Source organism: Stenotrophomonas sp. SPM (genome assembly GCF_003105135.1).
Taxonomy (GTDB): domain Bacteria; phylum Pseudomonadota; class Gammaproteobacteria; order Xanthomonadales; family Xanthomonadaceae; genus Stenotrophomonas.
Map to the genome: position 1 here is coordinate 1 of NZ_QETL01000010.1, position 53,405 is coordinate 53,405.

The window sequence follows — 53,405 nt, forward strand, 5'->3', positions numbered from 1 at the left end:
GACCGCAGGCGCCATGGATGGCGCCTACGAGCCCCCATGGATGGGTTCACGGCGTGTCCCGCGGTCCCACCCTGCCCGGCCAAGCGCGGATACCCGCAGTCGAGCAAGCTCGACTCTACGCAGTCGCGCCCAGCCACGAGGGGCTGCGCCGTTCGCGGGCAACCCAACTGAACGATTTCATCTGCAACTGTCACCCGGATCGTGTCTAATACCGCTCCCCACCTGCGGTCCCCACCCGAATGTCCCTCCAATCCCATGGCCCGGCGCCGTGCGACGACGCTGACGGCCACCTCGTCACCGCCGGTCCGCTGACCCCGCCCCCGGACAGCGCCGGCACCCCCGCCGACGAAAAAGCGCTGCGCCACTCGGTCGCCGAGGACGTGCAGGGCATGGTCCTGGCCACGCTGGTGGCCTCGCTGGGCCTGGCCATCTTCGCCAAGGGCGGGCTGATGATCGGCGGTATGGCCGGCGCGGCCTTCCTGCTGCACTACGCCATGGGCTGGAACTTCGGCCTGGTGTTCGTGCTGGTCAACCTGCCGTTCTACTGGGTGGCCGTGCGCCGCATGGGCTGGGAATTCACTCTCAAGACCTTTGCCGCGGTCACCGCCTGCGGCGTGCTCACCGACATCCTGCCGCGCTGGGCTGATTTTGCGCACATCGCGCCGCTGTACTCGGCGCTGGTCGGTGGCGCGCTGTCCGGCCTGGGCATCCTGTTCTTCATCCGCCACCGCGCCAGCCTCGGCGGTATCGGCATCCTGGCGGTGTACCTGCAGCGCACCCGCGGCTGGAGCGCCGGCAAGGTGCAGATGTCCTTCGACGCCTGCCTGATGGTGGCCGCGTTCTTCGTGCTGTCGCCGTCGAAGGTGATGTACTCGGCCATCGGCGCGGTGGTGCTCAGCCTGGTGCTGATGTTCAACCATCGCCCCGGCCGTTACATGGGCGTGTAAATCCACACACGGCGTTCGCCGGGCATGGCCCGGCGCTACCGGACCCGCTGCGGATGTGCGTCAGCGGCCCGCCGCCTGCACCCACGGTGGGGCCAGCTTCAGCAGCTGCGCATGCACCGGGCAATCCTCGGCATGCGCGCCGGGCAGGTAGCCCAGGCTCATCAGGAACTCGCCGGTGATCTCGCCGCCGGTGAAGCGGAACGTCTTCTTGAACAGCTTCACCCAGTCGGCCTTGCTGCGCGGGTGATGCGCGTCCAGCCACGCGGCGAAGCTGCCATGGCTGGCCCGCAGCTGCTGGATCACCTGCGCGTTGTGGATGGCGGCCAGCACCTTCAGACGGTTGCGGATGATGCCGGCGTCGGACAGCAGGCGCTCGATGTCCTGCTCGGCATAGGCCGCCACGCGGTCCACGTCGAAGCCATCGTAGGCCGCGCGGAAGCCCTCGCGCTTCTTCAGGATGGTTTCCCAGCTCAGCCCGGCCTGGTTGATTTCCAGCACCAGCCGCTCGAACAGCTCGCGCTCGTCGCGCTGCGGGAAGCCGTATTCATTGGCGTGGTAGAACTCATGCACCGGGTGGCCCGGGGCGATGCGGCAGTATCCGGACAAGGTGTTCTCCTGGCGGGCGGGCGTCCCATTATGCGCGGCGTGCAGGCGCCGGAGGCGCCCACCGGCTAGAATGGCGCCATGTCTGTAATGCCTACCTCCCTTGCCGATCACCTGCTCGTCGCGCTGCCGTCGCTGATCGACGCGACCTTTGCCCGCAGCGTCGCACTGATCTGCCAGCATGACGAGAACGGGGCCATGGGCGTGCTGGTCAACCAGCCTTCCGAATACACGCTGGGCGAGGTGCTTTCGCAGATGGACATCACCACCGGTGATGGTGAGCTGCAGGCGCGCGTGGTCCTCAACGGCGGTCCGGTGCATCCCGAGCGCGGTTTCGTCATCCACGACGACGCGCGCGACTGGGATTCCAGCCTGCGCGTGAGCGAGGGGCTGTACCTGACCACCTCGCGCGACATCCTCGAAGCGATGGCCCGCGGTGAGGGGCCGGCCAATGCCGTGGTCACCCTGGGTTGTGCCGGCTGGGGGGCAGGGCAGCTGGAAAGCGAACTGGCCGAGAACAGCTGGCTGACCGTGCCGGCCGATGCCGAGCTGGTGTTCCAGCTGCCGCTTGAGCAGCGCTGGCAGGGCGCGGCCTCGCGCATCGGCGTGGACCTGTTCCGGCTGACCGATTACAGCGGCCATGTCTGAGCCCGCCGCGCCCGTCCCGGTTCCTGCCGCCCCGGCCATCCGCCGCGATGGCACCGTGCTGGGGTTCGACGTGGGCTCGCGACGCATTGGCGTGGCCATCGGCAGTGCCTTCGCTGCGCATGCGCGCGCGGTGGCCGTGGTCGATGTGCACGGCAACGGCCCGGACTGGGCCGCGATCGAGCGCCTGCTCAAGGAATGGAAGCCAGACGGCCTGGTGGTGGGCGATCCGCTCACCCTGGATGGCCAGGACCAGCCCAACCGCAAGCGCGCGCAGGGCTTCGCCCGCCAGCTGCGGGAACGTTTCAAGCTGCCGGTGGCGATGATCGACGAGCGTTCCAGCTCGGTCGAGGCCGCCCGCCGCTTCGCCGTCGAGCGCGCCGAAGGGCGCAAGCGCCGCCGTGATGCGGCCGCCCTCGACGCCGTGGCCGCGGCGGTGATCATCGACCGCTGGCTGTCGTCCCCCGACGACGCCACCCCCATTCCCTGACTGCCGACTCCTGCCATGACTGCCCAGCAACTCGATGCTTCCGGACGCCTGCGCCACCTGCTGACCCTTGAGGGCCTGCCGCGCGAAACCCTGCTGCAGCTGCTCGACCGGGCAGGGCAGATCCGCGATGCCGCCGTCGGCCGCGTCGGCAACAAGCGCCAGGTGCTGGCCGGCTCGGCGGTGTGCACGCTGTTCTTCGAACCTTCCACCCGCACCCGCAGCTCGTTCCAGCTGGCCGCGCAGCGCCTGGGCGCGGACGTGCTGAACTTCGATGCCTCCACCTCGTCGACGCGCAAGGGCGAAACCGCCTGCGACACGCTGAAGAACCTGGAAGCGATGGGCGTGCGCGGCTTCGTGGTGCGCCACCCCGATGACGGCGCGGTCGCCGCACTGGCCGCAGCGGCCGGCGAGGGCACCGCGCTGGTCAATGCCGGCGACGGCCGCAGCTCGCACCCGACCCAGGGCCTGCTGGACATGCTGACCCTGCGCCAGGCCAAGGGCCCGGATTTCTCCAAGCTGAAGGTCGTGATCGTCGGCGACGTGAAGCACTCGCGCGTGGCCCGCACCGACCTGCATGCACTGCGCACGCTGGGCGTGGGCGAGATCCGCGTGTGCGGTCCGCAGTCGCTGCTGCCCGACGACGAGACCCTGAAGGACTGCGTGGTCGGCGATGATTTCGACGGGATGCTGGAAGGCGTCGACGCGCTGATGATGCTGCGCCTGCAGCGCGAGCGCATGGAAGAAGGCCTGGTGCCGTCGCTGGAGCAGTACCACGCGCAGTACGGCCTGAATGCCGAACGCCTGGCCCGCGCCGGCAAGGATGCAGCCGTGCTGCACCCGGGCCCGATCAACCGTGGCGTGGAAGTGACCGACGACGTGGCCGATGGCCCGCAGTCGTGGGTGCTGCGCCAGGTCGCCAACGGCGTCGCCGTGCGCATGGCCGTGCTGGAAACCCTGCTGGGCTGATCGCCCGCTCGGGTCGGCAAAATGCTCTGGTAGATGCCAACCTTGGTTGGCACTACTGGTCCGTGACGATCGATCTCTGCCGGTCGCACGAACCCGCAAGGTCCCACTCGCACCACGCGTGGGGATACCCGCCAAGCTGCGTGGTCATTCATGCTCTGATCGGATTCCCCATCACGTACATCGCGTGACGAAACAGCGATTCATCAGAGCGGATCGCGTGATCGTGATAGCAGGCTTGCCACAAGCGCCCGATCCGTCCCAGCAATCGGTTTACCTGCTGGGCGGGTCCGCGACTTGAAACGCTTCATCACGTTCTCAAGCGTTCCTGCACGTAGTTCGACCAGCCAGTGGATATGGTCGGGCATGACCACGTAGGCAACGGAGCGGGTGAAGCCTTCCTGATCGAGCCTCTGAAACTCGCGGATAGCGACCGCTGCCATAGCGTCGTTGGAACACCTTTGTGCGGCCGTCCACGACGGTGGTGAGTAGGTAGAAGAAGCCGACGCTTGAATGGCGACCGATAAGAAGGCGGACATTCTGCATTGAACAAGCATGGCCGGGCCAGCTTGTCTGCAATATCAGGGAGCAACGCTGTTTCTGGTAGGCCAGTGCCAACCGAGGTTGGCATCTACCAAGGCGGTGCGCGGAGCAGCACGGGCACCTGCGTGCCAACCAAGGCTGGCATCTACCATGGTGGCATGGGATCAGCCGGGGTGTAGTCGAGCCGTCAGCGCTTCTGCGCGAACAGCCATGCCCACATCGCCGGGTCGGCGTAGGTCGCGTCCCACGCGTTGTGGTTGCCGTCGGGGTATTCGGTATAGCGCACGTCGAGCGCGCCGGCTGCCTGGAACGCAGCGTGCAGGCGGCGGTCGTCGGCCGGGGGCACCACGTCGTCCTGCGCGCCGTGGAAGATCCAGATCGGCGTCTGTCGCAGGCGCTGCGCGATCGCCGCATAGGGATCAGCTTCGTGCGCCACCTGTTCGACGAACAGGGTCGGGCGTACCGCGCGCGGAGCAAGCACCGCACCGCATACCGGCACGATGGCCGCAAAGCGCTGCGGTTCGTCCAGCGCGATGTTCCAGCTGCCGTAGCCGCCCATCGACATGCCGGTCAGGTACTGCCGCGCGGGGTCGGCACCGAACTCAGCGATCGCTGCATCCAGCGCGGCCACGGCCACACGGTTGTTGTGGCCGTTCCATTCCTCGTCGCCGGGCACCTGCGGGAACACCGCCAGCGCCGGGAAGTCGGTCGCATGTTCGCGCAGGTACGGGCCCAGCCCGGCATGGGTCTGCTTGACGCCATCGCGACCGCGCTCACCCGAGCCATGCAGGAACAGCACCACCGGCAGCGAGCCGGGCGTGCGTGCCGCCACCGCCGGAATGAAGACCTGATAGTAGGCCGTCTGCCCGTCCACCTTCACCGCACGGGATTCGAAGTGGCCACGCGCGCTGTGGGGCGTGCTGGCGCAGGCGGCCAGCATCAGCAGGGACAGCAGCGGCAGCAAGCGCAGCAAAGGACGGACCATGACGTTTCCTCAAGGGTTGGAAGCGTTTTCATGGTAGTGCGTCGGCGTGCGCCGGGCATCGTGCAGCGCGTCACTGCGGGCGCGGGAAACTGGCGATGATGTCCAGCTGCTCCTGCGCCTCGGCATTGCCCTCGGCAGCGGCGGCCTGCACCTGCGCCATGTCCGGGTGCATCACCACCAGCAGCGGGTTCTCGCACACCGGGCAATCGTACTCGGTGGCATCCTCGTCCAGCTCCATCACCATCGCCCGCGCGTTGCCTTTCCATTCGCAGGCGGCACAGGTATGCATCTGCTCGCGCCAGCCGGGCTGGAAGTAGTTTTCAATAGTCGTTGCCATGGTGGCGTCCGGAAGGTCATGCAGCTGGGGTCGGAGCCCTGTTGCGCAGGGATCCGACCCCATGCGGGGAATCAGTGCAGCAGGATGAGGGTGGCCAGGCCGAGGAAGCTGAAGAAGCCCATCACGTCGGTCACCGCAGTCACCACCACGGTGCCCGCCACAGCCGGATCCACGTTCATACGCTTGAGCAGCAGCGGCAGCAGCACGCCGGCCAGCGCCGCGGCCAGGAAGTTGATGATCAGCGCCAGGGTGATCACCAGTGACAGCAGCATGCTGTGGAACCACACGAACGCGATGAGCCCGACCAGCAGGCCGATCAGCGTGCCGTTGATCAGCGCCACGCGCGCTTCCTTCCACAGCAGGATGCGCGCATTGCTCTGGCCCACCTGGCCCAGCGCAATGCCGCGCACCATCAGGGTCAGCACCTGCACCGCCGCGTTGCCGCCGACGCCGGCGACGATCGGCATCAGCACTGCCAGCGCCACCACCTTCTGCAGGGTCAGTTCGAACTGGCCGATCACGCTGGCGGCGAGGAACGCCGTGCACAGGTTGATACCCAGCCAGACCACACGGCCGCGCACGGCACGCTTGATCGGCGAGAACAGATCCTCTTCCTCGTCAAGGCCGGCCGCGCCCAGTGCCTGGTGCTCGGCCTGCGAACGGATGATGTCCACCACGTCATCGATGGTGATGCGGCCGAGCAGGATGTTGTTGTCGTCCACCACCGGCGCGGACACCCAGTCATGATCGGAGAACTGCCGGGCGACTTCCTGGTCGCTCTCGCCGACGTCGATGGCTGGCTGTTCGTCGTCGATCAGGCGGTTGATCGGCGTGGTGTCTTCGTGGGTGACCAGTGCGGCCAGTGACACGCGGCCGAGGTACTGGTGGCGTCGGCTGACCACGAACAGGTGATCGGTGTGGTCGGGAAGTTCGCCACGCAGGCGCAGGTAGCGCAGCACCACGTCGACGTTGACGTCGGCGCGCACGGTCACCACGTCCGGGTTCATCAGTCGGCCGGCACTGTCCTCGGGATACGACAGCACCTGTTCCAGGCGCTCGCGGTTCTCGCGGTCCATCGACTTGAGGACCTCGTCGATGACCGTATCGGGCAGGTCCTCGACCAGGTCAGCCAGGTCATCGATGTCCAGGTCTTCGACCGCGGCGATGATTTCGTCGGGGTCCATGTCCGCGAGCAGGCTCTCGCGCACTTCCTCGCCGACGTGGACCAGCACCTCGCCATCGTCCTCGGGATCGACCAGCCCCCACACCACTTCGCGCTTGCCCGGGGGCAGCGATTCGAGCAGGTTGCCGATCTCGGCCGGCGCCAGCGTGTTGACGAGCCGACGCACCGGCCCCAGCCGGCCGCTGTCCAGTGCATCGGACAGCATCCGCAGTTGGCGTGCAGTCTTGTCGTGGCGTACGGCTTCAGCCATCACAGCTCCCGCGGGAAGAGAAAAGCCGCGATCCCGGCAAGGATGCGGCAAGAGGGGTGTTCAGCGCGTCATTATCGCAAGCAGATGTTTCAACGCATAGCCGCCGGGCCGTGCCCGGCGAGCGTGTAGCGCGGCAGTCAGGGAGTCTCGGCCACCAGCGCCAGCCAGCGCTCGATGCCGCGGCGGTCGCGCGCGGCCAGCAGCTTCGGCGCGCGCGCGCGCAAGGTGGCCAGGTCGGCCTCGCGGATCGCACGACGCACTTCCAGCAGGGTGCCCGGGTGCAGGCTGAACTCGCTCAACCCCAGTGCCAGCAGCAACGGGGTCATGCGCGCGTCGCCGGCCATCTCGCCACACACCGCCACCGGGATGCGATGGCGTGCGCCGGTGTCGATGACCATCTGCAGCAGGCGCAGCACCGCCGGGTGCAGCGGCGAATACAGCTCGCCCAGCGCCTCGTTGTTGCGGTCGGCGGCCAGCAGGTACTGCACCAGGTCGTTGGTGCCGATCGACAGGAAGTCGACCAGGTCGATGAAGCTCTCCAGCGCCAGCGCAGCGGCGGGCACTTCGATCATCGCGCCCAGCGACACGTGCTCGGCCACCACGTGGCCTTCGCCGCGCAGCTGTTCGGTCAGCTTGAGCATGCGCCGGCGTACCGCCAGCAGTTCCTCGCGGGTGCTGACCATGGGGATCAGCACGCGCAGCTTGCCGTAGGCCGACGCGCGCAGGATCGCGCGCATCTGGGTGTCGGAGACCTTCGGCCGCGCCAGCGACAGGCGCACGCCGCGCAGGCCCAGTGCCGGGTTTTCCTCGTTGCTAAGGGTCAGCCCGGTGCGGTCGGCCTTGTCCGCGCCCAGGTCGAGGGTGCGGATGGTGACCGGTCGCCCGCTCATGCCCAGAGCGGCATCGCGGTAGGTCTGGAACTGTTCTTCTTCGTCCGGCAGCTCGTTGCGCTGCAGGAACAGGAATTCGGTGCGGTACAGGCCCAGCCCCTGCGCGCCCAGCGCATGCGCCTGGGTCACGTCCTCCAGCGATTCGGCGTTGGCCAGCAGGGCGATGTCGACCTGGTCGCGGGTACGGCTGGGTTTGCTGCGCAGGCGGCCAAGCTCGCGCTGCTCGCGCGCGTGCTCCTTCAGGCGCACGCGGTAATCGCGCAGGTTGTCGGCTTGCGGGTTGACGGTAATGCTGCCGTCGGCACCATCGATGATGAGCACGTCGCCGTCGGCGATGCGGCTGAGCACCTGCTGCACGTTGACGATGAGCGGCAGGTGCAGGCTGCGGGCAAGGATCGCGCTGTGCGACAGCGCGCTGCCGGCGGCGGTGACGATGCCGACCACACCCTGCGCCTGCAGCTGGGCCAGCTCGGACGGGGCGATGTTGTCGCAGACCAGGATCTCGCCGGCCAGGCCCTTCACCACCGGCGGGCGGTCGGGCTGCAGGAAGGCATGGATGCGGCCGATCACATGGTCCAGATCGTCCATGCGGCTCTTCAGGTAGGCATCGTCCATGCCATCGAAGACCTTGGCCAGGCGGTCGCGCTGCAGGCGCAGCGCGTAGCCGGCACTGTAGGGACCGCTGCGGATCAGTTCGTCCAGGCCATACAGCAGTTCGGGGTCGTCCAGCAGCAGCGCGTGCAGGTCGAGGAACTCGCCGACATCGTGGCTCAGTGCACCGTGCAGGCGCTGGCGCAGGTCATGCATTTCCGCGCGTGCGGCATCCAGTGCGCGGTGCAGGCGTGCCAGCTCGGCCTCCACCTGGTGTGGCGCGACGCGTTGTTCGGCGACCTCAAGCGCGTGCGGCAGGCGCACCCGCGCCCGTCCCATCGCCGAACCGCGTGCGGCGCCGTGGCCGGCCAGCAGCTGTACCGGCCGTTGGCCGGTGGCAGGTTGGCCGGCGCGTGCGCGTGGCACGCTCAGCTGTCCTCGTCGAAGCGGCGCTCGAACAGGTCGACCACGGCATCCATCGCCGCGGCTTCATCCTCGCCGTTGATGCGGATGGTGACCGGGGTGCCCTGGGCGGCGGCCAGCAGCATTACGCCCATGATGCTCTTGGCGTTGATCTCACGGCCCTTGGCGGCCATGGTCACGTTGCAGCGGAATGGGGCCAGCGTCTGCACCAGCTTGGCGGTGGCCCGGGCATGCAGGCCCAGGCGGTTGCTCACGGTGAGTTCTCGTTCAAGCATCGTCGACTATCGCTCCATTACGGGTGCCCGCCGCGGCTGTGGCGGGCAGTTGATCCAGTCCCTGTTCCGGATAATTCATCACCCGCAGCAACATCGGCAGACTCAGCGCCGACACCCGGCGAACCGGGGTCCCCAACCGGGCCAGCTGCCCGGCAAGGTTGGCGGGGCTGGCGCCGTACAGGTCGGTCAGGATCAGCACGCCTTCGCCACCATCGACCCGGCGCAGAGCAGCCGAGGCGAGCGGGAGAAGGGCATCCAGGTCTGCGTCGAACGGTACTTCGAAAGCTTCGGTTTTCAGCGGCAATTGCCGCAGGAGCCGGGTCGCCACGTCAAGCAGGGCGGTCCCGACCCCGGGATGTGTTACGAGGAGAATGCCACAGGTCATTACTGCACGTTAACAGGTCGAGGTGAATTGGCGATAGCAGCAGGAGAGGGGCACTGTGTCCCGTATTCAGCGTTGCCGGGGTCAGAGCCCTTTTTCGTTGAAAAAGGGATCCGACCCCATCCCTCAATCCTGTTCGCGGTGGTACGTGGCCACGTCATCCCAGCCCATCTCGCGGGCGTGCCGTGCCATGCGCTCGGCCAGGTACACCGAGCGATGCTTGCCGCCGGTGCAGCCGAAGGCCACGGTCACGTAGCTGCGCGTGCCATCGCCCAGCTTGGGCAGCCAGGTGTCCAGGAAATCCATCAGCTGGGTCAGGTAGCGCTGCACGTCCGGCTGCGCTTCCAGGTAGTCACGCACGCCGGGCTCGCGGCCGCTGAGTGCACGCAGGTCCGGGTCCCAGTGCGGGTTGGGCAGCACGCGCGCATCGAACACGAAGTCGGCCTCGGCCGGCACGCCGCGCTTGTAGGCAAACGATTCGAACAGCAGCGACAGGCGCGTGGCGTGGCCCATCGCGAACTCGGTGATGATGCGCCGGCGCAGCTGGTGCACGTTCAATGCACTGGTGTCGATCACCACGTCGGCCTCGCGGCGCAGCGGTGCGATCAGCTCGCGCTCGCGGGCGATGGCTTCGGGCAGCGACAGGCCGAGCTGGCTCAGCGGGTGCCGGCGACGGGTGTCGGCATAGCGCTTGAGCATCGTCTCGTCGCTGGCCTCGAAGTACAGCACCTTCGTTTCCACGCCGGCATCGGTGGCCAGCGTGCGCCAGTCGCCCAGCTGGCTCAGGTCGGCCTGGCCGCGGACGTCGATGCCCACCGCCAGCCGGCGCGGCGCGCCACCGTCATGGTTCTCCAGCACGCTGCGGACGAAAGCCGGCAGCAGCTGGATCGGCAGGTTGTCCGAACAGTAGTAGTCCTGGTCCTCGAAGGTCTTCAGGGCGACGGACTTACCCGAGCCGGACAGGCCGCTGACGATGATCAGGGTCGGGGCGGTGGGGGTGGGGGTGCTCATGGACAGGCTCTTGGTGGTGGGGCTCAGGGCGTTCGCCGTTCCAGCAGGTTGCTGTGGCGGGCGATGAACATCGCCGCCGGGTCGATACCCTTGGTACGCAGAATGTGCAGGCGGGTGGCCGCCTCGGTCAGGACCGCCAGGTTGCGGCCGGGCATCACCGGCAGGGTGATCAGCGGCACGTCCAGGTCCAGCACGTGGCGGGTGCCCGAATCGCCGGTCAGGCGCTCGTAACCGTGCGGGGTGGGTTCGGTCATCGGCTTGGTCAGGTGGACGATCAGCCGAAGGTACTTGTTCTTCTTTACCGCCGTATCACCGAACATCTCGCGCACGTTCAGCACGCCCAGGCCGCGCACTTCCAGCAAATCCTGCAGCAGTTCCGGGCAGGTGCCATCGAGCACGTCGGGGGCGATCTGGGTGAATTCGGGGGCATCGTCGGCCACCAGGCGGTGGCCGCGGCTGAGCAGTTCCAGTGCCAGCTCGCTCTTGCCCGACCCAGCCTCGCCGGTGATCAGCACGCCGATGGAGTAGATCTCCATGAACACGCCATGCAGGATCACCCGCGGCGCCAGCGTGCGCGCCAGGTGGTAGGACAGGTGGTTGAGCAGTTCATGGCCACGCTTGGGCGACAGCCACAGCGGCGTGCCGGATTCATCGGCGGCCGCGCGCAGGTCTTCCGGGCAGGGCTGGTTGCGGGTCAGCACCAGTGCCAGCGGGTGCGACTGCATGATCTTCTCGATGGTCTCCCAGCGCTGGCGCGGTTCCAGCGCGTCCAGCCAGGACAGTTCCTCGGTCCCGAGGATCTGCACCTTGTTGGGATAGATCGCATTGAGGTAGCCAGCCAGCGAGGGGCGGCGGGAGACCGTGTTGCCGGCTTCCAGCTCGCGTTTCTCGCCGGCCTTGCCGGCGGCCCAGCGCAGGCCCAGCCGCTCGCGCTGCTGGTCGAACAGTTCGCGTGCGGTGATGCTGGTATTCATGCGGCGCTCGCCGATGGAGGAAGGTCCAGGGCCTCGCGGAGTTCCCCTGCGTCGCCGGCCGCGCGCAGGGCGTCGCGGATCGACGGCGTCGAGAACAGTTCGGCCAGTTCGGACAGCAGCATCAGGTGCTGGTGGGTGTAATGGGCGGGGACGGCCATGGCGAACACCAGGTCCACCGGTTCATCGCCGCCGAAATCGACCGGGGTCTGCAACCGCAGCAGGGCGCCGCGGGGACGGTCCAGGGCAGGGGCCCGGCCGTGGGGAATGGCGATGCCGCAACCGATCACCGTACTGCCCAGGGCTTCGCGCTGGCACAGGTTGAGGTAGATCTGTTCGGCGTTGGCCTGGCGGCAGGCCAGCAACCCGGCGGCGGCCTGCAGGACGCTGTCGCGGTCGGTGGCCGTGCAGAGCTGGGTCTGCACGGCCGCCAGGAGGTCAGTCAGTGGCATGTCTGCGGGGAGCGGTGGCGATCAGCCGCCATTGTCGCCCACCGGCAGCGGTGCGTGCTGCTGTTTTTTCTCCTTGTGCTTGATCACCAGACGGTCGAGCTTGTCTGCCAGCACGTCGATGGCGGCATACATGGTCTGGCCGCCGGCTTCGGCGTGCAGGGTCTGGCCGGGAATATTGAGGCTGGCGTCGACGTGGTGTTCGGTCTTCTGCAGCTTGAGGGTTACCCGCGCTTCGCAGTGCTGGTCGAAGTGCTTTCCGACCCGGGCCAGCTTTTCTTCAACATACGACTGCAGGGCCGGGGTGACTTCGACATCTTTGCCAAACGTTTCGATGCGCATCGGGTTTCTCCTGTGTTCGGATGTGCCAATGAACCTCTCCGCCGGGCGCGGCGGCGCGTCAAGCGATTCTGACCCTTTCGTGCGAGGCGGAGATGTTCATGGCCTCACGATACTTCGCCACGGTGCGCCGCGCTACTGGAATTCCCGACGTTTTGAGCAGGTCAGCCAGCTTGGCGTCAGAAAGCGGCTTGCGTGGGTTTTCGTCATCGATCAGGCGGCGGATCATCGCCTGGATGGCGGTACTGGATGCTTCGCCACCGCCTTCGGTGTCGATGCCGGATGCAAAGAACGCGCGCAGTGGCAGGGTGCCGCGCGGCGTGCGCACGTGCTTGCGGGCGATCGCCCGCGACACGGTGGATTCGTGCAGGCCCAGTTCGGCGGCGATCTCGCGCAGGGTCAGCGGGCGCAGTGCCTGTTCACCGAATTCGAGGAAGCCGGCCTGCTGCTGGATCAGGCTGCGCACCACCCGCAGCAGGGTCTCGCCGCGCGCCTGCAGGCCCTTGAGCAGCCAGCGCGCTTCCTGCAGCTGCGCGCGCAGGTAACCGGCGTCGGCGTCGCCGCAGCGGCGGATCATCTGTTCGTAGCCGCGGTGGATGATCACCTTGGGCCCGGCGTGGGCGGCCAGGGCGGCGCGCCACAGGCCGTTCTGCCGCCACACCACCACGTCCGGCACCACGTAGGTGTCCTGCGCCAGCGGTGCGATCTGGATGCCGGGGCGCGGGTCCAGCGAGCGCAGCAGGGCGACCGCGGTCTCGACCTCGGCCAGCGGCTGCTTCAGTTCCTGGGCCAGGCCGGCCACGCCGCTGCGCGGCAGGCGCTCCAGCGGGCCGGCGGCGACCTGCCGGGCCAGCGCCAGGCCGGGGGTGTCGGCGGGCAGCACGTCCAGCTGCAGCTGCAGGCATTCGCCCAGGCAGCGCGCGGCCACGCCCACCGGGTCAAAGCGCTGCACCTGGTGCAGCACGGTGAGGATCTCGTCTTCGCCGGCATGGATGGCCGGCAGCAGGGTTTCGGCGATGGTCGCCAGCGGCTCGCGCAGGTAGCCGTCTTCTTCCAGCGCATCGATCAGCGCCGCGCCGATGCTGCGGTCGCGCATCGACAGATGCGACAGGTGCAGCTGCCACAGCAGGTGGTCGGCCAGCGTCTCGACCTCGGCCACGCGCTCGGCGGCGCTGCCGGTGTCTTCATCGTCGTCAAAACTGCCGCTGCTGCCGGGGTTGTTCCAGTCCAGCTCGGCCGGGGCCCAGTCGTCGCCGCTGGGCGCGGCCGGTTCCGGCGGCGCATCGCTGTCGGCACCGCCGTCATCGGCGCTGTCGCCGCTGGCACCGGCACCGGCATCGCTGCTGTCGGCCCAGTCCAGCAGCGGGTTGCTTTCCACCGCTTGGGCGATTTCCAGCTCCAGCTCGGTGGTGGACATCTGCAGCAGCTTGATCGCCTGCTGCAGCTGTGGTGTCAACACCAGCTGCTGTCCCAACGATGTCTGCAGCCGAGTTTTCATGCCTATGCCGAAACGGAGGGGATGGGCCCGGCGTCCGCGGTCACAGCTTGAAGGAATCTCCAAGGTAGACGCGACGGACGTCGGCGTTGTCCAGGATCGCTTCCGGCGAGCCCTGGGCGAGGACGGTGCCCTCTGCGAGGATATACGCGCGGTCGCAGATTCCCAAGGTTTCGCGCACGTTGTGGTCGGTGATGAGCACACCGATGCCGCGCTGCTTGAGATGGGTGACGATGCGCTGGATCTCGCCGACCGAGATCGGATCGACGCCGGCGAAGGGTTCGTCGAGCAGGATCAGGCGCGGCTTGGCGGCCAGTGCGCGGGCGATCTCGCAGCGACGGCGTTCACCGCCGGACAGGCTGGCGCCGAGCTGGTCGGCCACGTGGCCCAGCTGCAGTTCGTCGAGCAGGCCGCTGAGTTCGCGCTCGCGGCCGGCCGAATCCAGATCGTCGCGCAGCTCCAGCACCAGGCGGAGGTTGTCGGCCACGGTCAGCTTGCGGAACACCGACGGTTCCTGCGGCAGGTAGCCCACGCCCTGCTTGGCGCGCGTGTACATGGGGTCGCCGGTGATGTCCTGGCCATCGAGCACGATGCTGCCGGCATCGGCCTCCACCAGGCCCACGATCATGTAGAAGCAGGTGGTCTTGCCGGCGCCGTTGGGGCCGAGCAGGCCGACCACTTCACCGGCATCGAGGGTCAGCCCGAAGTCCTTGACGACTTCGCGCTGCTTGTACTTCTTGCGCAGGCCCTTGGCGACAAGCATTACTTCTTGCTCCCGGCCGCCGGCGCTGCAGGCGTCTTGTTCTTGGGCGGAATGACGGTACGCACGCGGCTGCCGTCGCCACCGGAATTCATCTCGCCGGTACGGGTGTTGTAGACCATGCGCTGGCCGGCATTGGTACCGCGCGCGCTGGTCACCTTGTAGTTGCCGGTGAGGGTGATGATCTCGGTCTTGATGTCATAGTCGATCTTGTCGGCCACCGCGTCCATCCAGGTGCCGTCATCGAGTTGCTGCTTCATCTTGGCCTGCTTGCCGGTGAACACGGCACGCACGGCCTCGCCGTCCTTCATGTAGATCTCGGCCTCGGACGAACGCAGGTCCAGCGAGCCTTGGGTGATGACGACCCCCTGCGACAGCGTGGTCTTGCCGTCGCCGGTGAGGTTGCCGGCCTGTGCGCCGGCATCGATGTTCATGGGCTCGTTGCGGTCGGTGGACTTGGCCTGCGCGAAGGCGGGGACCAGGAGACCAAGGGCGAGCACGGCAGCAAAGGGAATCTTCATCGGGGTCCGTTCTACCGGTGAGGCTGCCCGGTCAGGCCGGGCGGCGGGTGGGGGCTGCGGCCCTGCGCCAGTCGCAATGGCGACGTCGCGGGCCAGCGGCGGAATCAGCGTTGGGGCGTGTAGCGGCCCTTGGACTGGCTGAGGAAATGATACGTGTTGTTCTTCGAATCCACCTCGAACCCGACGCCGGACTGTTCCATGCCCGGGCGGGTCATGGTGACCCGGGCATCGGTACGGGCGCGGCTTTCCTTCGGGAACACGTCCAGGTGGTCGGTACGGAAGGTGGTGGGCACCACGCCGGGGGCGGCCGGGCTGTCGCCGGAAACGTCACCGCGCAGCTTCATCTGGTCGCCCTTGGCGCTGAGCCAGCCGGTCTGCGAGCGCAGGGTCCAGTGCTGGCCGTCCTTGTCGGGCATCTCGAACAGCGGGGTGGTGATGTTGATGGTCTGGTCGCCGCGCTGGCGCTCCAGCAGTGGTGCGCGCAGGGTGGTCGATTCCTTGCCCTGTTCGTCCAGCGCCACGATCTGGAAATCGTGCAGGATGTAATCCACGCCGACGTCCTGGCCGGTCTGCACCGGGCCCTTGTCGCGGTTGCGCAGGGCGGCCCAGCTGCTCAGCAGGGCCGCCAGCAGCAGGCCGATGCCGAGCACGGTGCGCCAGTTCAGCGTCGGAGCATTCATGCGCCGAACCTCGCCAGCACCGCATCGATGTGCCCCTGCGCGGCCAGCAGCACGTCGCAGAGCTCACGGGCGGCGCCACGGCCGCCGTCGCTGCGGGTGGTCCAGTGCACGCGCTCGGCGATCCACGGGTGGGCGTTGGCCGGGGCCACGGCCAGGCCGACCGCGCCCAGCGGCGCCAGGTCCGGCAGGTCGTCGCCCATGAACGCCACCTGGTCCAGGCCGATGCCGTGCTGGGCGCACAGCGCCTGCACGCTGGCCAGCTTGTCGCCCACCGCGATCTGGGTGTCGATGCCCAGGTCGGCACCGCGGCGCAGCGCCGACTGGCTGTTGCGCGCGGTGATCAGCACGGGGTGGATGCCATGCTGCTGCAGCAGTTTCAGACCCAGACCATCCTGCACGAAGTACGCCTTGCTCTCGTTGCCGTCCTTGTCGTAGTACAGCCGACCGTCGGTGAGGGTGCCGTCCACGTCGAAGCAGGCCAGGCGGATACGGGCCGCGGTAGCATGCAGGTGGGCGGGGAAGGCGGGCAGGGGGGACCAGGGCATCAGGGCATCAGGCTCGATTGGGGCGGGTGCGGGGTACAGTCTGAATGGGGTCTACCGACTCTCGGTTAAACCACCCGGGCCCGCAACAGGTCATGAATGTTCAGCGCGCCGACCGCGCGGCCCTGGCCATCGACCACGATCAGGCCGTTGATCTTGTGGGTCTCCATCAGCCGCGCGGCTTCCACCGCCAGCTGGTCGGCGCCGATGGTGCGCGGGTTGCGGGTCATCACCTCGGCGATCTTCGCCGTGCGCACGTCAAGCTCGGTATCCAGCGCGCGGCGAAGGTCGCCGTCGGTGAACAGGCCGATCAGCACGCCCTGGGCATCGACCACGGCGGTCATGCCCAGCCGCTTGCGACTCATCTCGACCAGTGCCTGGCTGAGGCTGGCCTCGGCATCGACCTTGGGCAGGTCCTCGCCGCTGTGCATCACGTCGGTGATGTGCAGCAGCAGGCGGCGGCCGAGGCTGCCGGCCGGGTGCGAGCGGGCGAAATCGTCGGCGGTGAAGCCGCGCGCGTCGAGCAGGGCCACGGCCAGCGCATCGCCCATCGCCAGCGAGGCGGTGGTGCTGGAGGTCGGCGCCAGCGCAAGCGGGCAGGCCTCGGCCGGCACGCTGACGTCCAGGTGCACGTCGGCGGCCTTTGCCAGGCTGGATTGCGGGCGGCCGGTCATGGAAATCAAAACGTTACCCTGGCGCTTGAGCACCGGCAGCAGCATCAGCACCTCGTCCGATTCACCCGAATAGGACAGGGCCAGCACGACGTCGTCCTCGGTGATCATGCCCAGGTCGCCGTGGCCGGCCTCGCCCGGGTGCACGTAGAAGGCCGGGGTGCCGGTCGAGGCCAGGGTGGCGGCGATCTTGCGGGCGACGTGGCCGGACTTGCCCATGCCAGTGGCGACCACCCGGCCGCGGCTGCCCAGGATGGCCTGGCAGGCCTGCTGGAACGCCTCGCCCAGCCCGTTGGCGACGGCCTGCAGCGCCTGCTGCTCGATCTCGAACACGCGGCGGCCGCTCGCCACCAGGGCGGCGGGATCGACGGAACGGGGGGGCAGGGAGGACTCGGCCATGCGGACGCCACGCAGCGGAAGTAGAATGAGGGTTCATTTTATTAGGAAAGCCCGTTGGACGCTGACACCATCCGCAACCTGATCGAAACCGGCCTGCCGGGCGCCCGCGCCGACGTGCGCGGTGACGATGGCGTGCATTTCGAAGCGACCGTGGTCTGTGAGGCCTTCGCCGGCAAGATGCCGCTGGCCCGCCACCGGATGGTCTATGCCACCCTGGGCGACCTGATGGGCGGCGCGATCCACGCGCTGGCGCTGAAAACCGTGACCCCGGCCGAAGCCGGCTGAACCGCAGAAGATTCCCAATACATGGCCAAGATCGTTGTGACCGGCGGCGCTGCGCTGCACGGTGAAGTGAGCATCTCCGGCGCGAAGAACGCCGTCCTCCCCATCCTCTGCGCGACCCTGCTGGCCGATGCGCCGGTGGAGATCACCAACGTGCCGCACCTGCACGACGTGGTCACCACGGTGAAGCTGCTGGGCGAACTGGGGGCCAGGGTCACCATCGACCAGGGCACCCTGTCGCGCGGCAGCGCGATCGTGGTCGACCCGCGCTCGGTCAACCAGCACGTGGCACCGTATGAGCTGGTCAAGACCATGCGCGCCTCGATCCTGGTGCTGGGCCCGCTGCTGGCCCGCTTCGGTGCGGCCGAAGTGTCGCTGCCCGGTGGCTGCGCCATCGGTTCGCGCCCGGTCGACCAGCACATCAAGGGCCTGCAGGCGCTGGGTGCGGACATCGTGGTCGAGAACGGCTTCATCAAGGCCACCGCCAAGCGCCTGAAGGGGGGCCACTTCACCTTCGACATGGTCAGCGTCACCGGCACCGAGAACGTGCTGATGGCCGCCGTGCTGGCCGAGGGCACCACCGTCCTCGACAACGCCGCGATGGAACCGGAAGTGACCGACCTGGCGCACTGCCTGATCGCCCTGGGCGCGAAGATCGAAGGCCTGGGCACCGCCCGCCTGGTCATCGAAGGCGTCGAGCGCCTGTCCGGTGGCCGCCATGAAGTGCTGCCCGACCGCATCGAGACCGGCACCTTCCTGGTGGCTGCGGCGATGACCGGCGGCAAGGTGACCGTGAACCGCGCGCGCCCGAACACCATGGACGCCGTGCTGTCCAAGCTGGTCGAGGCCGGTGCGACCATCGAGACCACCGAAGACAGCATCACCCTGGACATGCAGGGCAAGCGGCCGAAGGCGGTCAACCTGACCACCGCGCCGTACCCGGCGTTCCCGACCGACATGCAGGCGCAGTTCATGGCGCTCAACTGCGTGGCCGACGGCGTCGGCGTGATCAACGAAACGATCTTCGAGAACCGTTTCATGCACGTCAACGAACTGCTGCGCCTGGGCGCGGACATCCAGGTGGAAGGCCACACGGCGATCGCCCGCGGCCACGAGCGCCTGAGCGGTGCGCCGGTGATGGCGACCGATCTGCGCGCGTCGGCGTCGCTGATCCTGGCCGGCCTGATGGCCGACGGTGACACCACCATCGACCGCATCTACCACCTCGACCGTGGCTACGAGAACATCGAAGAGAAGCTGTCTTCGCTCGGTGCCACCATCCGGCGCGTGCCGTGATCCTGCGCGGCCGCTTCAGCCCCCGCCGCAAGGCGCTGCTGGCCCTGGTGCTGATCGTGCTGGCGTGGCTGGGCTATGCCTGGTACGCCAACCTGGCCATCACCAAGGGCATCGAGCAGAAGGACATGGACTGGAATGGCGATGGCACGGTCACCCGTGACGAGATCATCCAGTCGTTCTATGCCGTTGCGGTGAACGACAGCCAGGAAGGCAACCGCCATTGCCGCACCTTCGTCTGGCGCAGCAGTGGCCAGCAGATCCGGGTGGACTGCCGTACCGAGTTCACGCCGGCCGCAGCCGAAGAGAAGAAGTAAGAAAAACGCCCGCGCAAGCGGGCGTTCTTCTTACGGTAGCGCCGGGCCATGCCCGGCGAGCGCGCAGCGCGGAAGAATGAATGGGGTCAGAGCCCTTTCCGATGGAAAGGGATCCGACCCCGCGCGCGTCAGTTCAACGCCTTGATGGTCAGGTCCAGCGCGTCGCGTCCGCCTTCGCGCTGCAGGATGCGGGTCGGCACCGGGAACTCGGGTACGATCCAGGCGATCTGTTCCTTGTCGCCGTCCACGCGCGAGACCTTGGTGGCCTGGTAGCTCTTGCCGCCCACGGTCACCGCTTCCTTGCCCACGACCTTGTAGGTCAGGTTCTTGATGCGGCCTTCGTCCACCATGCGATAGGTCAGCGGCTTGCCGGCGGCCAGGTCGCGGGCGATCGCCAGGTTGATCAGCAGCGCATCCATGTCACCGGCCTTCAGCGCGACCGGGCCGGCGCGGTCCGGCTTGATGTCGCCGGTCCAGGTGGCCTGGTTGCTGGTCCAGTTGTAGTTGGCCTGCACGTTGCGCTTCTTCACCAGCAGCGCCGAGCGGTCCTGGCTGCTGAGCGGGCGCAGCTGGCCACGCACTTCCTCGAACACGGTGCTCTGGCTGAGGTCGGCCAGCTGGTTCTTCACCTGCAGGTTGTAGCGCCACTTGCCGGTGCCTTCGTTGGCCAGGGTCATGGTGCCGTTGGCCTGCATGCCCATGTAGCTGGCCAGGTAATCGGCCTTGAACGGCTGCAGGGCCATGGCCGGCAGGCTGGCCACCGACAGTGCGGCAGCAGCGATCCAGGTCAGCGGGCGGGTCAGGGTCGTCATGCTCATACTCCTTGGTATTCGATCAGGCGCAGGTCGACACGGTCCTCGCCATCTTCGCGTTGCAGGATGCGTACCGGGGTGGGGACACCGTTGGCGATCCACAGAATGGTTTCGTTCTTGCCGCCGTTGGTGCGGTACACCTTCAGTGCGTTGTAGGACAGGTCGCCGACCTCGACGTTCTCGGTCTGTGCGGCGGCCTGGTAATCGTGCTGGCGCACCTTGCCCAGTTCGACGTAGCGGTAGTGCATCACCGCGCCGGGGCGGGCATCGCGCATCAGCGACAGGTTCAGCAGCAGCGCGCTCTGGTCGCCGGGCTGCAGCGGGATGGGCTGGGCGCGGTCCTTCTTCACGTCACCGGTCCACTGCGCGGTGCCGGCTTCCCAGTTGTAGGTGCCCACCGCCTTCTTGCCCAGGAACAGGCCCTTGCGCACGGTGCTCTGGCTCAAGGGCGCGTAGACGCCATTGCGCTCCTCGAACACGGTGCTCTGCTCCAGGTTCAGGCCGAGCACGCTGGCGAAGCCGCGACGGCCGACCACCTGCATGTCCACCCGCCACTGGTTGCCGCCGGTGTGGCTGACCTGCATGGTCGCATCGCCCGCTTCCTTGCCCTTGTAGAAGGCCTGGTAGGTGGCGCTGAACGGCTGCAGCGGCGGCGGCTCCCAGGCCATCGCCGGCAACGCGGGCACGGCCGGTTCCGGCGGTGCCTGGCTCACAGGCGCGCGCCCGGCCGGCGGCGGGGTCTGTGCCCAGGCGGCGAAAGCGAGCGCGGCGAACGGCAGCAGCAGGAATTTGCGCAACGGAGGCGTGTTCTTCATGGCGGGCAGGAACCGCAGGAGGGAGGCAGGATGCCAGCCCCGCAGTCAGCGGGGCGTGTGCACGGGCGTTACCGGTTCAGGTTCCCGGCGGAATCTAGAGCCAACGGGCTAAACAGGGGGTGACCGTCGAGTGTCGGCTGACCCTCCCGTTCAGCCAGGCGACCGCCGCACAGCAGCTGCAGGGTGGCGATCAGCAGCGGATGTTCGACCGCCAGCACCCGATTTGCGAGGCTGTCTGCGTCATCGCCGGCCAGCACCGGCACGCGTGCCTGGGCCAGCACGGTGCCGGCATCCAGCTCCGGCACGACCAGGTGCACGCTGGCGCCGTGCTCGACATCGCCGGCTTCCAGCGCGCGGGCGTGGGTGTGCAGGCCCTTGTGCAGCGGCAGCAGCGACGGATGGATGTTGATCAGGCGGCCGTTGAAGCGCTGCACGAAGTCGGCGCCGAGGATGCGCATGTAGCCGGCGCAGACGATCCAGTCCGGGGCCGCCGCCTGCACGGCATCGCCCAGCGCCTGTTCGTACGCGGCGCGGTCGCTGAAGGTCTTCGGCGCGTGTGCCCAGCGCTGGCCGGGCTCGACGCGCTGTAGTGCCGCTGCGTCGGGGCGGTCGGAGAAGACCCCTGCCACCTCGGCCGGCAGGCGCCCGGCGTCGATCGCATCAAGGATCGCCTGCAGGTTGCTGCCACGGCCGGAGGCCAGTACGGCGATGCGTGCGGTCATGCGGCGGCCATCGGGTGTCTCAGAGGTGGGAAGGCGCGTTGGCTTCGAAGGCCGCCTTCACCTGGGGGCGCAGCAGCACGACCAGGGTGAACACGCCCAGCACAGTGCCGAACGGGGTGAACAGGCAGGCGATGGCAGCCACCACCATGCACAGCAGGTGCCGGCGCCGCTGCTTCAGGCAGCGCCCGGCATAGGCGATGAAGCCCGCCAGGCCCAGCCCGAAGGACACCGCGCAGCCGCCCATGATGATGAACATCCAGCCCATGAACTGCTGCTCGTGCAGCGGCGTGGCCTGGCCGTTGGAGTTCATCGGCAGGGCGCCGCTGAGCATGGCGATGCCCATCACGATGTGCATGCAGAAGATCAGCCCGAACACAGCGGCCAGGCCGGCCACCACGTAATGGAAGATCGACAGCAGGCGCAGGTGGTCGATGTCCTGTGCGGTCAGTGCGGGCACCACCGCTGCCGGGGGCGGCACCGGTGCGGCGGACAACGGGGGCGTAGCGTCCATGCGGGCTCCTGGGGTGCCGATCAGGCGATGCGGACGCGTTCGGCGCCGCTGGCGGTGACCACCTGGCCGATCGGCCAGTGGTCCAGGCCCTGCGCCTGCACGGCTTCGGACACCGCGGCGACCTGCTCCGGGGCGACGATCAGCACGAAGCCGATGCCGCAGTTGAAGGTGCGCCACATCTCGCTGTCGACCACCGCGCCTTCCTTCTGCAGCCACTGGAACACCGGCGGCAGCGGCCAGGCCGAGGCCTGGATGTCCAGGCCGAGGCCGTCGGGCACCACGCGGATGATGTTCTCGGTCAGGCCGCCACCGGTGATGTGGGCCATGCCGTGGATGGCGGCGCCGTGCGACTTCAGCAGCGACAGGATCGGCTTGACGTACAGGCGGGTCGGCGCCATCAGCGCGTCGACCAGCTTGACGCCGTCTTCCAGCTCCAGGTCGGCCGGCTGGCCGGCGCGGTCGTAGATGCGGCGCACCAGCGAGTAGCCGTTGGAGTGCGGGCCGGAGGAGGCGATGCCGATCAGCACGTCGCCGGCGGCCACGCTGGCGCCGTCCTTCAGTTCGCTCTTTTCGACCGCGGCGACGGTGAAGCCGGCCAGGTCGTACTCGCCCGGGGCGTACATGTCGGGCATTTCAGCGGTTTCGCCGCCGATCAGCGCGCAGCCGGCCTCGGTGCAGCCGTTGGCGATGCCGCCCACGACCGCCGCGGCGGTGTCGATGTCCAGCTTGCCGGTGGCGAAGTAGTCCAGGAAGAACAGCGGCTCGGCGCCCTGCACCAGCACGTCGTTGACGCACATGGCGACCAGGTCGATGCCGATCGTATCGTGGCGGTTCAGCTGGTGGGCCAGCTTCAGCTTGGTGCCGACGCCGTCGGTGCCCGACACCAGCACCGGCTCGCGGTACTTGTTGGACAGGTCGAAGAGGGCGCCGAAGCCGCCCAGGCCGCCCATCACTTCCGGACGGAAGCTGCGCTTGACCAGGGGCTTGATCCGCTCGACCAGCTCGTTGCCGGCGTCGATGTCGACACCCGCGTCACGGTAGGTGAGGGGGGAGGGGGCGGAAGACGGGGTGTTGGTCACGGGCGTCGGCGCTGGCAGGGGTTGAATGGACGATTTTAACAGGCCGCATTGGCGCAAAGTCCGTATTCGGGCAACAATTCCCCCCGGATACGTCGAGCCAATGGATGTCCTGATGCGCCGCAGCCTTATTCCCGCCCTGCTCCTTGCGTTGTGCCTGCCGGTGGCCACGATGGCCCAGAGCGCCCTTCGCACCGAGGGAGATGTCGCCACCGCCAGTGGTGCCTACGAGGCCGAAGTGCCCGTCAACAGCCAGGCCGAGGCCGACCGCAACGGTGGCCTGGCCCGTGCCCTGAGCGTGGTTCTGGGCAAGTTGTCCGGCGACCGCAACGTGACCGCGCGCCCGGGCGTCGTGCAGGCCCTGCGCAACGCCAAGGATTACGTGGCCAGCTACGACTTCAAGCAGGACCAGAGCGTCGGCGCCAGTGGCGCCCCCAGTTACCGGACCCTGCTGGTCGCCCGCTTCCGCGAGGATGACGTCGATGCGCTGGCCTCGGCCCTGGGCCTGCCGCTGTGGCCGCAGCCGCGGCCGAAGCCGGTGGTCTGGCTGGCCGTGGATGACGGCAGTGGCCCGCGCCTGGTCAGCGTGCAGCAGGCCAATGCGGCCCGTCCGCTGCTGAACCGCGCCATCGAGCGTGGCTACAAGCTGGGCCTGCCCAGCGGTGGTGCCGCCGAACAGGCGCTGGCCGGGGCCATCTGGCGCCAGGACAGCGCAGCGGTGTCCCGTGCTTCGTCGCGCTACTCGCCGCCGATGCAGCTGATCGGCAAGTTGTACCGCGCCAATGGCGGCTGGCAGGCGGACTGGGTGTTCGTCGACAACGGCCGCGAGCTGAACAAGTGGACCACCAAGGACGCCAACGCCATGCGCGCCATGGCCGCCGGTGCCGACGGCGCCGCCGATGCCCTGGTCAAGCGCTACGCGAAGGCGGGCGCGGCCACCGGTGCGGCCGGTACCTACCGTGTGGTGGTGACCGGCATCAACAGCACCGATGAATACCTGCGCCTGGCCGCCGGCCTGCGCGAGGTGCCGGTGGTGCGCAACGTCACCCCGCTGCGGGCGACGGCCGACCACCTGGAGCTGAACCTGGAAATGACCACCGGTCTGGCCGGCTTCAACCGCATGCTGGGCGACAACGGCGTGCTGGTGCCGTCGGCAACCCTGCCGGCCTTGCCGGCGCCGATCGATGACAGCACCGGCGCACCGCAGCCGGCCCAGGTCAGCAACGAGTACAGACTGCGATGATCCAATCCCCGGAGGCGGAAATCGCGCAGTTCCTGCGACGGCTGAAGTACGTGGCCGTCGCCCTGCTGATCGGCTGGGTGGTGTGGCTGCTGGCCCCCATACTGACCCCGTTCGTGCTGGCCCTGGCGCTGGCCTGGCTGGGTGACCCGCTGGTCGACCGCATCGAGGCCACCGGCCGCTCGCGCAACACCGGCGTGGTGCTGGTGTTCGTGGCGATGGTGCTGGTGGTGACCGCGCTGCTGCTGGTGCTGGTGCCGATGATCGAGCGCCAGATCACCACGTTGATGGCCGCCGTGCCGCAGGCGCAGGCCTGGCTGATGCAGACCGCCATCCCGTGGTTCGAGCAGAAGACCGGCCTGGAAGTGATGCAGTGGATGGACCCGGACCGGCTGATCGAGTGGGTGCGCAGCCACTGGCAGCAGGCCGGCGGCTTCGCCACGACCTTCATGGGCTACGTCTCGCGCTCGGGCTTCACCGTAGTGACCTGGATGGTCAACCTGGCGCTGCTGCCGATCCTGGCGTTCTACTTCCTGCGTGACTGGGACAAGCTGGTCGAGCGCGTCGCCTCGGTGATCCCGCGCAACCACATCGGCACGATCACCAACCTGGCGCGCGAATCCAACGAGGTGCTGGGTGCGTTCATCCGTGGCCAGTTCCTGGTGATGGTGGCGCTGGGCGTGATCTACGCTGCCGGCCTGTCGCTGGTCGGCCTGAAGCTGGGCCTGTTGATCGGCCTGGTGGCCGGCCTGATCAGCTTCATCCCGTACCTGGGCGCGACCACCGGCATCGTGATGGCGGTGGTGGCGGCGCTGGTGCAGGCGCAGGGCATCGACCTGAAGCTGCTGCTGCTGGTGGGCGTGGTGTTCACCGTGGGCCAGCTGCTGGAAAGCTACGTCCTGACCCCGCGCATCGTCGGCGACAAGATCGGCCTGCACCCGGTGGCGGTGATCTTCGCGGTGATGGCCGGTGGCCAGCTGTTCGGCTTCCTCGGCATGCTGCTGGCGCTGCCGGTAGCGGCGGTCAGCAACGTGCTGCTGCGCTATGCGCACCAGCGCTACCGGCAGAGCGAGCTGTACGTCGGCGAAAAGCCGGCCATCGTGCTTGATGGCGTGATCGACGCACCCCATATCATCCTCGACCCCTACGAGCACGGCCCGGACCCGAAGTGATTGGTGTGCCGCAACTTCCGCTGGCCCTGCATTACCCGCGGGACCAGCGCCTGGAGACCTTCATCGGCGCGCCGGATGGCGCGCTGGCGCAGCTGCGTGCGATCGCGGTGGGCGCCAGCCATGACTGGGTCTACCTGGAAGGTGCGGCGGGCACTGGCAAGACCCACCAGGCGCTGGCGATGTGTTCCAGCGCGCAGCAGGCCGGGCGCCTGCCGACCTACGTGCCGCTGGCCGGCGCGGTCGGCCGGGTGGCGGCGGCGCTGGATGGCCTGGAGCAGCGCGAGCTGGTGGCGCTGGACGGCCTGGATGCGGTGGCGGGCCACCGCGAGGACGAGATCGCGCTGTTCGACTTCCACAACCGCGCGCGCGCGGCGGGGGTAGCAGTGCTGTACACGGCGCAGCACGCGCCGGGCGAACTGGGCCTGGTGCTGCCGGACCTGCGTTCGCGGCTGGGCCAGTGCGTGCGGGTGCTGCTGCAGCCGCTGGACGAGGAAGGCCGGGCGGCGGTGCTGCGCGAGCGCGCGCTGCGGCGCGGGCTGGCTATCGACGAGGCGGCCATCGAGTGGCTGCTGTCGCACACCGGGCGCGAGCTGGGTGGGCTGATCACGCTGCTGGACTGGCTGGACCGGGAGTCGCTGGCGGCGAAGCGGCGGATCACGGTGCCGTTCCTGCGCCAGGTGCTGGAAGAAGGCCGGCCCCGGTACTGAGGGTGGGGTTTTCTTTGCAGGGCTGCTGCCCTGCACCCGCTGCAAGCCAGAGCAACGTCAAAATCAAGTGCTGGCTTCCTGAGGGGAGGTGGGGCGCTGTGGGCTTGCGGGGACGCCGTAAACCCATCCACGGGGGCTTGATCGCCGCATCCATGCGGCTCACACCCGCAAGCCCACAGCGCCCCGCCTTCGACAGTTGGCCGGTGGCCTCGGAATTCGACCTCGGATCTGATGTGCTCCGCTCTTGGTGGGTGTCGACCTTGGTCGACACAGTAGATCCACGCCATGCGTGGATGATTTGTTTCTGTAGAGCCGAGCCTATGCTCGGCTTTCTTGAATTCTGGCGGACGGCCAAAGGCAGCCGAGCGCGGGCTCGGCTCTACAGGAGCAAGTGAGCGAGCGTAGCGACGCGATCCGCTTTTGCTTTTCGTTTTCTTTTCCGTGGCTGGACGCGCACGGAAATTGTCCGTACCCATCCTGCCCGGCCAAGCACGGCTTTGCAGTCGAGCAAGCTCGACTCTACCAATCAGGCATCCAGCCACGAGGGGCTCAGCGGTTCGCTGCCAACTCCGTATCCAGCGCGCGCAGCCGATCCACTGTCCCGACATCGGTCCAGCGCCCGCGATGGTGCTGCCCGGTCATCAACCCCTGCGCCATGAAATGCTTCTGCAGCGGCACCACCGAAAACTTCGGCGGTACGCGTTCGCTGCCCGGCGCATCGCCGATCACCGCGCGCCAGTCCGCCACGATCGACGGCCGGTACACGCCGATGCCAGCGTAGGTCAGGCACGGCCCGGTGCGGTCGTGGTGCAGCAGGCCCTGCGCATCCAGGCGGTAATCGCCCTCGGGGTGCTGCGCCGGGTTGTCCACCAGTACCAGATGCGCCTTGCCCTGCGGTTCGGCGGGCAGGGTGGCGAAATCGAAGTCCGTCCAGATATCGCCGTTGACCACCAGGAACGGCGCATCGCCCAGCAGCGGCAGGGCATTGAGGATGCCGCCGCCGGTTTCCAGCGGGGTTTCGCCTTCGTGCACGAAGTGCAGCTGCAGGCCCCATTGGTTGCCATCGCCCAGCGTGGCCGGGAACTGCTCGGCCAGCCAGGCGGTATTGACCACCACCTCGCGTATGCCCAGCGCGGCCAGCCGCTCCAGGTGCCACACGATCAGCGGCTTGCCGGCCACTGCCAGCAGCGGCTTGGGCGTGTGCAGGGTCAGCGGGCGCATGCGCTCGCCGAGGCCGGCGGCGAAGATCAGCGCTTTCATCAGCGCACCACGCGCATCGGTGCGGCCAGGTCGGCCAGTGCCGGCTTGATGCGTTCGTCCAGCAGCTGCTGCAGCGCGGCCAGTTCGGAGTAGCGTGGCAGTACTTCATCGAGGTAGCCGATGAAGCGCGGCACGTCGTCCAGATAGTGGCCCTTGTTGTCGCGGTAGCGCAGGCGGCTGAAGATGCCCAGGCACTTCAGGTGGCGCTGGATGCCCATCCAGTCGGCATCGCGCAGGAAGGTGGCACGGTCGGGTACCGGCAGGCCAGCGTCGAGCGCGCGCTGGTGGTACTGCGCCAGCCAGGCATCCACGCGCGGCAGCGGCCAGCTCAGGAACGCGTCCTTGAACAGGCTCACCGCGTCGTAGGCGATCGGGCCACGCACCAGGTCCTGGAAATCGAGGATGGCCGGACCATCGTCGACCGGCATCAGGTTGCGCGGCATGTAGTCGCGATGGGTCATCAGCTGGGGCTGGCCCAGCGCGTTGTCCATCAGCAGGCGCTGTGCCTGCTGCAGACCCTCGGCCTCGGCGCCGTCGAGGGTGATGCCGAGGTGGCGCTGCAGGAACCATTCGTCGAACAGGCCGGCATCACGCTGCAGCAGCGCTTCGCCGAAGCGGCCAAAATCGTCGGGCACCGGAATCGCCTGCAGGCGCAGCAGCTGGTCGATGGAACGGCTGAACCAGGCATCGGCATTGCGCTCGTCCAGCACCTTGGCCAGGGTCGGGCCACCGAGATCTTCCAGCAGCAGGAAACCGGCTTCGAGATCCCCGGCCAGCAGGGCAGGCACGCGCAGGCCGTGGTCGTGCAGCAGGCCGCGCATGCGCAGCCACGGCTGCGGGTCTTCCAGAGCGGGCGGGGCATCCATCACGATGTGGCTGCCGCGCGTGCTGGTGGTGCGCCAGTAGCTGCGCAGGCCGGCGTCGACCGAGGCGCGTTCGACCACCGCGTTGGCATCGTCCAGCTGGGTGCGGGCCCACTGCAGGCGCTGCGCGCTGCGCTGGGGATCGGAAGCAGGTTCGGTCATGCAGGCAGTTCCGGGCGCCACGGACGCGCCAAGCTCAGGGGGAAAGAGGGAAGAGGGGTATCAGCGGCGTGGGGTGAACAGCCGCATTAGCGCCAGCACGGCCACCGCGCCGACCACCGCGCCGAGGAAACCCGCCGGCTCGCCGGGGGAATACCAGCCCATGTACTGGCCGAACCAGCCGGCCACCAGGGCGCCGACGATGCCGAGCACGATGGTCAGCAGGCAGCCCATGCGGTTGTTGCCGGGCATGAAGAAACGCCCGAGCAGGCCGACGAAGAAACCGACCAGCAGGATGTACAGCCAGCTGCTGCTGCCGAACAGACCATTCATGTGCATGCGTTCCGCTTGGGGTGGACGCAGCCTAGCAAGGCCAGGCTGCGTCCGTCACGGGTGTGCGATCAGCAGCAGCCGTGGTCGCCGTGGCGGGTGCCGCTGTCGGCAGCCACCGGCGAGCCGCTGGTCTCGCCACGCAGGCTGGCGGCGTAGTGCTCGCTGATGACCTTCGACACGCAGGCGGTGACCTTCTTGCCCATCGGGATGTGCAGGAATTCGTTCGGACCGTGCGCGTTGGAGTGCGGGCCGAGCACGCCGGTGATCATGAACTGGGCGCCCGGGAACTTCTCACCCAGCATGCCCATGAACGGGATCGAGCCGCCTTCGCCCATGTACATCGCCGGCTTGCCAAAGAAGGCCTGGCTGGCGTCGTCGATGGCCTGGGTCAGCCACGGCGCCATGGCCGGGGCGTTCCAGCCGGTGGAGGCCTTTTCCAGGTCCAGGGTGACCTGGGCGCCGTTCGGCGGATCGCGCAGCAGTGCTTCCTTCAGCAGTTCGCCGCAGGTCTTGCCGTCGGCGGTCGGCGGCAGGCGCAGCGACAGCTTTACCGAGGTCTGCGGGCGCAGCACGTTGCCGGCCGATTCCAGCGGCGGCATGCCGCCCACGCCGGTGACCGACAGCGCCGGGCGCCAGGTGCGGTTGAGCACCAGCTCGGTCAGGTCCTCGTTCATCGGGCGCAGGCCGTCGACCATCGGGAACTTCTCGAAGATCTCGGTATCAACCACTTCGGCGGCACGCTTGGCCTGGGCCTGGCGCTCGGCCGGGATCTCCACGTTCATGCCGTCGATCAGGATGCGGCCGGTCTCCTGGTCCTCGATGCGCGACAGGATCTGCCGCAGCAGGCGGAAGCTGGACGGGATCACGCCGGAGGCATCGCCGGAATGCACGCCTTCGTTGAGCACCTTGACCGTGAAGTTGCCGCCGGTCAGGCCACGCAGGGAGGTGGTGCACCACAGCTGGTCGTAGTTGGCGCAGCCCGAATCCAGGCAGACCACCAGCGACGGCTTGCCGATGCGGTCAGCCAGGTGGTCGACGTAGGCTGGCAGGTCGTAGCTGCCGGACTCTTCACAGGCTTCGATGAGGACCACGCAGCGGGCGTGCGGCAGGCCCTGGGCCTGCAGGGCCAGCACCGCGGCCAGCGAGCCGAAGATGGCGTAACCGTCGTCGGCGCCGCCGCGGCCATACAGCTTGTCGCCGCGCAGGACCGGGGTCCACGGGCCGAGGTCGTCATCCCAGCCGGTCATTTCCGGCTGCTTGTCCAGATGCCCGTACAGCAGGATGGTGTCGTCGCCGGTCTCGGCGCCGGTGGCGGGAATTTCCAGGAAAATCAGCGGGGTGCGGCCTTCGAGGCGCACCACCTCGACCTTCAGGCCGGGCAGCTGCTGGGCCTTGGCCCAGTTTTCCATCAGGGTGACCGCCTGTTCCATGTAGCCGTTCTGTACCCAATTGGCGTCGAACATCGGCGACTTGTTGGGGATGCGGATGTAGTCGACCAACTGCGGGACGATCTCGCTGTCCCACTTGTCATTGACGAATTGGCCGAGCTTGGCGCTGTCCATCTGAAACTCCGGTTGCATGGGCATGTGATGCCGCCATTCTACGCCTGTGCCGGGGGTAGGGTTTTTCCTACAGCACGTCGGGTATTTGGCTGGCTTTTAGAAATCGCCGAAACCGATAGGCTGTGCACATGTGGTGGCGGACACTGTTTCGACCGACGGGATTGCCGGTCGGGACGGCCAGAACCACAAGGAGATACACGTCGTGCCTTGGTCAGTCGTGTTCAGGGCGTTGGTGCTGGTGATGTGGGTGGTGGGGGCGCAAGCCGCCGAGCCGATCGACATCAACCGGGCCGATGCCCAGGCGCTTCAGCAGGGACTGGCGATGGTCGGGGCCGTAAAGGCCGCGGCAATCGTCGAGCACCGGCGCAGACATGGCCCGTTTCATCGCGTCGAGGACCTGACGCAGGTGAAGGGGATAGGGACAGCAATCGTCGAACGGAATCGACAGCGGATCACCGTCGGCAACACGATGTTGCCAGCGGATCCGGTACCCGGATCGGTACCGGTGCGCTCTGTACCCAGGCGTTGACAGCAGGATCGTCGGGACCGGCAGGAGGCTGGTTCATCGGACACGGACAGGAAGGCCGTGCCCACCGACCGTCGCAGGGATGCGGCACCAATCACCAGGATGGTGGCATCACAGACCTGTGGAAGGGGCTGAGATATAAACAGGACGAATGCGGCCGCGTGCAGGATGCAACGCCGCCCCCACAGCGCAGGATGCGAGGGGGTGGCAGCAGGCCGACAAGGACGTAACGAGTGCCCGGTACGACACATGGCTGTGTCGCCGGGCATTTCTCTTTCTGGCAGATGCAGAATGTGGCGTGGCGCCTCACCGCCGATGGTGTAGGTTGAGGGTTCCCCACGGATTGGAATCTGCTGGATGCGCCTGCCCCGTCTTCCCCTGATGCTCGCACTTGCCCTGGCCCTGCCGCTGGTGGCGCAGGCCGCGACGCCTGCCGCCAAGAGCACCACCGCCACCGCCGAAGTGCGCGGCCCGACCGATCTCAAACCCGGTGAATACCTGTGGCACCCGGAAGTGTCGCCAGCCGGCCCGATCGTGCTGGTGGTCAGCCTGGATGAGCAGCGCGCCTACGTGTACCGCAACGGCATCGCCATCGGCCTGAGCACGATCAGCTCGGGCAAGGCCGGCCATGAAACGCCGACCGGCGTGTTCACGATCCTGCAGAAGGACAAGGACCACAAATCCAACCTCTACAACAGCGCGCCGATGCCCTACATGCAGCGGCTGACCTGGGACGGCATCGCCCTGCACGGCGGCAGCCTGCCCGGGCACCCGGCCTCGCACGGCTGCGTGCGCCTGCCGCAGGCTTTCGCGCAGAAGTTGTTCAGTGAAACCCAGCGCGGCGATACGGTGGTGGTGGCCGACGCCAAAAGCGCGCCGATGACCCTGGCGTACCCGGCGGTGCTGGCACCGGTGAACGCGCGCGGCCAGGCGCTGCCGGAAACCGAAGGCGCCAGCCCGGCCAAGGCCTGGTGGGATGATGCGGCCGCGCCCAGCGGCCAGGTCGGCATCCTGGTCAGCCTGCACGACCAGCGCCTGTACGTGCTGCGCGATGGCGTGATGATCGGCGAATCGCCGCTGCGCGCCGATGCGCTGCCGGCGTTCCAGGGCACGACCCTGTTCGTGATGGGGCAGGGCTTCAGCGAAACGCCGAGCCCGCTGGACACCCAGCAGCGCCTGCACCAGTGGACCGCCTACCCGCTGCTGGGCCAGGACCGCGCGCAGGCCACCCCGGACCTGCTGGCGACGCCGTCGCTGCCGATGGCGCTGCCGACTGATTTCGCACGCCAGTTGTACCAGGTGCTGGTGCCGGGCACGACCCTGCTGGTCACCTCGCTGCCGGCGGTGCGCCCAAGCGCGGCTGAATCGGGGTTGCAGCCGGTCTTGGAATCCGAGCCGGCCACGCCCACCTCGAAGAAGTCCTGAGTGAATACCGTGTGCCCATGATTGCTTCACGCACGCGCTGGCAGGCCGCCTGGGGCCTGCTTGCACTTCTTGCCGCAGGTGGCGCGGTGGCGGCGGCACAGCCGGCCACCGCCAGCACCGACGACCTGACCGCGCTGCTGGCGCGCACGGCGCCCAACGCCGACCGCCACGTTTTGAAGCTGGCGGCTACGGCACTCCGCTGCGCCCTGCAGCGGCCGGAACTGGGCATCAAGGCCGAGCGGCTGGGGGTGATCGATTATTCGCGGCCGTCCACAGAGCAGCGCCTGTGGGTGTTCGACCTGGCACGGCAGCGGCTGTTGTTCGAGGAATGGGTGGCGCATGGTCGCAATAGTGGCGGCAACCGCACCGAGCACTTCTCCAACCGCGATGGCAGCTTCATGTCCAGCATCGGTGCGTTCACCGCGCAGGAAACCTACATGGGCGGCAACGGCTATTCGTTGCGCCTGGACGGGTTGGAGCCGGGCTTCAACGACAAGGCGCGCGGCCGTGCCATCGTCATTCACGGCGCGGCCTACGTGAACCCGACCATGGCCCGGCTGCAGGGCCGGCTCGGCCGCAGCCTCGGCTGCCCGGCGGTGCGCCTGTCGGTATCGCGGCCGCTGATCGATTCGCTGCGCGGCGGCACCCTGGTGTTTGCCTATTACCCTGATCCGCAATGGCTGCAGCATTCGAGGCTGTTGGCGCCGCAGTGCGGTGAGGCAGGCGTGGCTGCGCGGTGATGCGCGAACGCGCGCGGCATGATGCAATGCGCGCATGGACATAGAAGCTCTGCTGCGCACCCCGAGCCAGGTGATTTCCAGCCTGGACTACCGCCGCGAACGCTGGCGCAATGGCCTGCGCTGGACCCGCGAGATCCTGCGCCTTCCCGCGCAGGGCGATGACTGGGTGCTGCGCCTGTCGGTGGCCGAGATCGAACAGGACGCCGCGTTTTCGGCGTTCCCCGGCGTGGAGCGCGAGCTGGTGCTGCTGCAGGGCAATGGCGTGCGCCTGCGTTTCGCCGATGGCCGCGTGGCCGAGGTGCTGCCGCCACACGGTCGCGTGCGCTTTGCCGGCGAGGAAGCGCTGGACGGCGAGCTCGTCGATGGCACCACCCACGATTTCAACCTGATGTGGAAGCGGGAGCAGCTGCAGGCCGAGCTGCTGCACCGGCCGCTGGTGGGGTCGATGTTCTTCTTCTGCGAACCGGGCGTGGCCTGGGCGTTGTACCTGCTGGCCGGGCATGCAGAGTTCGGCGCGGACAGCGGGCTGCCGCCGATGCAGGCAGGAGATACCGCATGGTTGGCCGCCGGTGTAAGGCAGCGGCATGCATTGCAGGGCGGCGGCGAGTTGTTGGCCATACGGGTAACGACCGCCGGGTAGCGCCGGGCCATGCCCGGCGTGATGGATGCGGTTGGGGTCAGAGCCCTTTCCTTCGGAAAGGGCTCCGACCCCGATCGGTGGGTCAATACACGTCGCGCCGGTAACGACCGGCCAGCAGCAGCGCTTCCTTGCCGTCGGCGCCGAGCACCTGCTCGATCACCGCGTCCACCGCCGGGGCCATGCCCTGCAGGCTGCCGCAGACCAGGATCGTGGCGCCTTCCTCCACCCACTGCCGCAGCGTCGTGGCCTCGGCCAGCAGCCGGTCCTGCACGTAACGGTGCGCGCCGCCATCACGGCTGAACACCGCATCCAGCCGTGCCAGCGTGCCGTCGGACAGCATCGCCTGCAGCTCGTCGCCGAAATGGAAATCGTGTGCGGCCGAGCGTTCGCCGAACAGCAGCCAGGTGCGTCGCGCGCCCGTGTGGGCGCGCTCGTGCAGGTGCGCCCGCAGGCCGGCGATGCCGGTACCGTTGCCGATCAGCAGCAGCGGCACCTCGGCGGCCACGCCGTGGAAATTCTGGTTGCGGCGCAGGCGCAGCTGCACCGGTTCGTGCAGCACGGCGTGGTCGCACAGCCAGCCACTGCCGATGCCGGGCGTGCCGTCGGCGCGCAGCTGGCGGCGCAGCAGCAGTTCCAGCGCGCCATCGGCCATCACCGAGGCAATCGAATACTCGCGGTGCGGCAGCGGCTGCAGTGCAGCCAGCAGCCCGGGCAGGTCGCCGGGCGCCACCAGGCTGGGCAGGTGCGAGCGCACGACGCGATCCAGCAGGGGGCGGCCATCGTCCAGCGGCAGCTCCGGATTGAAGTCGCGTTCGCGCAGCCAGTCGCGCGTGCTGGCCGCGGCGTGCTGCGGGCCGATTTCGGCGATATCGCCGGCCTGCCACTGCGCATCGCTGCCGGCCGGTGGCTGCAGGCGCAGCCAGTACACCGGCCCGCCGAGGCTGCCGGGGTTGAGGTGTTCGCGCTGCAGCAGCGGCCACGGCTGGTAGTCGGCCGGGCTCCAGTCGGGCAGTTCGCTGGCGCCGCCGCCGATCTGCCCCAGCAGCTGCTGCCAGTGGCGCAGCGCTGCAGGATCGGCGTTGTCGACTTCGATTGCATCGAACATCGGGTGCGCGCCGTGCTGGCGCAGCCAGTCGTCGAGCTGGTGGCCGAACGCACAGAAGTGGCCATAGCTGCGGTCGCCCAGCGCGAGCACGCCGAACTGCAGGTGGCCCAGCGTGGGCGAGGTGCTCATCACCCGGCGCAGGAAGGGCAGGGCGTGGTCGGGGGCATCGCCTTCGCCGGTGGTGCTGGCGATGAACAGTGCACGCTTGCTCTGCGCCAGCAGTGCGGCGTCGACTTCGTGCAGGCCGCGCGCGCGCACCGGCAGGCTGGCGGCGCGCAAAGCCTCGGCGCTGCGTTCGGCCAGTTCGCGGGCGAAGCCGGTCTGGCTGGACCACACCAGCAGCAGCGGTGTGACATCACCGCTGGCGGCGTCATCGCGCGGGCGGCCGCGCCACCACAGTACGGTGCAGGCCAGCGCGTACAGCGCCGTCGCCAGCAGCGCGCCCTGCCAATGCCGCGCAGGCGGTGCGCCCTGCCACCAGGTTTCGCCCAGGTGCAGGCGCAGCAGTGCGTAGCCGGCCACGGCCAGCAGCACCATCACGATCAGGTTGCCGAGTACGGCGCGCGACGGCCGGGGGCTCATGCGGCCTGCTCGTCGAGCAGGCGCTGGAAGGCGCTGCTGAGGGTTTCGCGCGGGCCATCGATGGCCCGTTCCAGGTAGCGTGCAGCCAGGCCTTCGCGCTCGGCGAGGGCCAGGCCCTGTTCGCGGCCGAGGACGGTCAGCGCCGTGGCCCAGGCATCGGCATGCATCGCATCGTCGGCCACCACGGTGACGGCGGCGGCGACCTGGCGCACCGGCATGCCGCTGCGCGGGTCCAGGCTGTGGCTGTAGGCCTGGCCATCGGCCCGGTACTGGTGCCAGCGGTCGCCCGAGGTGGCCACGGCCTTGCCGTCCAGTGCCAGCACGCGCGGCGGCGTGTCGGTGTGCGCGTCTTCTTCCGGTGCCGATTCCACCAGCACGCGCCACGGTTGCCCATCGGGCTTGCGGCCGTAGCCGGCCAGTTCGCCGCCCACTTCGATCAGCGCAGCGGTGATGCCCTGTGCGCGCAGCCAGGCGGCGACGTGGTCGACACCGAAGCCTTTCGCAATCGCAGAAAGATCCAGTTCCAGGCCGCCGGGTTGCAGCAGCGCATCATCGCGCCACTGCAGGTACTGCCAGCCGCAGCGGGCGCGGGTGGCCTGCAGGGTGGCGGCGTCGGGCACGCGGCGCGGGCCGGCCTGTGCACCGAAGCCCCAGAGCGCGACCAGCGGGCCCAGGGTGGGATCGAAGGCGCCCTCACTGGCAGTGGCAATCGCCTGCGCGGCGGCCAGTACATGGCGGGTTTCGGCCGGCAGCAGGCACCATTGGCCCGCGTCGGCGCGGTTGTAGCGGCCCAGATCCGAGCCGGCTTCCCAGGTGCTCATCTGTGCGACCACCTCATCCAGGCGCGCCTGGATGCCGGCGTGCAGCGGGTGCAGGTCGCGCTGGCGAGGCGCCACCAGCGACGCACTCCAGGTGGTGCCCATGGTGGTGCCGCCGAGGCGGGCGATGTCGAGCAGGGAATCGGTCATGGCGGGCGTTGCAGGCGCGATGCCGGGACGGGCCCGGCACCGCGGTCCACGTCATTGCGGCAGCACTTCCAGGGTGGCGACGTAGCTCAGGCGGCGCTTGGCGGCCTGCTTCACCGAGGTCTTGTTATCTTCGGTGCCGGTTTCCAGCCAGTACATGCCGGCTTCCGGCCAGGTCACCTTGATCTCGCCCTTGACGTCGCTGGTCAGCTTCAGCTCGTCCTGCGCGTTGCGGTAGCGGGTGGCGCCACGCACGATCTCGAATTCGAGGCCGGCGGTCGGCTTGCCATCCACCAGCACGCGGAAGGTGGCTTCCTCGCCGGCGAACAGATCGTTCGGATGACCCACGGCCACCAGTTCGATGCCGCGGTTGGTCGGCTTCAGCGCGGTGTCGTTCGGCGCGCCGTTGGTGACAAAGGTTTCCACTCGGCCCACCGACTGGCTCACTTCAAGCTTCTTCGCATCCTTGGGCAGTTCGCCGAAGCTGGCGGCGGTGCCGCGCCAGCGCTTGCGCTCGCCGTTCTGCTCGTAGGTGGCGAACAGGCCGTCATTGACCGAGGCGATGCGGTAGGTGCCCTGCTGCTTCAGCTCGAGGTCGAACACGCTGCGGTACTTGCCGGTCGCCGCGTTCTGCGGCTGCACGCTGCTGCCGTCCGGGGCGGTGATGACCAGCGATTCCAGGCGCAGCGGCACGTGGTTGAAATAGAACAGGTCGTTGGAGACGGCGCCGTCGACGGTGATCCACGGCGCGTTGCCGGCGATGACGGTCTGCGAGGGCAGCAGCCAGGCCTTGTGGGCCAGGGCGGAGAACGGAAGGGCAGCGGCCAGGGCGGCGGCTAGGACGAGCGTGCGCTTCATGCGGAAGACTCCAGTTGGAAGGTGTCGGATCCCTTTCCAACGGAAAGGGCTCTGACCCCGAGGGATAGGGCGATGGGGTCAGAGCCCTTCCTGCGGAAGGGATCCGACCCCGGCCATGCAGTTACGGCTTGACGGCCAGGGTGACCTGGCCCAGTTCGGTGGCGCCCTGCGCCTTGCCGTTCTGCGCGGCGGTGGCCGGCCAGGTGAAGGGGATCTTCAGCAGTTCGCGGCCGCCGACTTCGCGCACGGCTTCCACCACCAGGGTGTAGCTGCCCGGGGCCAGCTGCTTCAGCGCCGGCTGCTGGTCGGTGAAGGACAGCGCGTGCTTGCCGGCCGGGCGGGTCGGGCCGGTCACGCCATCCACCGGGACCTGCAGGGTGCGGCCGCTCTTGCGCCACCACTGGCGCAGGTCGGGCAGCCACTTGCTGCCATGGCCTTCGCTGTTGCCGGTCTGCTGGTACCAGACCGACAGGTTGGCGGCGACCTTCTGGTCGGCGCCTTCCAGCCACACGGCCACATAGGGGCGGTGGTATTCGGCGACGTTGAGCTTGGGCACTTCGACGTTGATGTCGAGGGTGGCCGCATAGGCCGGCGAGGTGGCCAGCAGGCCGCTTAGGGCGATGGTGAGGGTGACGCGCATGGGGCGGCTCCGGAGGGAACGGATGGAAGTCAGTGGATCAGCAACAGGGCGATCAGCAGCGGGATCATCAGGCCCAGGCCCACCAGCGGCCAGGTCATGCGCCGCTGCCGCGCATGCAGGTGCAGCAGGAACAGGCCGGTGATGCAGAACACCAGGCAGGCCACCGCGAACAGGTCCAGGAACCAGCCCCACGCCGGGCCGGCATTGCGGCCCTTGTGCAGGTCGTTGAGGTAGGACACCACGCCGCGCGAGGTCGATTCGAATTCCACTGCACCGCTTTCGCGGTCGATGCTCAGCCAGGCGTCGCCGCCGGGGCGCGGCAGCGACAGGTAAACCTCTTCCGGCGACCATTCGGCGAGGCGCCCGCCGATGCCGATGTCCAGCTGCGCATCCAGCCATTGCCGGGCCGGCAGCGGAATCGGCGCGTTGCCTTCTTCGCGGTCATCCAGCGCGCCCAGCAGATCGGCCGGCAATTCCAGCTTCTGGTTCTGCACCTGCGGTTTGGCTTCGATCTTCGCCGCGTGGTTCAGGGTCAGGCCGGTGACCGCGAACAGCAGCATGCCGATCAGGCACACCGCCGAGCTGATCCAGTGCCACTGGTGCAGCGTACGCAGCCAGAAGCCACGGCTTTGTTGCTGCTGCACGGCGGAAGAGGCAGGGCGGCTCACGGCGTTTTTCGGGGCGGGTGAAGACTACCCATTACAGCATTAATGAGAATGGCTCGCAATTAGGTGTCGTTGTGTATCCCGTGCGCAGGAGCCCGGGTAGTGTCGGCCGCTGGCCGGCAAACCCGCAATGCCGGCCAGCGGCCGGCACTACCCAGGGCGCGGTCAGAACTTCGCGTTCAACGAGATCCAGTAACTACGGCGCTGGTCCTTGGTCGCATAGTCATCGACGCAGTTGAACTCGCTCTGGCTGATCAGCAGGCACGACTGCGAGACGAAGTCCTTGTCCAGCAGGTTGTTGATGCGTGCATTGAAGGTCAGCCACGGCGTGGCATCCCAGCTGCCGCCCAGGTGGAAGATCGTGTAGTCCTGGTAGTAGCGGTTGTGGCTGGCGCCGTTGGCGTCGAGGATCGTGTCACGGTAGCGGTCGTAGCGGCCTTCGCCGATCAACGACAGGCTGATGGCATCGTTGAGCTGCCAGTTCAGGCTGGCGTTGGCCATGTGCTTGGCCGGCATGGTGCCGGTGATCGGCAGGCCCTTGCCGGAGCCGGCAGTCTGCTCGCTCCTGGTCCAGGTGTAGTTGCCGCGCAGCTGCAGGTTGTCCAGCAGGTCGACGTGGCCGGCCAGTTCCGCGCCACGTGTTTCGGCCTTGTCGATGTTCACGCTCTGGGTGAAGGTGCTGTAGCCCAGCGAGGCCCAGCCCGGGCCGATGTCCACGCAGTAGCCACTGCCTGCAGGTGCCACCTCGCAGTTGGGGAACGTGCCGCCGCTGGCGATCTTGTCCTCGAACGTGTTGATGAAGCCGGTGACGTTGAAGCCCCAGCGCTGGCCCTCGTAGTACGCGGCCAGCTCGTAGTTGGTGCTGGTTTCCGGTTTCAGGTTCGGCGAACCCACCAGCGGCAGCACACCCTGGCCACCGAAGCCGGTGATGCCGGGGAACAGCTGGTCCGGACGCGGGGTCTTGTAGCCGGTGCTGACGCCGCCCTTGAAGGTCCAGGCATCGGTGGCGTTCCAGACCAGGTAGCCGCGCGGGCTGACATGGCTGCCGAAGATGTTGTGGTCGTCGTAACGCAGGCCGAAGGTGGCGGTCAGGGTGTCGGTCAGCGACCAGTTGTCCTCGGCGAACAACGCCCACATGCGGTGCTTCTGCTTGGTGTTGCTGCGGTAGCCGGCGCCGTCCATGCCGAACACGCCGTCCACCATGTCGGTGTTGTTGTACTGGCCGCCCACGGTCAGCTTGTGTGCGCCGAAGTCCAGGTCGAGCATCGTGTCCAGAACGTAACCTTCCAGTTCCATGGTGCGCAGCGGGCGCGGCAGGAAGGCCTGCAGGCGCGCCATCTCTTCGGCGTTGAGCGCACCCAGCGCGTTGCCGCGGCCGGCCGCGCAGTTGTTGGCCGCGCCGGTGCGCTGGCAGACGTCGTTCCATAGAGTCTGCAGGTTGGCGCGCTCGTCCAGGGTCAGCGGCAGTGAGCGGCCGAGGTTGTTGCTCTTGCTGTGGGTCAGCAAGGTCTGCCAGGTGCCGAAGCTGTAGCGGCCCTGATGGGTCAGCGACAGCTGGTCGCGCTCGTAGCGCTGGTAGGCGGTGTAGCCCACGCGCGGCTGCACCACGCGGCGGGTGATCGTGCCGCTGCCGCTCGGGTTGGGGACGACCGCGTTGCCGACGCGCCACAGGCTGGCCAGGCTGTCCAGGGTGCCGGTCTGGCCTTCACTGTTGTCGTACTTCTGCCGCGAGACGTCGTAGTCCAGCCACAGCTCGTGGTCGTCGTTGATGCGGAAGTCCAGGCGCAGGCCGGTGTTCCAGTTGGTGTTGGCCACCGACTTGCCACCGCCACCGAAGCCGATGCTGCGCTCCCACAGCGTGCCATCGGGCAGGGTCAGCGCATCCCACTCGGGGTTGGAGGCCTTGGCGTCGTAGTAGCTGCCGCGTATGGCCATGCTGACGCGGTCCTTCAGCAGCGGGCCGCTGAGGTACACGTCGGTGGTGCGCGCATCGCCGAACTGGTCGTCCTGCTGCACGGTGAAGCCCTGGCTGAGCGAGCCGTGCCAGCTGTCCTGGTTGCGACGGGTGATGATGTTGATGACGCCGCCCATCGCATCCGAGCCGTACAGGGTGGACATCGGGCCGCGCACCACTTCGATGCGCTCGATGGCGTCCAGCGGCGGCAGGTACGAGAACTGGCCGCCGCCGAAATTGTTCGGGTACAGCTGGCCGACGTTGCTCTGGCGGCGGCCGTCGATCAGCACCAGGGTGTATTCGGACGGCAGGCCACGCATGGAAATGGTGGCGCGGCCGTTCTTGTCGGTGGCTTCCAGTCCGACGTCGATGCCTTCGACGTCGCGCAGTGCATCGACCAGGCTGGTGTACGGGCGCTTGGCCAGTTCCTCGCGGCTGACCACGCTGATGCTGGCCGGCGCGTCGACCACCTTCTGTTCGAAACCGGCGGCGGTAACCACCAGCTTGTCCAGCGTCTGCGGGGCGGCGGCGGTCTCGCCATTGGCGAAGGCGTGACTGGCGAAGGCGGCCAGCACGGCGCTGGTCAGCAGGTGGCGGGACAGGGACGAACGGACACGATGGCGCTGGGCCATGGCAGTAACCTCGAGGGATGCAGGGTGGTGCGATGTCGGCGCGGAATGCGCGGCATGCACGGGGAGCCCCGGTCAGGGGCAGCAGGAATGCGGCAGGGGATGGAGCAGGCAGCGGCGCGCAGGCGCGACCGCAGGCGCGGTCACGCGGGGCCGAGGATCAGGCCAGCGGCGGCGCCTGTCCGCGTTGCTGGCGGCGCCCGGGCGCGTCGGCCCAGGGCATGTCTGGCGCGGCCAGCGGCCAATGCGGCCGCACCCCGGTGTTGGCCGGGGCGAGGGGAAGCAGATCCAGTTCGCTGCGCAGCCACTGGCTGGCCAGCAGCAGCGGCGGTGGAGGTGCCTTGTCGGCCGCCTTGGTCGGCGTGCAGACGCAGCGGCGCAGCTTGGCCGGCGCGTCTTCTTCCACCGGCACGTCACCGCCGCGGCCTTCCATCGGCTGCTGCCAGGCCTGTGCGGTGGCGTCAGCCTGCGCGTGTGGCAGCAGCGGCAGGGTGCCCAGCAACAACGCCAGCATCGCCACCCACGCCAACAGGCTGGCCAGCGCAGGGCGATGACCGCGCATGGCGGTACCGAACTGCACGAGGCGAAGCGGGCGAGGGCGGAACGGGCGACGCAAGGCGGAATCCCCTGGGTGTGCGCCGGACCATCCGACGTCAACGGGGCGTGATTGTAATGAGAGCTGTTAGCAGTTGCAAATGAGAATGATTGCCAAAGTTCCGCAGGGCCGTGGCGCAGGCCTCAGACCTCGCTCCAGCGCCGCAGCAGGTTGTGGTACACGCCGGTCAGCTGCAACACCGCGCCGGCATCGCCGCCGGTCTGCCGCAGGCGTTCGATGGAAGTGTCCATCTCCCACAGCAGACGCCGCTGCACATCGTCGCGGACCATGCTCTGCACCCAGAAGAACGAGGCCACGCGCGCGCCACGGGTGACCGGGTTGACCTGGTGCAGGCTGCTGGACGGGTACACGATCAGGTCGCCGGCCGGCAGCTTCACTTCGTGCTCGCCGTAGGTATCGCTGATGACCAGTTCGCCGCCGTCGTACTCCTCCGGCGCGGACAGGAACAGGGTGCAGGAGATGTCCGAGCGCAGCTGTTCGCCGTGGGCCAGGTGCATCACCGCGCCATCGACATGGAAGCCATAGGTTCCGCCGCCGCTGTAGCGGTTGAATCGGGGTGGCAGGATCTTCAGCGGGAGCGTGGCCGCAAAGAACAGCGGGCTGCGCCGCAGCGCGGCCAGCACGCCCTGGCCGAGCTCGGCCTTCAATGCCGAGGCATCGGGCAATTGTTCGTTGTGCTTCACCTGCGCGCCCTGGGCACCGACGGTTTCGCGCCCGTCGGCCCACTGCGCCGCGTCCAGCTGCTGGCGGATCTGGCTGACCTCTTCGGGTACCAGCACGTTGGGGATGTGCAGCAGCATGCGGGTTCCTCGTTGATGCGCGGGAGAGTCCGGCTCCCCCGCGCCGTGGCCATCAGAAACGGACGTCCGCGCTGAGCAGGAAGGTGCGCGGGGCACCCGGGGTGTAACGGTAGCCGCTCTTGTTGATGCTGGCCACGTACTGCTTGTCGAACAGGTTGTAGCCGTTCAAGCGCAGCGACACGTTCTCGTTGATCGCCCAGGACACCACCGCGTCGTAGACCACGTACGACTTGGTGAACGCAGGGGTGCCGACGGCACCGTCGGTACCGCGGTGCATGCCGCCGGCGTAGCGCACGCCACCGCCGAGGGTCAGGCCGAACGGCAGGGTGTAGCTGGTCCAGCCGGTGAAGGTGTCGGCCGGCGTATAGGTGAGGTTGGTGGTGCCATCCGCAGCGACCTTGGCGCCTTCCTTGACCTCGGTATCCAGGTGGCTGTACCCGGCGGTGATCGACCAGTTGTCGGTCAGGCGGCCAACCGCGGAGAGCTCCACGCCCTTGACCCGCTTGCTGCCCGTCTGCGTGGGGTTGCCGGCGTCGTCGAGCACGGTGGTGTTGATCTCGTTGTCCACGTCGGTCTGGAACAGGGCCAGGTTCACCGCCAGCGCGTCTCCCATGAAGGCCCACTTGCTGCCCACTTCGAAGGTCTTGGCCTTCTGCGGGTCCAGCTTCGGGTTGTCGGCGCTGCTGGCCGAACTGCTCAGCTGGAAGTTGGCACCGCCCGGAGGCTGCTGCGAAATTGCGTAGTTGGCGTAGATGCTGACGGTGTCGCCGACCTTGTACAGCGCACCCAGCTTCCAGTTCAGCAGCGTATCGGAGGCTTCCAGCGTGGGATTGCGCAGCACGGTGCCGGTGGGGTTGCTGCCGCAGACCGGACCGCCACGGCCGCCACACACCGAGGCGCTGGCGTACTCGGTCTTGTAACGATCGGCACGCACGCCTGCAGTCAGCAGGAAGCTCTCGCCGAAGGACAGCGTGTCGAACACGTAGGCCGAAGAGGTGGTGGTTTTTCCATGCGCGTCGGCACCGTTGTGTTCCCAGGTCAGGCCAGCCACGTTCCAGTCGGGGTCGTACAGGTTCGCCGCAGGCCAGCGGCTGCCACCGGTGGCAGCCTGGCCGTAGCTGTCCAGTTCTTCGCGGGTGAATTCCAGACCTGCACTCAGTGCGTGGCCCACCGCGCCGGTGTTGAAGTCGGCGCGCAGGTTCACCTGGTCGGTCAGGATGGTGTTGCGCTGGTCCTTGAAGGTCGGCAGGCTGCGGGCGATCGCGTAGGTCGAAAGATCCGCTGCGTTGGTATAGGTGATGTTGCCGGTCGGCCGTCCGCCAGCGCCCCGCACGCCAGTGCCCATGAACGCGGTCAGCAGGTAGTCCTGTTCGGTGCGGCCCCAGCGGGCGGTGTTGGTCAGGCGCACGCTGTCGTTGAAGTCATGCTCGAAGCGGAACGTGGCCATCTTCGCGGTCACGTCGTCGTGGTCGGCACGGGTGCCGTAGAAGTTTTCCGGGTCCACCGGATGGTCGGCCAGCGCTTCCAGCGTCGGTTGCGGCGTCCAGCCCGGCAGGCCAAGGGTCGGCACGCCGCCGTCGGGCACGTTGTCCTGCTTCACATAGAGCAGGTTGAGGTAATAGCGGGTTGCGGTGCCCAGGCCGAAGGCCAGCGACGGCGCGATGCCCCAGCGCTTGTTCTGCACGTGGTCGCGGCCAGGCTGGTCGCTGTCCTGCCACACGCCATTGATGCGCAGCGCGCTGGTTGCGCCCAGGGATTGGTTCCAGTCGGCGGTGGTGCGGCGCTGCTGGTCGCTGCCCAGCGAAATGCTGGCCAAGGTCGCATCCTGCAGGTTGGCCTGTTTGCTGACCAGGTTGATCGCACCGGTGGGCGCCGAGCGGCCGTTGTCGGTGCCGGCCGGGCCCTTGGTCACTTCAACCTGTTCGATGTTGAAGACATCGCGCGAGATCGAGCCCAGATCGCGCACACCGTCCACGAACAGGCTGTTGGACGTGTCGAAGCCGCGCATGAACAGCGCATCGCCGGTGGTGGTGTTGCCGTTCTCACCCGCATAGAAGGTGCCGACGCCCGGGCTGTTGCGCAGCGCTTCGGTGAGGGTGGTGGCGCCCTGCTGGTTGAACAGGTCGCTGGTGATGACCTGGATCGTCTGCGGCGTGTCCTGCAGGCGCTGGGTGAACTTCGGCGAGGCGACCTTGTCGGCCTTGTAGCCGCGCGTGGCGTGCACGTCGATCTTGTCCAGCGTGCGTGCGTTGTCGGTGACGTCTGCCATGGCGACGGCGGGCAGCGCGGCCAGGCCAAGGCCGGCGGCCAGGCTGGCGGTGGCCAGGGGCAGGGAACGAAGCGGGGAGGCGTGCTTGCGGCTCTTGATCGAGGTCATGGGATGGGCTTTGCCGGATGCGGGCAGCGCCCGTCGGCACGGTGGCCGACGGGACAGAAGGCGTGGGAAGGGTTGGCGCGGACGCGCGGGTGCGACAGATGGGCCGGCGGGCGGCTCAGCTCAGCAGTGCTGGTGGTGCATGCGAGGGGGGCTGACGGCGTGCCGCAAGGCGCACCGGCGCCACGTTACGCACAGGCACGCGCAGGGTCTGCGGCCCCGACTCTGGGACGAGCAGGCACAGGTGATGCAGCAGGGGCGTGCCATCGCCGTGGCCACCTTCTGCCCCGGACTCGATGCGCGGCGCGACAGGCTCGCGTGGCGGTGATTCGCCTGGCTGCTTGCTGGCGCGGGCATCCATCGCCGCCGCAGACGGCTGCAGGATGACGTCCGTGAGGACATCGCGCCCCTCATTGAGCGCCGACCACCCCAGCCACAGCGTCAGCAGCGCGGCCACAAACAGCGGCCACCCCTGGCGGGCGAGCTGGCACAGCGTGCCGGTGGTTGAAGGCGAAGCCATGGTGCGGTTCGTTACAAACCGTTACGAAGTCAGGCCGAAGGATAACATCAACGATAATGATTCGCATCTGCGATCTTGGCAGGCGTGGATGGGTGGCGCGCAAGGCGCTGTGAGGGCGCTCATGGCGTTTGGATGGCCGGCGGTGCCGAGGGCTGGGTCAGGTCGGAGCGGCGGCTCAAGCGCGCGCTGCGCGCACCAGTAGATCCACCCCATGGGTGGATGACGGTCGGCAGGGGGCGGCGGTGGCATGGGCGCCCCCGCTCGGGTCACTCCCGGTCGTCGCGGGTCCAGATCGCGTCGTGCTCGCGCTTGGTCGGGAACTTGGGCACCGCGGTATAGGCCGGGGCGCACAGGGCGCGGCCATCACGCACATCGAAGCGCGCGCCGTGCAGCACGCACTCGATGCTGCCTTCGGCAGTGTTGAATTCGCCCGAGGACAGCTCGAATTCCTCGTGCGTGCACTGGTCTTCCAGCGCATACAGCTCGCCATCGAGGTTGAACACCACGATCGGCGTGCCGGTCACTTCATCGAACACGGTCTTCATTTCGCCCGGCAGCAGCTCGGCGCCGGCGCAGACGAAGGTCCAGGTGTCGCTCATGCCGAAGCCCCGGCCAGCGGCTTTTCCAGGATCTCAAAGCGCAGGTCATCGCGCTTGGGAATGCCGAAGCGCTCGTCGCCATAGGGGAACGGCTTCTTGATGCCGGTGCGCTGGTAGCCACGACGCTCGTAGAAGGCGATCAGTTCGTCGCGCACGTCGATCACCGTCATTTGCATGACCGGCACGTTCCATTCGCGCGCCGCATGGGTTTCGGCTGCTTCCATCAGCCGCTTGCCGACGCCACCGCCCTGCTGGGCCGGGTCGACCGAGAACATGCCGAAGTAGCCCTTGCCGTCGACATCGGCGACGTGGGCGCAGGCGACGAGGCGGCCCTCGCGTTCGGCCAGCAGGATGGTCGAGCGCGGGCGGTTGAGGTCGCCCTGGATGCCCTCGGCGTCGATGCGGGCACCGTCCAGCAGGTCGGCCTCGGTGGTCCAGCCGGCGCGGCTGGCGTCGCCCCGGTAGGCCGAGGTGACCAAGGTGATCAGGGCGGGGATGTCGGCCGGCGTGGCGGCACGGAAAGTCAGGGTGCTCATGCCGCCATTCTAGGTTGGGCAGGGGCGCCCGCAAAATGGTGCGGGGTCAGATCCCTTTTGCAGCGCGAAAGGGCTCTGACTCCCGCGCGCCGGCTATGCTGCTGCTCACCGCATTCCCGCAGGAGGCACGAATGGACAGGCAAGGCGGCGTGGCGGTGAGGGTGGTGACGCTCGGCGTGGTCGTGGCGATGCTCATCCTGCTTGTGCGCCAGGATGCCTCCGTCGCGGGCCGGGACGTTTCCTTCAACAGTTTTGCCTGCCCCAGGTTCAATCCGGCACGTGCACTGCCGGTCGCGCTGGAGGACCTGCGTGCGCACCCGCTCCGCCACCAGGGCCGGGTGGTGAAGGTGCGTGGCGCCTACGTCGATGGCTGGGAAATGTCGGCGCTGCATCCGGGGCCTCCGGTACGCGACCCGTGGGCGGCGGATGGCATCTGGGTGGAGGGCATCGCGCCGATGACGCTGCCGACGGAGCAGGCCGTTGAAATGACCGGGATCGTGTCCGCGGCACGACCGGATGGGGTGAGCGGCAAGGGGCATCTTGGCCAATGGCCGGTCGAGCTGTGCGTGTCGTCGGTGCGGCGGTTGCAGCAGTGATCAGACCCGCCGGCAGTATGGGAACGTGGATCCAGGGAGGTTCTTGAGGGCATGACCATGCGATTCGACGCTGTTGTCTCTGTTCGCTTCCTGTCGAGCGCCGAGGGTGGGAGGCGGGGTGACATCGTGGGGCAGGTATACGCCTGTCCGCTTTTCGTGGTGGGCCGTGCATTTGATTGCCGCCTGCTGTTGCAGGGAGGACGCGCAGTGCTTGGGGAGAGCTACGAACTTCCCGTTGCGTTTCTGTGCCCGGAGGAGGCGCTTGCCGTGGCCAACGTGGGGGCGGATGTCTCGCTGTGGGAGGGAAAGACGATTGCGCGCGGCCGGATACTGTGCGTGATGAGGTCAGAGCCCTCTTGCAGTGCCAAGGCGCTCTGACCCCCTTCGCTTCCGGAGACGCCAATGCCTCTGGGTTGTCAGGGATGATGCAGGCGATGAACCGTGCCTATGTTCGGCGTGTGAACGAACGGCAGCAGCGCACCGGAACCCTGTGGGAACGGCGCTTCCATTCAACGCTGGTGGATGCCGATCGCTATCTGCTGGCCTGCCAGCGCTACATAGAGCTCAACCCGGTTCGGGCGGGAATGGTGGCGCATTCCGGAGACTATCGCTGGTCAAGCCATCGCGCGAATGCGCAAGGCAGAGGAACGCATTGCTCGTGCCGCATTCGGCGTTCGAGCTGATTGCCACCGATGGGGATGAGCGACGCAGGCGCTATGCGGAGTTCATCGAGTAGGGTATTCCTGCGCAGGATCTCGCTTCGATACGGAAGGCGGTGCAGTCGCAGCGGCGGTTCGCTGGGAAGCTGTTGGGGTCAGAGCCCTTTCGCGGTGCGAAAGGGATCTGACCCCGGATTGCGGGCTCAGCCCAGCAGCTTGCGCACCTTGGTCAGTGCGGTCATGAAGCGCTCGATCTCGGCGTGCGTGTTGTAGAACGCCAGCGAGGCACGGCAGGTCGCCGCGACGCCGTAATACTGCAGCAGCGGGTGCGCGCAATGCTGGCCCGAACGCACGGCCACGCCTTCCAGGTCGAGCAGGGTGGCCAGATCGTGGGCGTGCGCGCCGTCGATCAGGAAGGACACCACGGCAGCCTTTTCCGGTGCTTCGCCGAGGATGCGCAGGCCATCGACCTTGCGCAGTTCTTCAGTGAAGTGCGCCAGCAGTTCGGCCTCGCGCGCTTCCACGTGCTCCAGGCCCAGGCCCTGCAGATAATCCACGGCCACGCCCAGGCCGATGAAGCCGGCGATGTTCGGGGTGCCGGCTTCGAACTTGTGCGGGGCGTCGTTGAACACAGTGCCGTCGAAGCTGACTTCCTTGATCATCTCGCCACCGCCGAGGAACGGCGGCATCGCGTCGAGATGCTCGCGGCGGGCCCACAGCACGCCGGTGCCGGTCGGGCCGCACATCTTATGGCCGGTGATGGCGTAGAAGTCGCAGCCGATCGCGGCCACGTCGACCTTGCGGTGCGGCACCGCCTGCGAACCATCCACCACGGTGACGATGCCGCGCTTGCGCGCTTCACGGCAGATCTCGCGCACCGGGTTGACCGTGCCCAGCACGTTGGAGACGTGGGCCACGGCCAGCAGCTTGACTTCGGGGGTCATCGCCTTGCGCAGCGCGTCCAGGTCCAGCGCGCCATCGGGGGTGATCTCGGCCACACGGAGGGTCGCGCCGGTGCGCTGGGCAACCAGCTGCCACGGCACGATGTTGGCGTGGTGCTCCATGCGCGAGACCAGGATGACATCACCGGCCTTCAGCCGCGGCAGCGCCCACGAGTACGCCACCAGGTTGATGGCGAAGGTGGTGCCGCTGCACAGCACCAGCTCGTTGCTGCGCACGTTGAGGAAGCGGGCCAGCTTGTTGCGCGCGCCCTCGTAGGCGTCGGTGGCCTCGGTGCCCAGCGCGTGCACGGCACGGCTGACGTTGGCGTTGTAGCGGCGGTAGAACTCGTCCACCGCGCCGATCACCTGCACCGGCTTCTGGCCGGTGTTGGCGTTGTCGAAATACACCAGCGGCTTGCCGTGCACTTCGCGCATCAACAGCGGGAAGTCGAGGCGGACGCGGTCCCAGTCCGGCGTGCCGGCAGGGGTTTCGATCAGGCGCGGGGTGGACAGATTCATGCCACACCTGCCTCGGCCAGGGCCTTGTCCAGGCGGCGCGCCAGCTGCTCGCGCAGGGCTTCGGGCAGCACCTTCAGCGGCTCGTGGCAGAACGCGGCGCTCAGCAGTGCCTGTGCCTGCGGCCGCGGCAGCCCGCGCGAACGCAGGTAGAACAGCGCATTGGCATCGAGCTGGCCGACGGTGGCACCGTGGGCGGCCTTCACTTCGTCAGCGTCGATCACCAGCACCGGCTGGGTGTCGATTTCGGCGTCGGCCGACAGCAGCAGGTTCTTGTTGGACAGGTTCGCGTCGGTGCCGTCGGCGCCTTCGCGGATCTGGATGCCACCATGGAACACCACGCGGCTGCGGTTGGCGGCCACGCCGCGCCACAGCAGCTCGCTGCTGGTATCGCGGGCGATGTGGTCGATGCCCAGGCGGGTATCGACGTGGCGGCGGCCATTGCCGAGCAGCACGCCGTTGGCGGTCAGCTGGGCGTTGTCGCCTTCCAGGCGCACGTTCAGTTCGTGGCGGCTGAGTGCGGCGCCCAGCTCCAGGTCGACGCGGTGGTACTGGGCATCGCGTGCCAGGACCGCATCGGTACGCAGGAAGCTGGTCTGGCGTGCGCTGCCGGCCTGCACGCGGGCGTGCTTGAGCACGGCCTCGCGGGCGACGTGGGCATGCAGCACGGTGTTGTCCAGGTGCGCCGAGTCGCCCACGCTGAAGCAGTGTTCGACCACGCCCAGGCTGGCGCCGGCACGCAGTTCGATCAGGTGGCGGTGGTGCCAGGCCAGGTCGGTCTCGCCGGCCACGCTGGCAAACACCAGCTGCAGCGGCACCTCGACCTGCACGCCTTCGTCCACGCGCAGCACCACGCCTTCATCGGCCAGCGCGGCATTCAGGCGGGCGAACACTTCGTCGCTGCGCTCGTAGCGGCGGCCGAGGAAACGCGCGGCATCCTCACCGGCGGCCAGCGCCGAGGACAGCGGTTCCAGCTGCACGCCGGCCGGCAGGCCGTGGGTGTCGCTCAGTGCGTCGCTGAGGCGGCCGTTGACGAACACTAGGCGCGGCGCCGGGATGTCGTCCAGCACGGCCGCATCCAGCACCGGCGGTGACAGCGGCGCGGCGGCGAAGACGCGGCGCTCCAGCTGGCGCAGCGAGGTGTACTTCCAGGCTTCGCTGCGGGCGGCCGGCAGGCCATCGCGCAGCACCGTGTCGAGCACTTCGCGGCGCGCGTCGCTGCCGCAGAAGGCCTGGGCCATCGAGTCGAGCAGGGCGCTCATCAGACCGCCGCCTCGCGCACCACGCGATCCTTGAGGAAATCGTAGCCGTGCGCTTCCAGTTCCAAGGCCAGCTCCGGGCCACCGGTCTTGACGATGCGGCCATCGGCCAGCACGTGCACCACGTCCGGCTTGATGTAGTCCAGCAGGCGCTGGTAGTGGGTGATGACCAGGAACGAACGATCGGCCGCGCGTAGCGCGTTGACGCCGTCGGCCACGCTCTTCAGCGCGTCGATGTCCAGGCCCGAATCGGTTTCGTCGAGGATCGCCAGCTTCGGCTCGAGCACGGCCAGCTGGAAGATCTCGTTGCGCTTCTTCTCGCCACCGGAGAAGCCTTCGTTGACGCCACGGTGCAGCAGTTCGTCCTTCAGGTGCAGCACGGCCAGCTTCTGCCGCACCAGCTTCAGGAACTGCATGGAATCCAGTTCGTCCTGGCCGCGTGCCTTGCGCTGGGCATTCAGGGCCGCGCGCAGGAAGTAGGTGTTGTTCACGCCCGGGATTTCCACCGGGTACTGGAAGGCCAGGAACAGGCCGGCGGCGGCGCGTGCTTCCGGGTCCTGGTCGAGCAGGTCGCTGCCTTCGAACTGCACGCTGCCTTCGGTCACTTCATAGCCGTCACGGCCGGCCAGGACATTGCCCAGGGTGGACTTGCCGGCGCCGTTGGGGCCCATGATGGCGTGCACCTGGCCGGGCTTCACTTCCAGCGACAGGCCCTTGAGGATTTCCTTGTCGCCGATGCGGGCGTGGAGGTTTTCGATCTTCAGCATGGTGGGGATTTCCGTGGGGCGGGCCGCGGCCCGCCGATAAAGAGAATGCGTTTGCGAGGGGCAGGGGCGGGCGGTCAGCCCACCGAACCTTCCAGCGAGACTTCCAGCAGCTTCTTGGCTTCCACTGCGAATTCCATCGGCAGTTCGCGGAACACCTGCTTGCAGAAGCCGTCGACGATCATCGACACCGCGTCTTCCTGGCTGATGCCACGGGCGCGGCAGTAGAACAGCTGGTCGTCGGAGATCTTCGAGGTGGTGGCCTCGTGCTCGACGGTGGCGCCCGGGTTCTTCACCTCGATGTAGGGGAAGGTGTGGGCACCACACTGCTTGCCGATCAGCAGCGAATCGCACTGGGTGTAGTTGCGCGCGCCATCGGCGTTGCGGTCGACCTTGACCAGGCCGCGGTAGGTATTCTGGCCGCGGCCGGCGCTGATGCCCTTGCTGACGATCTTGCTCTTGGTGCGCTTGCCGACGTGGATCATCTTGGTGCCGGTGTCAGCCTGCTGGCGGTGGTGGGTCAGCGCCACCGAGTGGAACTCGCCCACCGAATCGTCGCCCAGCAGCACGCAGGACGGGTACTTCCAGGTGATGGCCGAACCGGTCTCGACCTGGGTCCAGGTGACCTTGCTGCGCGCACCACGGCATTCGGCACGCTTGGTGACGAAGTTGTAGATGCCGCCGACGCCGTTTTCGTCGCCCGGGTACCAGTTCTGCACGGTGGAGTACTTGATCTCCGCATCTTCCAGCGCGACCAGCTCGACCACCGCGGCATGCAGCTGGTTCTCATCGCGCATCGGCGCGGTGCAGCCTTCCAGGTAGGAGACGTAGGCCTTGTCCTCGCACACGATGAGGGTGCGCTCGAACTGGCCGGTGTGGCCGGCGTTGATGCGGAAGTAGGTGCTCAGTTCCATCGGGCAACGCACGCCCTTGGGAATGAACACGAAGCTGCCATCGGAGAACACCGCCGAGTTGAGCGCGGCGAAGTAGTTGTCGCCCACCGGCACCACGGTGCCCAGGTACTGGCGCACCAGCTCCGGGTGTTCCTTGATGGCCTCGGACATCGAGCAGAAGATGATGCCCTTCTCGGCCAGTTCCTTGCGGAAGGTGGTACCGACGGATACCGAGTCGAACACGGCGTCCACCGCCACGCCGGCCAGCTTGGCGCGCTCGTGCAGCGGCACGCCCAGCTTGTCGTAGGTGTCCAGCAGTTCCTTCGGGACGTCATCCAGCGAGGCGTACTTCGGGCCCTTCGGCGCGGAGTAGTAGCTGAGCGCCTGCAGGTCGATCGGGGCGATCTTCAGCTTGGCCCAGTTCGGCATCGGCATGGTCAGGAAGTGGTGGTAGGCGTCCAGGCGCCACTGCGTCATCCACTCCGGCTCCTCCTTCTTGGCCGACAGGGCACGGATGGTGTCCTCGTCCAGGCCCGCCGGCAGGGAGTCCGATTCGATCTCCGTGATGAAGCCGGCCGAATACTTGCGGCCGAGCTGCTCATGGATCTCGCGGTTGGGGGTGTCGTCGTGGGCGACGGTTTCGATGGTTTCGGTGGCCATGGGGGGGCTGCCTACGGATCAGGAGACGACGTCGACAGCGATGGTGCGGCGCTGTTCGTCATCGACAAGGGGAAGGGGGGGCAGGATCTGGGCGAGGGTGACATCGCGCAGGGCCTCGGAAACCACGTCGTTGATCAGCCGCCAGCTGCTGCGCGCACCGCATTTGGGCGCCATGTTGCACTGGTGGTGGTCGTGGCTGCATTCGGTCAGGGCCAGCGGCCCTTCCATCGCTTCGACCACTTCGAACAGCGAGATCTCGATGGACGGGCGGGTCAGCCGGTAGCCGCCGCGGACACCGCGCAGGCCTTCGACCAGACCGGCCTGGGCCAGCGGCTTGAGCACCTTGCTGACGGTAGGCGGTTCCAGACCGGTGAATTCGGCCAGCTCGGTCGCACTCAGCACTTCACCCGGGCGGGCGGCGAGTACGGTCAGCACGACGGTGGCGTAATCGGTGAGTTTGGTGACGCGCAACAT

The 53,405-nt window shown here is 67.9% G+C and carries 60 protein-coding genes and 1 pseudogene; 17 read left to right on the top strand and 44 right to left on the bottom strand.

What is annotated here, in order from left to right:
• Positions 1-239 precede the first annotated feature (239 nt).
• Positions 240-947, top strand: coding sequence for a YitT family protein (locus DCO49_RS04285; RefSeq protein ID WP_108768023.1), 708 nt, complete (start codon positions 240-242; stop codon positions 945-947).
• 60 nt (positions 948-1,007) lie between these two features.
• On the opposite strand, the gene DCO49_RS04290 is transcribed toward DCO49_RS04285, so the two are convergent.
• Complete coding sequence (locus DCO49_RS04290) at positions 1,008-1,553, bottom strand: DNA-3-methyladenine glycosylase I (RefSeq protein ID WP_116862968.1); 546 nt, start codon at positions 1,551-1,553, stop codon at positions 1,008-1,010.
• A gap of 78 nt (positions 1,554-1,631) precedes the next feature.
• On the opposite strand from DCO49_RS04290, the gene DCO49_RS04295 reads away from it, so the two are divergent.
• The 3 genes from DCO49_RS04295 to DCO49_RS04305 are packed head-to-tail and all read left to right on the top strand — an operon-like array spanning position 1,632 to position 3,651.
• Positions 1,632-2,198, top strand: coding sequence for a YqgE/AlgH family protein (locus tag DCO49_RS04295; RefSeq protein ID WP_116862969.1), 567 nt, complete (start codon positions 1,632-1,634; stop codon positions 2,196-2,198).
• Entirely contained in the window at positions 2,191-2,685 is a 495-nt protein-coding gene (gene ruvX / locus DCO49_RS04300) for a Holliday junction resolvase RuvX (protein ID WP_116862970.1), read from the top strand. Before DCO49_RS04295 ends, ruvX begins: the two co-directional genes overlap by 8 nt.
• 15 nt (positions 2,686-2,700) lie before the next feature.
• Positions 2,701-3,651 carry an aspartate carbamoyltransferase catalytic subunit gene (locus DCO49_RS04305; RefSeq protein ID WP_116862971.1) on the top strand — a complete coding sequence of 317 codons (951 nt, stop codon included), beginning with the start codon at positions 2,701-2,703 and terminating at the stop codon, positions 3,649-3,651.
• Between the two features lie 203 nt (positions 3,652-3,854).
• On the opposite strand, the gene DCO49_RS04310 is transcribed toward DCO49_RS04305, so the two are convergent.
• The 17 genes from DCO49_RS04310 to DCO49_RS04390 all read right to left on the bottom strand — a co-directional run bounded on the left by DCO49_RS04310 (position 3,855) and on the right by DCO49_RS04390 (position 17,345).
• On the bottom strand, positions 3,855-4,187 hold the full coding sequence (locus tag DCO49_RS04310; RefSeq protein WP_343126019.1) for a hypothetical protein: 333 nt from the start codon (positions 4,185-4,187) through the stop codon (positions 3,855-3,857).
• Between the two features lie 191 nt (positions 4,188-4,378).
• Positions 4,379-5,176 carry a prolyl oligopeptidase family serine peptidase gene (locus DCO49_RS04315; protein ID WP_116862972.1) on the bottom strand — a complete coding sequence of 266 codons (798 nt, stop codon included), beginning with the start codon at positions 5,174-5,176 and terminating at the stop codon, positions 4,379-4,381.
• Between the two features lie 70 nt (positions 5,177-5,246).
• On the bottom strand, positions 5,247-5,513 hold the full coding sequence (locus DCO49_RS04320) for a hypothetical protein (protein ID WP_116862973.1): 267 nt from the start codon (positions 5,511-5,513) through the stop codon (positions 5,247-5,249).
• A gap of 71 nt (positions 5,514-5,584) precedes the next feature.
• Positions 5,585-6,946 (bottom strand): magnesium transporter, encoded by a 1,362-nt coding sequence (gene mgtE, locus DCO49_RS04325; protein WP_116862974.1) that lies wholly within the window; start codon positions 6,944-6,946, stop codon positions 5,585-5,587.
• A 137-nt stretch (positions 6,947-7,083) separates the two neighbouring features.
• Positions 7,084-8,853 (bottom strand): phosphoenolpyruvate--protein phosphotransferase, encoded by a 1,770-nt coding sequence (gene ptsP / locus DCO49_RS04330; protein ID WP_116862975.1) that lies wholly within the window; start codon positions 8,851-8,853, stop codon positions 7,084-7,086.
• Positions 8,854-8,855: 2 nt separating this feature from the next.
• Complete coding sequence (locus DCO49_RS04335) at positions 8,856-9,125, bottom strand: HPr family phosphocarrier protein (protein ID WP_079220894.1); 270 nt, start codon at positions 9,123-9,125, stop codon at positions 8,856-8,858.
• Positions 9,118-9,510 carry a PTS fructose subfamily transporter subunit IIA gene (locus DCO49_RS04340; RefSeq protein WP_010483657.1) on the bottom strand — a complete coding sequence of 131 codons (393 nt, stop codon included), beginning with the start codon at positions 9,508-9,510 and terminating at the stop codon, positions 9,118-9,120. The genes DCO49_RS04335 and DCO49_RS04340 overlap by 8 nt, the downstream gene beginning before the upstream one ends.
• A gap of 123 nt (positions 9,511-9,633) precedes the next feature.
• On the bottom strand, positions 9,634-10,518 hold the full coding sequence (gene rapZ / locus DCO49_RS04345; protein WP_165835675.1) for an RNase adapter RapZ: 885 nt from the start codon (positions 10,516-10,518) through the stop codon (positions 9,634-9,636).
• 23 nt (positions 10,519-10,541) lie between these two features.
• A complete protein-coding gene (gene hprK, locus DCO49_RS04350) occupies positions 10,542-11,492 on the bottom strand; it encodes an HPr(Ser) kinase/phosphatase (protein ID WP_108764291.1) in 951 nt (316 codons plus the stop codon).
• Entirely contained in the window at positions 11,489-11,941 is a 453-nt protein-coding gene (locus DCO49_RS04355; protein ID WP_116862976.1) for a PTS sugar transporter subunit IIA, read from the bottom strand. The genes hprK and DCO49_RS04355 overlap by 4 nt, the downstream gene beginning before the upstream one ends.
• A gap of 21 nt (positions 11,942-11,962) precedes the next feature.
• A complete protein-coding gene (gene raiA / locus DCO49_RS04360; protein WP_079220898.1) occupies positions 11,963-12,280 on the bottom strand; it encodes a ribosome-associated translation inhibitor RaiA in 318 nt (105 codons plus the stop codon).
• Between the two features lie 58 nt (positions 12,281-12,338).
• The gene (locus tag DCO49_RS04365; RefSeq protein ID WP_116862977.1) at positions 12,339-13,775 is read right to left on the bottom strand and encodes an RNA polymerase factor sigma-54; all 1,437 of its coding nucleotides are present in this window, start codon (positions 13,773-13,775) and stop codon (positions 12,339-12,341) included.
• A 40-nt stretch (positions 13,776-13,815) separates the two neighbouring features.
• Complete coding sequence (gene lptB / locus DCO49_RS04370; RefSeq protein WP_108768037.1) at positions 13,816-14,535, bottom strand: LPS export ABC transporter ATP-binding protein; 720 nt, start codon at positions 14,533-14,535, stop codon at positions 13,816-13,818.
• Positions 14,535-15,053, bottom strand: a complete 519-nt coding sequence (gene lptA, locus DCO49_RS04375; protein WP_108768038.1) for a lipopolysaccharide transport periplasmic protein LptA — start codon at positions 15,051-15,053, stop codon at positions 14,535-14,537. The genes lptB and lptA overlap by 1 nt, the downstream gene beginning before the upstream one ends.
• A 104-nt stretch (positions 15,054-15,157) precedes the next feature.
• A complete protein-coding gene (lptC, locus tag DCO49_RS04380) occupies positions 15,158-15,733 on the bottom strand; it encodes an LPS export ABC transporter periplasmic protein LptC (protein ID WP_116862978.1) in 576 nt (191 codons plus the stop codon).
• The gene (locus tag DCO49_RS04385; protein WP_108746100.1) at positions 15,730-16,278 is read right to left on the bottom strand and encodes an HAD hydrolase family protein; all 549 of its coding nucleotides are present in this window, start codon (positions 16,276-16,278) and stop codon (positions 15,730-15,732) included. The genes lptC and DCO49_RS04385 overlap by 4 nt, the downstream gene beginning before the upstream one ends.
• Before the next feature lie 65 nt (positions 16,279-16,343).
• The gene (locus tag DCO49_RS04390; protein ID WP_116862979.1) at positions 16,344-17,345 is read right to left on the bottom strand and encodes a KpsF/GutQ family sugar-phosphate isomerase; all 1,002 of its coding nucleotides are present in this window, start codon (positions 17,343-17,345) and stop codon (positions 16,344-16,346) included.
• A gap of 54 nt (positions 17,346-17,399) precedes the next feature.
• On the opposite strand from DCO49_RS04390, the gene DCO49_RS04395 reads away from it, so the two are divergent.
• From DCO49_RS04395 to DCO49_RS04405, 3 genes are read left to right on the top strand one after another with little or no spacing between them, the layout of a single operon-like run.
• Positions 17,400-17,630 (top strand): BolA family protein, encoded by a 231-nt coding sequence (locus DCO49_RS04395; protein WP_021202589.1) that lies wholly within the window; start codon positions 17,400-17,402, stop codon positions 17,628-17,630.
• Positions 17,631-17,651: 21 nt separating this feature from the next.
• Complete coding sequence (murA, locus tag DCO49_RS04400) at positions 17,652-18,923, top strand: UDP-N-acetylglucosamine 1-carboxyvinyltransferase (protein ID WP_116862980.1); 1,272 nt, start codon at positions 17,652-17,654, stop codon at positions 18,921-18,923.
• Positions 18,920-19,237 (top strand): EF-hand domain-containing protein, encoded by a 318-nt coding sequence (locus DCO49_RS04405; RefSeq protein ID WP_116862981.1) that lies wholly within the window; start codon positions 18,920-18,922, stop codon positions 19,235-19,237. Before murA ends, DCO49_RS04405 begins: the two co-directional genes overlap by 4 nt.
• Before the next feature lie 128 nt (positions 19,238-19,365).
• Here DCO49_RS04405 and DCO49_RS04410 read toward each other — a convergent pair whose 3' ends face one another.
• The 5 genes from DCO49_RS04410 to purM all read right to left on the bottom strand — a co-directional run bounded on the left by DCO49_RS04410 (position 19,366) and on the right by purM (position 23,176).
• Positions 19,366-20,049, bottom strand: a complete 684-nt coding sequence (locus DCO49_RS04410) for a DUF3108 domain-containing protein (protein ID WP_116862982.1) — start codon at positions 20,047-20,049, stop codon at positions 19,366-19,368.
• Between the two features lie 2 nt (positions 20,050-20,051).
• Positions 20,052-20,864, bottom strand: a complete 813-nt coding sequence (locus DCO49_RS04415) for a DUF3108 domain-containing protein (RefSeq protein ID WP_116862983.1) — start codon at positions 20,862-20,864, stop codon at positions 20,052-20,054.
• 68 nt (positions 20,865-20,932) lie between these two features.
• On the bottom strand, positions 20,933-21,586 hold the full coding sequence (gene purN, locus DCO49_RS04420; RefSeq protein WP_116862984.1) for a phosphoribosylglycinamide formyltransferase: 654 nt from the start codon (positions 21,584-21,586) through the stop codon (positions 20,933-20,935).
• Between the two features lie 19 nt (positions 21,587-21,605).
• Positions 21,606-22,097 carry a hypothetical protein gene (locus tag DCO49_RS04425; protein ID WP_116862985.1) on the bottom strand — a complete coding sequence of 164 codons (492 nt, stop codon included), beginning with the start codon at positions 22,095-22,097 and terminating at the stop codon, positions 21,606-21,608.
• A gap of 20 nt (positions 22,098-22,117) precedes the next feature.
• On the bottom strand, positions 22,118-23,176 hold the full coding sequence (gene purM / locus DCO49_RS04430; protein ID WP_108768048.1) for a phosphoribosylformylglycinamidine cyclo-ligase: 1,059 nt from the start codon (positions 23,174-23,176) through the stop codon (positions 22,118-22,120).
• A 112-nt stretch (positions 23,177-23,288) separates the two neighbouring features.
• On the opposite strand from purM, the gene DCO49_RS04435 reads away from it, so the two are divergent.
• Genes DCO49_RS04435 through hda form a run of 3 tightly spaced genes read left to right on the top strand, consistent with a single transcriptional unit; the run spans position 23,289 to position 26,292 of the window.
• Complete coding sequence (locus tag DCO49_RS04435; protein WP_243402659.1) at positions 23,289-24,416, top strand: DUF2066 domain-containing protein; 1,128 nt, start codon at positions 23,289-23,291, stop codon at positions 24,414-24,416.
• Complete coding sequence (locus DCO49_RS04440; protein WP_116862987.1) at positions 24,413-25,585, top strand: AI-2E family transporter; 1,173 nt, start codon at positions 24,413-24,415, stop codon at positions 25,583-25,585. Before DCO49_RS04435 ends, DCO49_RS04440 begins: the two co-directional genes overlap by 4 nt.
• Positions 25,585-26,292, top strand: a complete 708-nt coding sequence (hda, locus tag DCO49_RS04445) for a DnaA regulatory inactivator Hda (RefSeq protein WP_116863017.1) — start codon at positions 25,585-25,587, stop codon at positions 26,290-26,292. Before DCO49_RS04440 ends, hda begins: the two co-directional genes overlap by 1 nt.
• Positions 26,293-26,841: 549 nt before the next feature.
• Here hda and murU read toward each other — a convergent pair.
• From murU to DCO49_RS04465, 4 genes are all read right to left on the bottom strand, one after another.
• On the bottom strand, positions 26,842-27,552 hold the full coding sequence (gene murU, locus DCO49_RS04450; protein WP_116862988.1) for an N-acetylmuramate alpha-1-phosphate uridylyltransferase MurU: 711 nt from the start codon (positions 27,550-27,552) through the stop codon (positions 26,842-26,844).
• A complete protein-coding gene (locus DCO49_RS04455) occupies positions 27,552-28,577 on the bottom strand; it encodes a phosphotransferase (protein WP_116862989.1) in 1,026 nt (341 codons plus the stop codon). The genes murU and DCO49_RS04455 overlap by 1 nt, the downstream gene beginning before the upstream one ends.
• 60 nt (positions 28,578-28,637) lie before the next feature.
• Complete coding sequence (locus DCO49_RS04460; protein WP_079220926.1) at positions 28,638-28,907, bottom strand: GlsB/YeaQ/YmgE family stress response membrane protein; 270 nt, start codon at positions 28,905-28,907, stop codon at positions 28,638-28,640.
• A 68-nt stretch (positions 28,908-28,975) separates the two neighbouring features.
• Positions 28,976-30,469, bottom strand: a complete 1,494-nt coding sequence (locus DCO49_RS04465; protein ID WP_116862990.1) for a M20 family metallopeptidase — start codon at positions 30,467-30,469, stop codon at positions 28,976-28,978.
• Positions 30,470-30,602: 133 nt separating this feature from the next.
• Between DCO49_RS04465 and DCO49_RS04470 the strand changes: the two genes are divergently transcribed.
• The 4 genes from DCO49_RS04470 (at position 30,603) to DCO49_RS04485 (ending at position 33,800) form a co-directional block, all read left to right on the top strand.
• The gene (locus tag DCO49_RS04470) at positions 30,603-30,998 is read left to right on the top strand and encodes a helix-hairpin-helix domain-containing protein (RefSeq protein WP_243402660.1); all 396 of its coding nucleotides are present in this window, start codon (positions 30,603-30,605) and stop codon (positions 30,996-30,998) included.
• A gap of 354 nt (positions 30,999-31,352) precedes the next feature.
• Positions 31,353-32,420 (top strand): L,D-transpeptidase, encoded by a 1,068-nt coding sequence (locus DCO49_RS04475; protein ID WP_116862992.1) that lies wholly within the window; start codon positions 31,353-31,355, stop codon positions 32,418-32,420.
• Between the two features lie 17 nt (positions 32,421-32,437).
• A complete protein-coding gene (locus tag DCO49_RS04480) occupies positions 32,438-33,160 on the top strand; it encodes a murein L,D-transpeptidase catalytic domain family protein (RefSeq protein WP_116862993.1) in 723 nt (240 codons plus the stop codon).
• A 34-nt stretch (positions 33,161-33,194) separates the two neighbouring features.
• The gene (locus DCO49_RS04485) at positions 33,195-33,800 is read left to right on the top strand and encodes a HutD family protein (RefSeq protein ID WP_116862994.1); all 606 of its coding nucleotides are present in this window, start codon (positions 33,195-33,197) and stop codon (positions 33,798-33,800) included.
• 82 nt (positions 33,801-33,882) lie between these two features.
• Here DCO49_RS04485 and DCO49_RS04490 read toward each other — a convergent pair whose 3' ends face one another.
• From DCO49_RS04490 to DCO49_RS04545, 12 genes are all read right to left on the bottom strand, one after another.
• Positions 33,883-35,487: a sulfite reductase subunit alpha gene (locus tag DCO49_RS04490; RefSeq protein ID WP_116862995.1), complete on the bottom strand. Its 1,605-nt coding sequence runs from the start codon at positions 35,485-35,487 to the stop codon at positions 33,883-33,885.
• Positions 35,484-36,455, bottom strand: a complete 972-nt coding sequence (locus tag DCO49_RS04495) for an FAD:protein FMN transferase (protein ID WP_116862996.1) — start codon at positions 36,453-36,455, stop codon at positions 35,484-35,486. Before DCO49_RS04495 ends, DCO49_RS04490 begins: the two co-directional genes overlap by 4 nt.
• A gap of 51 nt (positions 36,456-36,506) precedes the next feature.
• Entirely contained in the window at positions 36,507-37,310 is an 804-nt protein-coding gene (locus DCO49_RS04500) for a DUF4198 domain-containing protein (protein WP_116862997.1), read from the bottom strand.
• Between the two features lie 121 nt (positions 37,311-37,431).
• A complete protein-coding gene (locus tag DCO49_RS04505) occupies positions 37,432-37,950 on the bottom strand; it encodes a DUF2271 domain-containing protein (protein ID WP_116862998.1) in 519 nt (172 codons plus the stop codon).
• A 29-nt stretch (positions 37,951-37,979) separates the two neighbouring features.
• The gene (locus DCO49_RS04510) at positions 37,980-38,618 is read right to left on the bottom strand and encodes a PepSY-associated TM helix domain-containing protein (protein ID WP_116862999.1); all 639 of its coding nucleotides are present in this window, start codon (positions 38,616-38,618) and stop codon (positions 37,980-37,982) included.
• Positions 38,619-38,780: 162 nt separating this feature from the next.
• A complete protein-coding gene (locus DCO49_RS04515) occupies positions 38,781-41,201 on the bottom strand; it encodes a TonB-dependent receptor (protein WP_116863000.1) in 2,421 nt (806 codons plus the stop codon).
• A gap of 157 nt (positions 41,202-41,358) precedes the next feature.
• Entirely contained in the window at positions 41,359-41,760 is a 402-nt protein-coding gene (locus DCO49_RS04520) for a hypothetical protein (protein ID WP_116863018.1), read from the bottom strand.
• A gap of 176 nt (positions 41,761-41,936) precedes the next feature.
• Entirely contained in the window at positions 41,937-42,614 is a 678-nt protein-coding gene (locus DCO49_RS04525; protein ID WP_116863001.1) for a Fe2+-dependent dioxygenase, read from the bottom strand.
• 52 nt (positions 42,615-42,666) lie between these two features.
• Entirely contained in the window at positions 42,667-44,991 is a 2,325-nt protein-coding gene (locus DCO49_RS04530; RefSeq protein WP_116863002.1) for a catecholate siderophore receptor Fiu, read from the bottom strand.
• 115 nt (positions 44,992-45,106) lie between these two features.
• On the bottom strand, positions 45,107-45,508 hold the full coding sequence (locus DCO49_RS04535; RefSeq protein ID WP_116863003.1) for a hypothetical protein: 402 nt from the start codon (positions 45,506-45,508) through the stop codon (positions 45,107-45,109).
• Positions 45,509-45,774: 266 nt separating this feature from the next.
• Positions 45,775-46,107 (bottom strand): non-heme iron oxygenase ferredoxin subunit, encoded by a 333-nt coding sequence (locus DCO49_RS04540; RefSeq protein ID WP_116863004.1) that lies wholly within the window; start codon positions 46,105-46,107, stop codon positions 45,775-45,777.
• A complete protein-coding gene (locus tag DCO49_RS04545) occupies positions 46,104-46,643 on the bottom strand; it encodes a GNAT family N-acetyltransferase (RefSeq protein WP_116863005.1) in 540 nt (179 codons plus the stop codon). Before DCO49_RS04545 ends, DCO49_RS04540 begins: the two co-directional genes overlap by 4 nt.
• Positions 46,644-46,738: 95 nt before the next feature.
• Between DCO49_RS04545 and DCO49_RS04550 the strand changes: the two genes are divergently transcribed.
• From DCO49_RS04550 to DCO49_RS04560, 3 genes and pseudogenes are all read left to right on the top strand, one after another.
• Complete coding sequence (locus tag DCO49_RS04550; protein WP_133249387.1) at positions 46,739-47,239, top strand: hypothetical protein; 501 nt, start codon at positions 46,739-46,741, stop codon at positions 47,237-47,239.
• A gap of 51 nt (positions 47,240-47,290) precedes the next feature.
• Positions 47,291-47,617 carry a hypothetical protein gene (locus tag DCO49_RS04555; protein ID WP_116863007.1) on the top strand — a complete coding sequence of 109 codons (327 nt, stop codon included), beginning with the start codon at positions 47,291-47,293 and terminating at the stop codon, positions 47,615-47,617.
• A 32-nt stretch (positions 47,618-47,649) separates the two neighbouring features.
• Positions 47,650-48,086, top strand: a pseudogene (locus DCO49_RS04560) (transposase); the annotation flags it as partial.
• A 15-nt stretch (positions 48,087-48,101) separates the two neighbouring features.
• Here the strand turns inward: DCO49_RS04560 and DCO49_RS04565 are convergent.
• The 5 genes from DCO49_RS04565 to DCO49_RS04585 all read right to left on the bottom strand — a co-directional run bounded on the left by DCO49_RS04565 (position 48,102) and on the right by DCO49_RS04585 (position 53,405).
• A complete protein-coding gene (locus DCO49_RS04565) occupies positions 48,102-49,358 on the bottom strand; it encodes a cysteine desulfurase (RefSeq protein ID WP_116863008.1) in 1,257 nt (418 codons plus the stop codon).
• Positions 49,355-50,617: a Fe-S cluster assembly protein SufD gene (sufD, locus tag DCO49_RS04570; protein ID WP_116863009.1), complete on the bottom strand. Its 1,263-nt coding sequence runs from the start codon at positions 50,615-50,617 to the stop codon at positions 49,355-49,357. The genes DCO49_RS04565 and sufD overlap by 4 nt, the downstream gene beginning before the upstream one ends.
• On the bottom strand, positions 50,617-51,381 hold the full coding sequence (gene sufC / locus DCO49_RS04575) for a Fe-S cluster assembly ATPase SufC (protein WP_108764333.1): 765 nt from the start codon (positions 51,379-51,381) through the stop codon (positions 50,617-50,619). The genes sufD and sufC overlap by 1 nt, the downstream gene beginning before the upstream one ends.
• A gap of 74 nt (positions 51,382-51,455) precedes the next feature.
• Positions 51,456-52,931, bottom strand: coding sequence for a Fe-S cluster assembly protein SufB (gene sufB, locus DCO49_RS04580; protein ID WP_116863010.1), 1,476 nt, complete (start codon positions 52,929-52,931; stop codon positions 51,456-51,458).
• Positions 52,932-52,949: 18 nt separating this feature from the next.
• The gene (locus tag DCO49_RS04585) at positions 52,950-53,405 is read right to left on the bottom strand and encodes an SUF system Fe-S cluster assembly regulator (protein ID WP_108768075.1); all 456 of its coding nucleotides are present in this window, start codon (positions 53,403-53,405) and stop codon (positions 52,950-52,952) included.

Coding starts and splice junctions, on each gene's coding strand:
- purN (WP_116862984.1), bottom strand. CDS start 21,586: ATGACCGCACGCATCGCCGTACTGGCCTCCGGCCGTGGCAGCAACCTG.
- raiA (WP_079220898.1), bottom strand. CDS start 12,280: ATGCGCATCGAAACGTTTGGCAAAGATGTCGAAGTCACCCCGGCCCTG.
- ruvX (WP_116862970.1), top strand. CDS start 2,191: ATGTCTGAGCCCGCCGCGCCCGTCCCGGTTCCTGCCGCCCCGGCCATC.
- DCO49_RS04425 (WP_116862985.1), bottom strand. CDS start 22,097: ATGGACGCTACGCCCCCGTTGTCCGCCGCACCGGTGCCGCCCCCGGCA.
- DCO49_RS04320 (WP_116862973.1), bottom strand. CDS start 5,513: ATGGCAACGACTATTGAAAACTACTTCCAGCCCGGCTGGCGCGAGCAG.
- DCO49_RS04495 (WP_116862996.1), bottom strand. CDS start 36,455: ATGACCGATTCCCTGCTCGACATCGCCCGCCTCGGCGGCACCACCATG.
- DCO49_RS04505 (WP_116862998.1), bottom strand. CDS start 37,950: ATGCGCGTCACCCTCACCATCGCCCTAAGCGGCCTGCTGGCCACCTCG.
- DCO49_RS04565 (WP_116863008.1), bottom strand. CDS start 49,358: ATGAATCTGTCCACCCCGCGCCTGATCGAAACCCCTGCCGGCACGCCG.
- DCO49_RS04540 (WP_116863004.1), bottom strand. CDS start 46,107: ATGAGCGACACCTGGACCTTCGTCTGCGCCGGCGCCGAGCTGCTGCCG.
- murA (WP_116862980.1), top strand. CDS start 17,652: ATGGCCAAGATCGTTGTGACCGGCGGCGCTGCGCTGCACGGTGAAGTG.
- DCO49_RS04295 (WP_116862969.1), top strand. CDS start 1,632: ATGTCTGTAATGCCTACCTCCCTTGCCGATCACCTGCTCGTCGCGCTG.
- sufB (WP_116863010.1), bottom strand. CDS start 52,931: ATGGCCACCGAAACCATCGAAACCGTCGCCCACGACGACACCCCCAAC.
- mgtE (WP_116862974.1), bottom strand. CDS start 6,946: ATGGCTGAAGCCGTACGCCACGACAAGACTGCACGCCAACTGCGGATG.
- DCO49_RS04545 (WP_116863005.1), bottom strand. CDS start 46,643: ATGAGCACCCTGACTTTCCGTGCCGCCACGCCGGCCGACATCCCCGCC.
- DCO49_RS04490 (WP_116862995.1), bottom strand. CDS start 35,487: ATGAGCCCCCGGCCGTCGCGCGCCGTACTCGGCAACCTGATCGTGATG.
- DCO49_RS04480 (WP_116862993.1), top strand. CDS start 32,438: ATGATTGCTTCACGCACGCGCTGGCAGGCCGCCTGGGGCCTGCTTGCA.
- DCO49_RS04555 (WP_116863007.1), top strand. CDS start 47,291: ATGACCATGCGATTCGACGCTGTTGTCTCTGTTCGCTTCCTGTCGAGC.
- DCO49_RS04485 (WP_116862994.1), top strand. CDS start 33,195: ATGGACATAGAAGCTCTGCTGCGCACCCCGAGCCAGGTGATTTCCAGC.
- DCO49_RS04535 (WP_116863003.1), bottom strand. CDS start 45,508: ATGGCTTCGCCTTCAACCACCGGCACGCTGTGCCAGCTCGCCCGCCAG.
- DCO49_RS04440 (WP_116862987.1), top strand. CDS start 24,413: ATGATCCAATCCCCGGAGGCGGAAATCGCGCAGTTCCTGCGACGGCTG.
- DCO49_RS04435 (WP_243402659.1), top strand. CDS start 23,289: ATGCGCCGCAGCCTTATTCCCGCCCTGCTCCTTGCGTTGTGCCTGCCG.
- DCO49_RS04520 (WP_116863018.1), bottom strand. CDS start 41,760: ATGCGCGGTCATCGCCCTGCGCTGGCCAGCCTGTTGGCGTGGGTGGCG.
- sufD (WP_116863009.1), bottom strand. CDS start 50,617: ATGAGCGCCCTGCTCGACTCGATGGCCCAGGCCTTCTGCGGCAGCGAC.
- DCO49_RS04415 (WP_116862983.1), bottom strand. CDS start 20,864: ATGAAGAACACGCCTCCGTTGCGCAAATTCCTGCTGCTGCCGTTCGCC.
- DCO49_RS04385 (WP_108746100.1), bottom strand. CDS start 16,278: ATGCCCTGGTCCCCCCTGCCCGCCTTCCCCGCCCACCTGCATGCTACC.
- DCO49_RS04465 (WP_116862990.1), bottom strand. CDS start 30,469: ATGGACAGCGCCAAGCTCGGCCAATTCGTCAATGACAAGTGGGACAGC.
- lptA (WP_108768038.1), bottom strand. CDS start 15,053: ATGAAGATTCCCTTTGCTGCCGTGCTCGCCCTTGGTCTCCTGGTCCCC.
- hprK (WP_108764291.1), bottom strand. CDS start 11,492: ATGAATACCAGCATCACCGCACGCGAACTGTTCGACCAGCAGCGCGAG.
- DCO49_RS04335 (WP_079220894.1), bottom strand. CDS start 9,125: ATGCTTGAACGAGAACTCACCGTGAGCAACCGCCTGGGCCTGCATGCC.
- lptC (WP_116862978.1), bottom strand. CDS start 15,733: ATGAATGCTCCGACGCTGAACTGGCGCACCGTGCTCGGCATCGGCCTG.
- DCO49_RS04410 (WP_116862982.1), bottom strand. CDS start 20,049: ATGACGACCCTGACCCGCCCGCTGACCTGGATCGCTGCTGCCGCACTG.
- DCO49_RS04365 (WP_116862977.1), bottom strand. CDS start 13,775: ATGAAAACTCGGCTGCAGACATCGTTGGGACAGCAGCTGGTGTTGACA.
- lptB (WP_108768037.1), bottom strand. CDS start 14,535: ATGCTTGTCGCCAAGGGCCTGCGCAAGAAGTACAAGCAGCGCGAAGTC.
- DCO49_RS04310 (WP_343126019.1), bottom strand. CDS start 4,187: ATGTCCGCCTTCTTATCGGTCGCCATTCAAGCGTCGGCTTCTTCTACC.
- murU (WP_116862988.1), bottom strand. CDS start 27,552: ATGAAAGCGCTGATCTTCGCCGCCGGCCTCGGCGAGCGCATGCGCCCG.
- sufC (WP_108764333.1), bottom strand. CDS start 51,381: ATGCTGAAGATCGAAAACCTCCACGCCCGCATCGGCGACAAGGAAATC.
- DCO49_RS04500 (WP_116862997.1), bottom strand. CDS start 37,310: ATGAAGCGCACGCTCGTCCTAGCCGCCGCCCTGGCCGCTGCCCTTCCG.
- rapZ (WP_165835675.1), bottom strand. CDS start 10,518: ATGAGCACCCCCACCCCCACCGCCCCGACCCTGATCATCGTCAGCGGC.
- DCO49_RS04475 (WP_116862992.1), top strand. CDS start 31,353: ATGCGCCTGCCCCGTCTTCCCCTGATGCTCGCACTTGCCCTGGCCCTG.
- DCO49_RS04315 (WP_116862972.1), bottom strand. CDS start 5,176: ATGGTCCGTCCTTTGCTGCGCTTGCTGCCGCTGCTGTCCCTGCTGATG.
- DCO49_RS04525 (WP_116863001.1), bottom strand. CDS start 42,614: ATGCTGCTGCACATCCCCAACGTGCTGGTACCCGAAGAGGTCAGCCAG.
- DCO49_RS04550 (WP_133249387.1), top strand. CDS start 46,739: ATGCTGCTGCTCACCGCATTCCCGCAGGAGGCACGAATGGACAGGCAA.
- DCO49_RS04460 (WP_079220926.1), bottom strand. CDS start 28,907: ATGAATGGTCTGTTCGGCAGCAGCAGCTGGCTGTACATCCTGCTGGTC.
- DCO49_RS04390 (WP_116862979.1), bottom strand. CDS start 17,345: ATGGCCGAGTCCTCCCTGCCCCCCCGTTCCGTCGATCCCGCCGCCCTG.
- DCO49_RS04355 (WP_116862976.1), bottom strand. CDS start 11,941: ATGCCACTGACTGACCTCCTGGCGGCCGTGCAGACCCAGCTCTGCACG.
- DCO49_RS04340 (WP_010483657.1), bottom strand. CDS start 9,510: ATGACCTGTGGCATTCTCCTCGTAACACATCCCGGGGTCGGGACCGCC.
- DCO49_RS04515 (WP_116863000.1), bottom strand. CDS start 41,201: ATGGCCCAGCGCCATCGTGTCCGTTCGTCCCTGTCCCGCCACCTGCTG.
- DCO49_RS04305 (WP_116862971.1), top strand. CDS start 2,701: ATGACTGCCCAGCAACTCGATGCTTCCGGACGCCTGCGCCACCTGCTG.
- DCO49_RS04530 (WP_116863002.1), bottom strand. CDS start 44,991: ATGACCTCGATCAAGAGCCGCAAGCACGCCTCCCCGCTTCGTTCCCTG.
- DCO49_RS04455 (WP_116862989.1), bottom strand. CDS start 28,577: ATGACCGAACCTGCTTCCGATCCCCAGCGCAGCGCGCAGCGCCTGCAG.
- DCO49_RS04285 (WP_108768023.1), top strand. CDS start 240: ATGTCCCTCCAATCCCATGGCCCGGCGCCGTGCGACGACGCTGACGGC.
- DCO49_RS04585 (WP_108768075.1), bottom strand. CDS start 53,405: ATGTTGCGCGTCACCAAACTCACCGATTACGCCACCGTCGTGCTGACC.